This is a genomic window from Cumulibacter manganitolerans (genome assembly GCF_009602465.1).
In the GTDB taxonomy this organism is placed as follows: Bacteria; Actinomycetota; Actinomycetes; order Mycobacteriales; family Antricoccaceae; genus Cumulibacter; species Cumulibacter manganitolerans.
In genome coordinates this window covers 1-40,926 of the sequence record NZ_WBKP01000035.1, presented here as the reverse complement: position 1 = coordinate 40,926, position 40,926 = coordinate 1, and the positions used below count along the sequence as shown (strand labels likewise).

At 69.0% G+C, this 40,926-nt stretch carries 39 protein-coding genes, 4 tRNA genes and 1 pseudogene; 10 read left to right on the top strand and 34 right to left on the bottom strand.

The genetic code is table 11. The features are described from left to right. The first annotated feature begins 232 nt into the window (after positions 1-232). The gene (locus tag F8A92_RS12795; RefSeq protein ID WP_153505551.1) at positions 233-1,813 is read left to right on the top strand and encodes a long-chain-fatty-acid--CoA ligase; all 1,581 of its coding nucleotides are present in this window, start codon (positions 233-235) and stop codon (positions 1,811-1,813) included. 34 nt (positions 1,814-1,847) lie between these two features. Here F8A92_RS12795 and F8A92_RS12790 read toward each other — a convergent pair whose 3' ends face one another. The 15 genes from F8A92_RS12790 to F8A92_RS12720 all read right to left on the bottom strand — a co-directional run bounded on the left by F8A92_RS12790 (position 1,848) and on the right by F8A92_RS12720 (position 11,352). Then, the gene (locus F8A92_RS12790; RefSeq protein WP_153505550.1) at positions 1,848-3,038 is read right to left on the bottom strand and encodes a branched-chain amino acid ABC transporter permease; all 1,191 of its coding nucleotides are present in this window, start codon (positions 3,036-3,038) and stop codon (positions 1,848-1,850) included. After that, positions 3,035-3,922 carry a branched-chain amino acid ABC transporter permease gene (locus F8A92_RS12785; RefSeq protein WP_153505549.1) on the bottom strand — a complete coding sequence of 296 codons (888 nt, stop codon included), beginning with the start codon at positions 3,920-3,922 and terminating at the stop codon, positions 3,035-3,037. The genes F8A92_RS12790 and F8A92_RS12785 overlap by 4 nt, the downstream gene beginning before the upstream one ends. A gap of 15 nt (positions 3,923-3,937) precedes the next feature. Continuing rightward, a complete protein-coding gene (locus tag F8A92_RS12780) occupies positions 3,938-4,648 on the bottom strand; it encodes an ABC transporter ATP-binding protein (RefSeq protein ID WP_153505548.1) in 711 nt (236 codons plus the stop codon). Then, positions 4,645-5,457 (bottom strand): ABC transporter ATP-binding protein, encoded by an 813-nt coding sequence (locus tag F8A92_RS12775; RefSeq protein WP_228389425.1) that lies wholly within the window; start codon positions 5,455-5,457, stop codon positions 4,645-4,647. The genes F8A92_RS12780 and F8A92_RS12775 overlap by 4 nt, the downstream gene beginning before the upstream one ends. Further along, a complete protein-coding gene (locus F8A92_RS12770; protein ID WP_153505547.1) occupies positions 5,454-6,698 on the bottom strand; it encodes an ABC transporter substrate-binding protein in 1,245 nt (414 codons plus the stop codon). The genes F8A92_RS12775 and F8A92_RS12770 overlap by 4 nt, the downstream gene beginning before the upstream one ends. Positions 6,699-6,878: 180 nt before the next feature. After that, complete coding sequence (rplA, locus tag F8A92_RS12765; RefSeq protein ID WP_153505546.1) at positions 6,879-7,592, bottom strand: 50S ribosomal protein L1; 714 nt, start codon at positions 7,590-7,592, stop codon at positions 6,879-6,881. A 104-nt stretch (positions 7,593-7,696) separates the two neighbouring features. Next, the gene (gene rplK / locus F8A92_RS12760; protein ID WP_153505545.1) at positions 7,697-8,128 is read right to left on the bottom strand and encodes a 50S ribosomal protein L11; all 432 of its coding nucleotides are present in this window, start codon (positions 8,126-8,128) and stop codon (positions 7,697-7,699) included. 188 nt (positions 8,129-8,316) lie between these two features. Next, the gene (gene nusG / locus F8A92_RS19380; protein WP_228389424.1) at positions 8,317-9,237 is read right to left on the bottom strand and encodes a transcription termination/antitermination protein NusG; all 921 of its coding nucleotides are present in this window, start codon (positions 9,235-9,237) and stop codon (positions 8,317-8,319) included. 51 nt (positions 9,238-9,288) lie between these two features. Continuing rightward, positions 9,289-9,777, bottom strand: coding sequence for a preprotein translocase subunit SecE (gene secE, locus F8A92_RS12750; RefSeq protein WP_153505544.1), 489 nt, complete (start codon positions 9,775-9,777; stop codon positions 9,289-9,291). A gap of 44 nt (positions 9,778-9,821) precedes the next feature. After that, positions 9,822-9,894, bottom strand: a tRNA-Trp gene (locus tag F8A92_RS12745). 111 nt (positions 9,895-10,005) lie between these two features. Continuing rightward, on the bottom strand, positions 10,006-10,425 hold the full coding sequence (locus F8A92_RS12740; protein ID WP_153505543.1) for a MaoC family dehydratase: 420 nt from the start codon (positions 10,423-10,425) through the stop codon (positions 10,006-10,008). A gap of 2 nt (positions 10,426-10,427) precedes the next feature. Continuing rightward, positions 10,428-10,883 (bottom strand): MaoC family dehydratase N-terminal domain-containing protein, encoded by a 456-nt coding sequence (locus F8A92_RS12735; protein WP_153505542.1) that lies wholly within the window; start codon positions 10,881-10,883, stop codon positions 10,428-10,430. A 77-nt stretch (positions 10,884-10,960) separates the two neighbouring features. Then, positions 10,961-11,125, bottom strand: a complete 165-nt coding sequence (rpmG, locus tag F8A92_RS12730) for a 50S ribosomal protein L33 (RefSeq protein ID WP_153505541.1) — start codon at positions 11,123-11,125, stop codon at positions 10,961-10,963. A gap of 39 nt (positions 11,126-11,164) precedes the next feature. Continuing rightward, positions 11,165-11,237: transfer RNA gene (locus tag F8A92_RS12725), tRNA-Met, on the bottom strand. Between the two features lie 42 nt (positions 11,238-11,279). Continuing rightward, positions 11,280-11,352: transfer RNA gene (locus F8A92_RS12720), tRNA-Thr, on the bottom strand. Between the two features lie 272 nt (positions 11,353-11,624). On the opposite strand from F8A92_RS12720, the gene F8A92_RS12715 reads away from it, so the two are divergent. Further along, positions 11,625-12,656, top strand: coding sequence for a hypothetical protein (locus F8A92_RS12715; RefSeq protein ID WP_153505540.1), 1,032 nt, complete (start codon positions 11,625-11,627; stop codon positions 12,654-12,656). Between the two features lie 66 nt (positions 12,657-12,722). On the opposite strand, the gene F8A92_RS12710 is transcribed toward F8A92_RS12715, so the two are convergent. Further along, positions 12,723-12,803: transfer RNA gene (locus F8A92_RS12710), tRNA-Tyr, on the bottom strand. An 80-nt stretch (positions 12,804-12,883) separates the two neighbouring features. Here F8A92_RS12710 and F8A92_RS12705 point away from each other — a divergent pair. After that, positions 12,884-13,375 carry a YajQ family cyclic di-GMP-binding protein gene (locus F8A92_RS12705; RefSeq protein ID WP_153505539.1) on the top strand — a complete coding sequence of 164 codons (492 nt, stop codon included), beginning with the start codon at positions 12,884-12,886 and terminating at the stop codon, positions 13,373-13,375. 32 nt (positions 13,376-13,407) lie between these two features. Then, positions 13,408-14,292, top strand: a complete 885-nt coding sequence (gene rfbA, locus F8A92_RS12700) for a glucose-1-phosphate thymidylyltransferase RfbA (RefSeq protein ID WP_153505538.1) — start codon at positions 13,408-13,410, stop codon at positions 14,290-14,292. Positions 14,293-14,410: 118 nt separating this feature from the next. Here rfbA and F8A92_RS12695 read toward each other — a convergent pair whose 3' ends face one another. Next, positions 14,411-15,244 (bottom strand): TIGR03620 family F420-dependent LLM class oxidoreductase, encoded by an 834-nt coding sequence (locus F8A92_RS12695; RefSeq protein WP_153505537.1) that lies wholly within the window; start codon positions 15,242-15,244, stop codon positions 14,411-14,413. Between the two features lie 124 nt (positions 15,245-15,368). On the opposite strand from F8A92_RS12695, the gene F8A92_RS12690 reads away from it, so the two are divergent. From F8A92_RS12690 to F8A92_RS12680, 3 genes are read left to right on the top strand one after another with little or no spacing between them, the layout of a single operon-like run. Further along, positions 15,369-16,073 carry a succinate dehydrogenase cytochrome b subunit gene (locus tag F8A92_RS12690; RefSeq protein WP_153505536.1) on the top strand — a complete coding sequence of 235 codons (705 nt, stop codon included), beginning with the start codon at positions 15,369-15,371 and terminating at the stop codon, positions 16,071-16,073. 20 nt (positions 16,074-16,093) lie between these two features. Beyond that, positions 16,094-18,211, top strand: a complete 2,118-nt coding sequence (locus tag F8A92_RS12685) for a fumarate reductase/succinate dehydrogenase flavoprotein subunit (RefSeq protein ID WP_153505535.1) — start codon at positions 16,094-16,096, stop codon at positions 18,209-18,211. After that, positions 18,208-18,951: a succinate dehydrogenase/fumarate reductase iron-sulfur subunit gene (locus tag F8A92_RS12680; protein WP_153505534.1), complete on the top strand. Its 744-nt coding sequence runs from the start codon at positions 18,208-18,210 to the stop codon at positions 18,949-18,951. The genes F8A92_RS12685 and F8A92_RS12680 overlap by 4 nt, the downstream gene beginning before the upstream one ends. A gap of 58 nt (positions 18,952-19,009) precedes the next feature. Here F8A92_RS12680 and F8A92_RS12675 read toward each other — a convergent pair whose 3' ends face one another. The 4 genes from F8A92_RS12675 to F8A92_RS12660 form a co-directional block, all read right to left on the bottom strand. Next, the gene (locus F8A92_RS12675) at positions 19,010-19,618 is read right to left on the bottom strand and encodes a hypothetical protein (protein ID WP_153505533.1); all 609 of its coding nucleotides are present in this window, start codon (positions 19,616-19,618) and stop codon (positions 19,010-19,012) included. Between the two features lie 77 nt (positions 19,619-19,695). Then, positions 19,696-21,969, bottom strand: a complete 2,274-nt coding sequence (locus F8A92_RS12670; RefSeq protein ID WP_267130045.1) for a [protein-PII] uridylyltransferase — start codon at positions 21,967-21,969, stop codon at positions 19,696-19,698. Positions 21,970-22,012: 43 nt separating this feature from the next. Beyond that, positions 22,013-22,351 (bottom strand): P-II family nitrogen regulator, encoded by a 339-nt coding sequence (locus F8A92_RS12665; protein WP_153505531.1) that lies wholly within the window; start codon positions 22,349-22,351, stop codon positions 22,013-22,015. Continuing rightward, positions 22,348-23,715 (bottom strand): ammonium transporter, encoded by a 1,368-nt coding sequence (locus tag F8A92_RS12660; protein ID WP_153505530.1) that lies wholly within the window; start codon positions 23,713-23,715, stop codon positions 22,348-22,350. Before F8A92_RS12660 ends, F8A92_RS12665 begins: the two co-directional genes overlap by 4 nt. A gap of 318 nt (positions 23,716-24,033) precedes the next feature. On the opposite strand from F8A92_RS12660, the gene F8A92_RS12655 reads away from it, so the two are divergent. The 3 genes from F8A92_RS12655 to F8A92_RS19100 all read left to right on the top strand — a co-directional run bounded on the left by F8A92_RS12655 (position 24,034) and on the right by F8A92_RS19100 (position 27,541). Next, entirely contained in the window at positions 24,034-25,893 is a 1,860-nt protein-coding gene (locus F8A92_RS12655; RefSeq protein WP_153505529.1) for a 2-oxoacid:acceptor oxidoreductase subunit alpha, read from the top strand. Then, positions 25,890-26,951 (top strand): 2-oxoacid:ferredoxin oxidoreductase subunit beta, encoded by a 1,062-nt coding sequence (locus F8A92_RS12650; protein WP_228389423.1) that lies wholly within the window; start codon positions 25,890-25,892, stop codon positions 26,949-26,951. The genes F8A92_RS12655 and F8A92_RS12650 overlap by 4 nt, the downstream gene beginning before the upstream one ends. 158 nt (positions 26,952-27,109) lie before the next feature. Continuing rightward, on the top strand, positions 27,110-27,541 hold the full coding sequence (locus F8A92_RS19100) for a hypothetical protein (RefSeq protein WP_228389422.1): 432 nt from the start codon (positions 27,110-27,112) through the stop codon (positions 27,539-27,541). 202 nt (positions 27,542-27,743) lie between these two features. On the opposite strand, the pseudogene F8A92_RS19375 reads toward F8A92_RS19100, so the two are convergent. The 13 genes and pseudogenes from F8A92_RS19375 to F8A92_RS12585 form a co-directional block, all read right to left on the bottom strand. Then, positions 27,744-27,926, bottom strand: a pseudogene (locus F8A92_RS19375) (PH domain-containing protein); the annotation flags it as partial. Between the two features lie 119 nt (positions 27,927-28,045). Then, a complete protein-coding gene (locus F8A92_RS12640; protein ID WP_153505528.1) occupies positions 28,046-29,425 on the bottom strand; it encodes a cytochrome P450 in 1,380 nt (459 codons plus the stop codon). 22 nt (positions 29,426-29,447) lie between these two features. Next, positions 29,448-29,645: a ferredoxin gene (locus F8A92_RS12635; RefSeq protein ID WP_153505527.1), complete on the bottom strand. Its 198-nt coding sequence runs from the start codon at positions 29,643-29,645 to the stop codon at positions 29,448-29,450. A 66-nt stretch (positions 29,646-29,711) separates the two neighbouring features. Beyond that, the gene (locus tag F8A92_RS12630; RefSeq protein ID WP_228389421.1) at positions 29,712-30,665 is read right to left on the bottom strand and encodes an amidohydrolase family protein; all 954 of its coding nucleotides are present in this window, start codon (positions 30,663-30,665) and stop codon (positions 29,712-29,714) included. A gap of 57 nt (positions 30,666-30,722) precedes the next feature. Further along, positions 30,723-31,739, bottom strand: coding sequence for a polyprenyl synthetase family protein (locus tag F8A92_RS12625; RefSeq protein WP_153505525.1), 1,017 nt, complete (start codon positions 31,737-31,739; stop codon positions 30,723-30,725). 4 nt (positions 31,740-31,743) lie between these two features. Continuing rightward, positions 31,744-33,306 (bottom strand): NADH-quinone oxidoreductase subunit NuoN, encoded by a 1,563-nt coding sequence (nuoN, locus tag F8A92_RS12620; protein WP_153505524.1) that lies wholly within the window; start codon positions 33,304-33,306, stop codon positions 31,744-31,746. Beyond that, positions 33,303-35,072 (bottom strand): NADH-quinone oxidoreductase subunit M, encoded by a 1,770-nt coding sequence (locus tag F8A92_RS12615; RefSeq protein WP_153505523.1) that lies wholly within the window; start codon positions 35,070-35,072, stop codon positions 33,303-33,305. Before F8A92_RS12615 ends, nuoN begins: the two co-directional genes overlap by 4 nt. Beyond that, complete coding sequence (gene nuoL, locus F8A92_RS12610; protein WP_228389420.1) at positions 35,069-37,015, bottom strand: NADH-quinone oxidoreductase subunit L; 1,947 nt, start codon at positions 37,013-37,015, stop codon at positions 35,069-35,071. The genes F8A92_RS12615 and nuoL overlap by 4 nt, the downstream gene beginning before the upstream one ends. Before the next feature lie 9 nt (positions 37,016-37,024). Beyond that, positions 37,025-37,324 carry an NADH-quinone oxidoreductase subunit NuoK gene (nuoK, locus tag F8A92_RS12605; protein WP_153505522.1) on the bottom strand — a complete coding sequence of 100 codons (300 nt, stop codon included), beginning with the start codon at positions 37,322-37,324 and terminating at the stop codon, positions 37,025-37,027. Then, positions 37,321-38,136: an NADH-quinone oxidoreductase subunit J gene (locus F8A92_RS12600; protein WP_153505521.1), complete on the bottom strand. Its 816-nt coding sequence runs from the start codon at positions 38,134-38,136 to the stop codon at positions 37,321-37,323. The genes nuoK and F8A92_RS12600 overlap by 4 nt, the downstream gene beginning before the upstream one ends. Next, entirely contained in the window at positions 38,133-38,696 is a 564-nt protein-coding gene (nuoI, locus tag F8A92_RS12595; RefSeq protein ID WP_153505520.1) for an NADH-quinone oxidoreductase subunit NuoI, read from the bottom strand. The genes F8A92_RS12600 and nuoI overlap by 4 nt, the downstream gene beginning before the upstream one ends. After that, the gene (nuoH, locus tag F8A92_RS12590) at positions 38,689-40,020 is read right to left on the bottom strand and encodes an NADH-quinone oxidoreductase subunit NuoH (protein ID WP_153505519.1); all 1,332 of its coding nucleotides are present in this window, start codon (positions 40,018-40,020) and stop codon (positions 38,689-38,691) included. The genes nuoI and nuoH overlap by 8 nt, the downstream gene beginning before the upstream one ends. Then, positions 40,020-40,926: molybdopterin dinucleotide binding domain-containing protein (locus F8A92_RS12585; RefSeq protein WP_153505518.1), on the bottom strand; the 907-nt coding region annotated here is incomplete at its 5' end. The genes nuoH and F8A92_RS12585, both read right to left, overlap by 1 nt.

The following is a 40,926-nucleotide window of genomic DNA, read 5'->3' as shown; positions in this document are numbered from 1 at the left end:
ACCAGCCGAAGTCCTCAACGAGGTACTCTCAACGCCGCCAAAAACAACAGGCGTTGCGACGACCGCGTGAATCCGCCGGCGATTACCGTGTCGCACTCCCCCGCAGATCCCGATCGGGGGCCACCTGCTCTCGGTCGGCCGGCACAAATGTGGCCGGAAGCCTACGCACCGCGCGGACGACGTAGTAGACATGACGTACAAGTCATGTTTCGTCGTACTGGAGGAACCACCCATGCCGAACCCCGCCGGGACTCTCACCGGACCGCCGAGCACCGGGCTCGACTGGGTGCACCAGCTCGATCGGCACGCGTTCATGACGCCGGACGGCGTGGCGCTGCGCTTCGAGGGCGCCACCATCACGTGGTCGCAGCTCGCCGACCGCGCGCGGCGGCTCGCGGCGGCGCTCGCGGACCTCGGGGTGGGTGCCGGTGACCGCGTCATCATCATGATCACGAACCGGCCGGAGTTCCTCGAGGCGCTGATCGCCACCAACGTGCTCGGTGCCGTCGCCGTGCCGATCAACTTCCGGCTGGTCGCGCGCGAGGTCCAGTTCCTCGCCGAGGACTCCGGCGCCACCGCGATCGTCGTCGAGCAGTCGCTCGCGGGGCTGATCGCCGACGTCCGCGAGAACGCCGAGCGCCCGATCGCCGCGCTCGTGGTCGGCGACGATCCCGCCGCCGCCGGCTCGGACGCGCTGTCCTACGAGGCGGAGATCGCGGCGCACGAGCCGAGCACCGCCCCGGGTCCGGAGGACGAGAACGACCTCGCGCTCATCATGTACACCTCGGGCACAACCGGGCGCCCGAAGGGCTCGATGCTGACGTACAAGAACATCGTCGCGCAGACGATGACCGGGCTGGTGGCCGCCGACGAGATGCTCGAGTCGGACATCCGGTTGGTCACCCCGCCGCTGTTCCACATCGCCGGCGTCGGCAACTCGCTGCCGGCCATCATCGTGGGCGCGCCGGCGGTCATCATGCCGACCGGCATGTTCGACCCCGTGCGGCTGCTCGACGTCCTCGAGGAGGAGCGCATCACCAGCGTCTTCCTGGTGCCCACGCAGTGGCAGGCGGTGTGCTCCGTGCCGGGCATCGCCGAGCGCGACCTGCGGCTGACGACGATCGCCTGGGGCGCCTCGCCCGCGACGCCGGCGATCCTGCGGGCGATGGCCGAGACGTTCCCGAACGCCAAGAACGTCTGCACGTTCGGCCAGACCGAGATGTCGCCGGTGACCACGATGCTTCCCGGGCGGGACGCCGTCCGCAAGCTCGGCTCGGTCGGCAAGCCGGTGCCGCTGGTGGCGATGCGGATCGTCGACCCGGCGATGAACGACGTCCCGCTCGGCGAGGTGGGCGAGATCGTGTACCGCGGACCCGGCGCGATGATCGGCTACTGGAACAACCCCGAGGCCACCGAGGAGGCGTTCCGCGGCGGCTGGTTCCACTCCGGCGACCTGGTGCGGATGGACGAGGAGGGCTTCCTGTACGTGGTCGACCGCGTGAAGGACATGATCATCTCCGGCGGCGAGAACATCTACTCCTCGGAGATCGAGAACGCCATCGCCGACCACCCCAAGGTCCTCGAGGTCGCGGTCGTGGGCGCGCCGCACGAGAAGTGGGTCGAGACGCCGGTCGCCTTCGTCGTCCCGCGCGACGAGAACGACCCGCCGACCGTCGACGAGATCATCGACTTCACCAAGGACCGGATCGCGTCCTACAAAAAGCCGTCGAAGGTGCTGCTGACCGGCGCGCTGCCCCGCAACGCCTCCGGCAAGGTGCTCAAGGCGCCGCTGCGCGAAGAGGCCCGGAAGTAGCCTCGGGCAGGCCCCGCGCCGGCGGGCGGCCTCGCTAGCCCGAGGAGTCCGCGCCGCCGGCGCGGGGCGCGCTCATCGCACCCGGCTCCGCCGCCCCCTCGGCCGGCTCCGCCGGCTCGTCACCAGGCGCGTCGGCGACCTGGGCCATGTCGCCGGAGCCCACGGGCGCGGCCGCCAGCGGACGCCGGCCCGGCAGCCGTCGCACCATCGGGCCGAGCGCGAGGTTGATCAGCCCGGCGATGCCGGAGGGCATCAGGAACATGAAGGCGACCAGCGCGAGCCCGTAGAAGAAGCCGGCCGCCGAGTCGCCCGCGCCGGAGGTCACCTTCGGCAGGTACTGGATGAAGGCCGCCCCGAGAATCGCCCCCGAGATCGTCCCGAGGCCGCCCACGACGATGATCGAGATGAACGTGATGGCCATGACCAGCCCGAACGAGTCCGGGCCGACGAACTGCACGACGTAGGTGTAGAGCACGCCGGCGAACCCGGCGTACGCCGCGCTCAGCGCGAACACGCCCGTCTTGACCCGCGACGCCCGGACCCCGAGGGTCTGCGCCACCAGCTCGTTGTTGCGGATGCCGACCAGCGACCGGCCGACCCGGCCGGTGGACAGCCGGCGCGTCAGTATCCACGCGATCGCGAGCGCGATCAGGCAGATGAAGTACACCCACTGGTCGGCGGCCAGCCCGGTCCAGGCGGGCGGCTCGGGCAGGAAGACGTTGATGCCCTCCTGGCCTTTGGTGATGTTGTCCAGCCGCTTGATCAGCGCCGGGGTCACGATGGCCAGCGACAGGGTCACCAGCGCCAGCTGCAGACCGCGCAGCCGCAGCGCCGGCATCCCGAACAGGTAGCCCAGCACCCACGTGACGACGACCGCGATCGGGATGGTGAGCAGGTAGTTGTAGTCGTTCTTGATCATCACCGCCGCGATGTACGCACCGGTGGCGAAGAACGCGCTGTGCCCGAGGGAGATCTGCCCGTTGAAGCCGGTCAGCAGGTTCAGTCCCATGCCGACGATGGCGTACACCATCACCATGCTGAGGTCGAAGTTCACGTAGGTGGGCGAGTTCAGCGGGATGAGCACGCCGATCGCCAGCACCACCGCGAACGTCCCGAGCCGCAGCCAGATCGGCGCGTCGAGCGGACGTACCGGGGCGGCCAGCCGCTTGAGCAGGCCCTTGCGCGATCGGCCACCGCCCTGCGCGCGCGCCGTCTTCGTCGTCATACTCGCGTCACCGTCCTCGATCCGAACAGCCCCTGCGGTCTGACGAGCAGGACGACCATGATGATGAACAACGCCACCGCCTGCTTGAACTCGTTGCCGATGAAGCCGATGTAGGTGCCGGCGAGGTTCTCGGACACCCCGACGATCAAGCCGCCCACCAGGGCGCCGACCGGGCTGTCGAACCCGCCCAGCGTCGCGGCCGCGAAAGCGTACATCAGCAGCGTGGCCATCATGTTCGGCTGCAGGAACAGCGTCGGCGCGGCGAGGGCACCGACCAGGGCGCCGATGGCCCCGGCGAGGGCCCAGCCGATCATCAGCATGCGGCCGACCGGGATCCCGGAGAGCCGGGCCGATTCCGGGTTGCTCGCCGCGGCACGCATCGCCAGGCCGGACTTGGTGCGCTGCAGCAGCACGAACAGCACCGCGGCGCCGACCGCCACCACGAGGATGATGCCCAGGTTCTGCCGCGACATCGAGCCGCCCGCGATGGAGATGGCGCCGCCACCGAACACCGGGGGAACCTCCTTCACCAGGTGGCCCCAGATCCACGCAGCACCACTGTTGAGCATGAGCATCAGTCCGAGCGTGACGATGACGAGGGCGGCGTGACCCGACGGCTCGGTGCCGAACGGCCGGATGAGCACCCGCTCGAAGACCGCCCCCGCGAAGAACGCGACCACCATCGCGATCAGGATCGCCACCAGAATCGGCAGACCCCACGCGTAGCTCTGCCACGCGATGAACGCGGCGAACATCGCCATCTCGCCCTGGGCGAAGTTCACGATGCCCGACGCCCGATAGACGAGCACGATGCTCAGCGCCATCGCTCCGTACAGCGCGCCCGATGCGATGCCGTCGAGCAGCTGCTGGAAGAACTGATGCACGTCGTCTCCCTTTCCTCAGTAGCCGAGATAGGCCTTGCGCACGGCATCGTCCCGCTCGAGCTCGTCGGCGGTCCCCCGCGCGACGACCTTCCCGGACTCGATGACCATCGCTTTGGACCCGAGAGCCAGAGCGAGATGCGCGTTCTGCTCGACCACGAGCATGGTCGTGGCGGTCCGCTCGTTGACCTCGCGCAGCGAGTCGAACAGGTCGCGGGTCGTGTTCGGCGCGAGCCCGAGCGACGGTTCGTCCAGCAGCAGCAGCTTCGGCCCCGGCATGAGCGCGCGGGCGATCGCCAGCATCTGCTGCTCGCCGCCGGACAGGCTGCCGGCGAGCTGGGCCCGGCGCTCCTCGAGCCGTGGGAAGATCTCGAACCACTGGTTCATCGAGGCCCGCACCGCCTGCTTGTCCTTCACGAGGTAGGCGCCGACGCGCAGGTTGTCCTCGACGCTCAGGTCCGAGAAGGTGCCGCGTCCTTGCGGGACGTGGCTCACGCCGCGGCCCGCGATGCGTTCGCTGGCCAGGCCGATCAGCGACCGGTCCTCGAGCGAGACCGTGCCGCGGCCCGGGATGATGCCGCTGAGCGCGCGCAGCAGGGTGGTCTTGCCGGCGCCGTTGGCGCCGAGCACGACGAACACCTCGCCCTTGTCGACGGAGAAGTCGATGCCGTGCAGCACCTCGACGGGACCGTAGCCGGCGTGCAGCGACTCGACGTTCAGCAGGCTCACTGTTCTCCCCCGAGGTATGCCTCGATCACGGCCGGGTTGGCGCGGACGTCGGCCGGCAGCCCCTCGGCGATGACCCGACCGAAGTTCAGCACCACCACGAAGTCGGACACCGACATGACCATGGCCATGTGGTGCTCGACCAGCAGCACGGCGAACGAGCGCTCGCGCGAGAGCCGCTTGATGAGGGCCGCGAGCTCCATCACCTCTTCATGGATCAGGCCGTTGGCCGGCTCGTCGAGCATGAGCAGCTGCGGCTCGGACATCAGCGCGCGGGCCAGCTCCACGCGTTTCAGCGTGCCGTACGGCAGACCGGCCGGGTAGGAGCTGCTGACCGACGCCAGCCCGAGCTCGTCGAGGATCTCGCGGGCCTTCTCGAGCTCGCGCACCTCCTGCGAGCGGACCTTCGGCAGCCCGAGCCCGCTGGCCCAGAAGCCGGCCCGCGTGCGGTGGTACGCCCCGGTCATGACGTTCTCCAGAACGGTCATCGACGGGAACAGGCCGACGTTCTGGAAGGTCCGCGCGATGCCGTGCCGGGAGATCTGGTCGGTGCGCACGTGCAGCAGGTCGACGTCACCCAGCGTGATCGAGCCGGAGTCCGGCTGGTACAGGCGGCTGATGCAGTTGAACAGTGTCGTCTTGCCCGCTCCGTTGGGGCCGATCAGCCCGCAGACCTCGCCCTTGCGGATCTGCAGGCTCGGCCCGTCCAGAGCCTTGACGCCACCGAAGCTGAGGCGGATGTCGGAGACCCGCAGCAGCGCCTCGTGGGATGCCGGCGACTGGCTCGCCGGCATCGCCTCCGTCGCCGTCACTTCATGTCCTCGCGCTTGAGGATGCCCCCCTCCGCCGTCCAGTGGCTGCCGTCGAACTTCTGCATCTGGACGCGGGTCAAGATGTACGGGTAGTCGGGCTTCATGTTGACCGTGACGCCCTCGAGCAGCCCGGGGACCTTGACGTTCTTGAGGTTGTAGACGGCGTCCAGCAGATCCTTGCGCTTGCAGCCGTCGGTCTCCTTGAGGGTCTCGACCATCAGGTTGGCCGTCATCCAGCCGCTGTTGGCGATGCCGTTCTGCGGCTTGAGGCCGTGCGTGCTGGCGAACTCGTTCCACTGCTTGACGTCCGGGTCGCCGGCGAACGCGGGGTCGGTGGGATCCTTGGCCCACTTGAACGTCAGGGCGCCGGTCGTGCCGGCCGGGCCCGCGGGGGCGACCAGCGTCGAGGCGTCGCTCGAGCCGGAGGTGAGCAGGGTGAGCGGGGACCAGCCCAGCTCGCCCTTCTTCTTCAGCGACTGCGTCATGAACGTGCCGGTTGCGTAGTCCAGGAACACGTCCGCGCCCGAGCTCTGCATGTTGACGATCTGCGAGTCGATCGAGCCGCCGGACTGCTCGTAGCCCTGCTCGCTGACGATGGTGACGCCGGTGCCCTCGAAGTCCTTCTTGAAGTTGGCGACCATGCCCTTGCCGAAGCCGTCGTTCTGGTAGAGGATCGCGACCTTGCCGTTGGGCTTGTGGTCGAGGACGTACTTGGCCATCACCTTCGCCTCGAAGCCGTACTGCGGCAGGTAGCCGACGATCCAGTTGTTGTCCTTGTGCATCTTCAGGAACTCATCGGTCCCGGTCTGCGAGAAGAGCACCGGCAGGCCCTTGCCCTTCGCGTAGTCGGCGATCGCGAGGTTCGGCGACGTCCCGAGCACGCTGTACATGGCGAAGACCTTGTCCTGCTCGACCAGCTTCTTGGTGTTGCTGACCGTCTTGGCGGGGTCGTAGGCGTCGTCCTCGGCGATGAGGGTGATCTTGCGCTTCTTGCCGTCGGCCATCTTCACGCCGCCGTCCGCGTTCACCTGCTCGAACACGGCCTTCGACGAGTCCTGCAGGACGCCGTAGGCGGCGCCCGCGCCGGACATCGGGACGCTCATGCCGAGCTTCACCTCGGAGTCGGTGATGCCCTGGTCGCAGGAGCCGGAGGCCTTCGACGAATCGTCGCGTCCCCCGCAGGCACCCAACGTGAGGATGAGCGTGGTTGCGGCGGCAACTGACAAGATCCTGTTTCGCACCGGTTATCTCCCTATCGACTGGACGACTCGACTGACCCACCGCTGACGCGATTGTCGGGACTGTATTCCCGACCTGATTCGGGTGTCAACTAGTCGTTCAGGTCACACTCAGACGACGAAGGCGCCCATCCCCTCGGGGATGGGCGCCTTGACGTGCGGCTTCGGAGGGCTCCGGTGCTGCTAGCCGACCGCGTCCTCAGTGAGGTTGCGGGTGCGGTTGGGGTCGACCAGGATGCCCGGGCCCATGGTCGTCGAGAAGGCGATCTTCTTGATGTACTTGCCCTTCGCGGCCGACGGCTTCGAGCGCAGCACCTCGTCGAGGACGGCGCCGTAGTTCTCCACCAGCTTCTTCTCGTCGAACGACGACTTGCCGATGATCAGGTGCAGGTTGGCCTGCTTGTCGATGCGGAAGTTGACCTTGCCGCCCTTGATGTCCGCGACGGCCTTGGCGACGTCGGGGGTGACGGTGCCGGTCTTTGGGTTCGGCATCAGGCCGCGGGGGCCGAGGATGCGCGCGACGCGGCCGACCTTGGCCATCTGGTCGGGCGTGGCGATGGCGGCGTCGAAGTCGAGGAAGCCACCGGTGATCTTCTCGATCAGGTCGTCCGAGCCGACGACGTCCGCGCCGGCGGCCTCGGCCTCGGCGGCCTTCTCACCGACGGCGAACACGATGACGCGGGCGGTCTTGCCGGTGCCGTGCGGCAGGTTGACCGTCCCGCGGACCATCTGGTCCGCCTTGCGCGGGTCGACGCCGAGGACCATGGCGACTTCGACCGTTGCGTCGTACTTCGTCGTCGAGGTCTCCTTGGCCAGACCCGCCGCCTCCAGCGGGCTGTAGAGCTTCGAGCGATCGACCTTCTCCGCGGCGTCGCGGTATGCCTTGCTGCGCTTCATGGTTTCTCCAAGTGTGATGAGTGGGCGCCCGGCCTAACCGGGCTCCCCTTGTAGCTGTGGTCTACGAGCCAGCGCGTGGCTCTCCCACGGAGCGACCGGCTGGACTAGCCGGCCACCTCGATGCCCATCGAGCGGGCGGTGCCGGCGATGATCTTCTCGGCCTGATCGACGTCGTTGGCGTTGAGGTCTTCCATCTTCTGCTCGGCGATCTCGCGCACCTGCGCGCGGGTGACCTTCGCGACCTTCTTGGTGTGCGGCTCGCCCGAGCCCTTCTGCACACCGGCGGCCTTCAGCAGCAGGCGGGCAGCCGGCGGCGTCTTGGTGACGAACGTGAAGGAGCGGTCCTCGTAGACGGTGATCTCGACGGGGATGACGTTGCCGCGCTGCGACTCGGTCGCCGCGTTGTACGCCTTGCAGAACTCCATGATGTTGACGCCGTGCTGGCCGAGCGCGGGGCCCACCGGCGGCGCCGGGTTTGCCTGGCCGGCCTGGATCTGAAGCTTGATCAGACCAGCGACCTTCTTCTTGGGAGGCATGTTTCTTCCAGTCCTCTGCGATGTTGGGAACTTGCGTCCGGCACGGCCGACCAGTGTTGGCACGCCGACTGCACCGGGCCACCGGCGCCCTTTCGGGCAGACGGCAACCTGTTAAGGATACGCATCAACGCCGGGCTGCGCGAGCCCGCGGCGGCAACATCACACCGCGGCCGGCGCAGACCGACGAGTCAGATCTTGGAGACCTGGTTGAAGCCGAGCTCGACCGGGGTCTCGCGGCCGAAGATCGAGACGAGCACCTTGAGCTTCTGCTGCTCGGGCATGACCTCGCTGATGGACGCCGGCAGCGTCGCGAACGGGCCGTCCATGACGGTGACCGACTCGCCGACCTCGAAGTCGACCTCGATCTTCGGTGCGGCCTGTCCGGTGAGCGCGGCCTCGCCGGCCGAGCTGGCGACGTTCTGCTCCGCAGGCTGCGGCTGCGAGCGGATGATCATCTTCACGACGTCGTTCACCGGAACCGGCGACGGGCGCGACATGCCCCCGACGAACCCGGTGACGTTGGGCGTGTTGCGGACGACGTTCCACGACTCGTCCGTCAGGTCCATCCGCACGAGCACGTACCCGGGGTACGGCTTGCGGTTGACCTTGACGCGCTTGCCGTTCTTGATCTCGGTGACCTCTTCGGTGGGGACGGCCACCTCGTAGATGTAGTCCTCCATGTCGAAGGTCTCGCGCCGCGACTCGATGTTGGTCTTCACGCGGTTCTCGTACCCGGCGTACGAGTGGACGACGTACCAGTCACCGATCTTCGAGCGCTCACGCAGCTCGGTCTCCTCGTCGACCGGGGCATCGATGTCGACGGGCTGCTCGGCGACCGGAGCCTCGGCAACCGGCTCGTCCTGGGTCTCGACGTCGTCCGTAGCGTCCTGCGAGTCGACCCTCTCGGCTTCGGCGTCCTCGGCGTCCTCGTCCTGCGCGGTCGCGGACTCGTCACTGATCTCGACCATCTCGACCCTGCCCGGCTGATGAATGCTCTCCAGCTCGGCGTCGATGTCGTTGTCCGTCGGCAGCGCGTCGTACGCTGCGGACTCGTGCGAGACCTCGAGAGGCTCGCGCTCGATGTCTTCCTGCGCCACGGGGTAGCTCACTTCCTTGTTGATGCCGCGAAGGCGGCGGGGGTCGCCTGCAGAGCCGCGGCCCTAGGCGAAGATCCAGTCCATCAGCTTGCCGACGCCCAGGTCGAAGCCCCAGACGGCGGCGACGAGCGCCACGACGAAGACCAGCACCACGCTCGTGTAGGTGATCATCTGCTTGCGGGTCGGCCAGACGACCTTGGACAGCTCGTTGCCGACCTGCTGCAGGAACGAGCCGGGGGCCGCGCCGGGAACGGCGCTCTTGGTCTTCGGCTTCGCCTCGCGCTTCGCGGTCGGCGCGTCCTTCTTCCTGGCGGACGCGGCCGCGGCGGCGCGCCCACGCTTCGTCGACCCGCCGGCGGCTACCTCGTCGTCGAGGTCGTCCTCGTCGAGATCGACGTCGTCCTCGTCGAGGTCGTCCTCGTCCTCGTGCAGATCTTCTTCGAGGAGCGCGGCGTCCTCGTCGTCGGCGCCACGATCGTCGGTGCCGTCGGCGACGTTGTCCAGCTCGCGCTCGTCGTCCGACGACGAATCGCGCTGAGAGTCCTTGGCCACTCGCTAGCCTTCCGTTTACCGACGATGTGCATGCTGCGAACTTGCAGGGGTGACAGGACTCGAACCTGCAACCTGCGGTTTTGGAGACCGCTGCTCTACCAATTGAGCCACACCCCTTCGCCCCCGAGGCGCCCATCGGGCACGCCAGGTCAGGAGTCCAACCGCGACTCCCGGCGTGCCAGTGTACCCATCAGCGGTGCGGGCCGCGCAACGCCCCCGGGGCGGCGCTCAGTCCAGGCGGACGACGGCGCGCGCGAGCGAGAGCACCTTCTCGCCGTCGCTGCGCGCCTCGATGTCGACGCGGACCCGGTTGTCCTCGAGCTTCTTGGCGATCTTCGCGGTGACCGTCACCGTGGCGCCCTCGTCGTCGTCCGGCACGACCACGGGCTTGGCGAAGCGCACGCCGTACTCCTCGACGCGGCCCGGGTCGCCCGCCCACTCGACGAGGAGGTTGGCGGCCTTGGCCATGGTGAGCATCCCGTGCGCGATCACGTTGGGCAGGCCGACCTCGCGGGCGACGCGCTCGTTCCAGTGGATGACGTTGAAGTCCCCGGAGGCGCCGGCGTACCGGACCAGGTCGGCGCGCCTGATCGGCAGGTCGCGCGCCGCGATCTCGGTACCGGCTTCGACGTCCGCGTAGCGTGGCATGCTCACTTCTCCTCCGCCGTTCCTCGCGCGACCAGCATTCCGGTCGAGGTGAAGACATGCTCGCCCGCCTCGGTGCCGACCTCGGCACGCACGGACAGGATGTCGTTGCCGGCCGCGCTGCGGATGTTGTCGATGTGCAGGACGCCGACCAGCCGGTCACCGGCGGTGATGGGTCGCGAGTAGCTGAACTTCTGCTCGCCGTGCACCACCTTGGTGTAGTCCAGGCCGAGCTCGGGGTCGAAGGCCGCCTGGTTGACGACCGGCATCGCGACCACGATCGCGAAGGTCGGCGGCGCGATCACGTCCGGGTGCCCCAGGCCGCGGGCGGCCTCGGCGTCGCGGTAGGCGGGGTGCTCGTCACCGATCGCGTCGGCGAACTCACGGATCTTCTCGCGTCCGACCTCGTACGGCGCCGTCGGCGGGTACTCGCGGCCGATGAAGCTGGAATCAAGCGGCATCGTCCCAGCCTAGGCCACCCAAAGCGAAGGGCCACGCACCTGTCGGTGCGTGGCCCTCGCGAAGCGATGCGGCGAGACTAGCGGGTCTCGCGGTGAACGCGCTGCGCGCGGCAGGTCGGGCAGAACTTCTTCAGCTCGAGCCGATCCGGGTCGTTGCGGCGGTTCTTGTTGGTGATGTAGTTGCGGTTCTTGCACTCCTGGCACGCCAGGGTGATCTTCGGTCGTACGTCGGTGGAAGCCACGTCGGTGCCTCTTTCATCAAAAGTCGTTCGAGGTTGCGGTAGCCGTGACCGGACTTGAACCGGTGACCACACGATTATGAGTCGTGCGCTCTACCAACTGAGCTACACGGCCGCGACACCATGGCTAACGCCACGGCACGTCGGGTTATGCCCGAGCCCCTTTACGGAATCGAACCGTAGACCTTCTCCTTACCATGGAGACGCTCTGCCGACTGAGCTAAAGGGGCCTTTGCACTCTCGCGAGGCAGACCATAAGAGGTTACACGGAACGCGTCGCCGGGCAACACCGGGGTGGGCTGTGATCCGCGTTATGCCGCGCCCTCGACTTCCCTGTGGGCATCGGTCAGGATTAGCGATCATCGAGGATTCCCCTCGCGATGGATCCACACCAGCGGGTCCCACGTCGTACCGGCCGTCGGCGTCCGGCGCCGGCATTGAACCGGCCCCGGCCGGATATGCAGATCTCTCCCCTCCCCGGTTTCTCTCAAAGGACAGCACCATGGACACCTTCGAGCACGACAACACCAGCTTCGACAGCACCGATCCCGCCTACGACGGTGGCCAGCCGTCCGGCTACGACTCCTCGAGCGGGGACGCGCAGTACGTCGCCGCCGACGGATTCGACGTCGGGATCAGCGACGGGGACTCGGTCGACATCGACGGCGACGGCGTCGCGGACGGCGTGGCGGACGTGACATACGGCGACCTCGACGGCGACGGCGTCGCCGATCACGCGTCGGTGGTGGTGAACGCCGACACCGACGGCGACGGCGCGGCCGACACGGTGATCGTGATGGACCAGTACGACACCAACGGTGACGGCTTCGCGGACCAGGTCGAGATGAGCTACGGCGTGGACACCGACGGCGACGGGCAGATCGACAGCTCGGACTACGCGTCCGGCGAGGTCGTGAACACGCCCACCGACACCGACGGCGACGGCCAGGCCGACACGATGGTGCAGTCCGTCTCGTGGGACGACAGCGCGCCGGCGTCGTCGGCGGGTGCCTCCGACGAGTCGTTCGACACGACGGACTCCGGCACCGCCTACGGCGACTACCACGAGCACGCGAGCAGCACGGACGCCTCCGACTCCAGCGCGAGCTCCGACGAGTACTACAAGCAGACGACCACCACGACCACGACCACCACCACGACCGAGTACGGATCGTCGGACTCCGCCAGCGCCTCGGACTACAGCGCCTCGGACGCCGGCAGCGCCGGGTCGTACGCCGACAGCCACGGCTCGGACTACGCGGTCGGGGGGAGCCCGGCGAGCGACGACGTGATCACCGCGGAGGTGGACGGCAAGTCGTACGAGTTCAACGCGACCTACGACCTCGACGGTGACGGCCACAACGACACGGCGGTCGTCGAGACCTCCGACGGCAACTACGTGGTGGTCGCCGACGTCGACGAGGACGGCACGGCCGACCAGGCGGTGCTGACCGACGGCGCGGGCACGGTCATCGACTCGGCGTACGTCGACCCGGCCACCGGCCAGTGGGTCGAGGGCACGCCCTCGAGCTGACGCCGCCGTCCCGGCACGCCGCACACAGAGAGGGCCCCGATCCGTGCGGATCGGGGCCCTTCCCTGTGGCAGGTGAGAGATTTGAACTCCCGAAGCTTGCGCGGCTGATTTACAGTCAGCTCCCTTTGGCCACTCGGGCAACCTGCCGTGAACGAACGCGAGCCTTCCACCTCGGTAGACTTGGCTCCCGCAGTCCGGAGAAACATACTACAGGAGGCGATTTCAAGATGGCAGACCCGTCGTTCGACGTCGTGAGCAAGGTCGATCACCAGGAGGTCGACAACGCTCTGCAGCAGGCCTCGAAGGAGCTCGCGCAGCGCTTCGACTTCCGGGGCACCGACACCACCATCGAGTGGTCGGGCACCGAGGCGGTCGCCTTCGCCTCCTCCACCGAGGACCGCATCAAGGCGGCGGTGGACGTGTTCAAGGAGAAGCTGGTCAAGCGCGGCATCAGCCTCAAGGCGTTCGAGGCCGGCGAGCCGCAGTCCTCCGGCAAGGGGTACAAGCTGACTGGCAAGATCATCGAGGGCATCGACGCGGAGAAGGCCAAGAAGATCTCCAAGGCGATCCGCGATGCGGGCCTGAAGGGCGTCCAGGCCCAGATCCAGGGCGATCAGCTGCGGGTCACGGGCAAGAAGAAGGACGCGCTGCAGGAGGTCATCGCGCTGCTGAAGAGCGAGGACTTCGGCGTCGCGCTGCAGTTCACGAACTACCGCTAGGTCTTGCTCACACCAACCGAAGGGTCGCGCACATGAAGGGCATCATCCTCGCCGGAGGCAGCGGAACCCGGCTCCACCCGATCACCAAGGCGTCGAGCAAGCAGCTGCTGCCGGTCTACGACAAGCCGATGGTCTACTACCCGCTGTCCACGCTGATGCTGGCCGACATCCGCGACATCCTCGTCATCTCCACCCCGCACGATCTCCCGAGCTTCCAGCGGCTGCTCGGCGACGGGTCGCAGTGGGGCATCAACCTGACCTACGCCGAGCAGGCCCAGCCCAACGGTCTCGCGGAGGCCTTCATCCTGGGCCGCGACCACGTCGGCGACGACTCGGTCGCCCTGGTGCTCGGGGACAACATCTTCTACGGGCAGGGCTTCTCGAGCATGCTGCAGCGCGAGGCGGCGGACGTCGCCGGCTGCACGCTGTTCGGCTACGAGGTCAAGGACCCCGAGCGCTACGGCGTCGGGGAGGCGGACGGCTCGGGCAAGTTGATCTCCATCGAGGAGAAGCCGGCGAAGCCCCGCTCCAACCGCGCGATCACCGGCCTGTACTTCTACGACAACCGGGTGCTGGACATCGCCGCCAACCTCGAGCCCTCGCCGCGCGGTGAGCTCGAGATCACCGACGTCAACAAGCAGTACCTGAAGTGGGACGACGCGCGGCTGGTCGACCTCGGCCGCGGCTTCGCGTGGCTGGACACCGGCACCCACGACTCGCTCCTGGAGGCCGGCCAGTTCGTGCAGGTGCTCGAGCACCGCACCGGCGTCCGCATCGCGTGCCCCGAGGAGGTCGCGCTGCGGATGAAGTACATCGATGCCCAGACCTGCTACGACCTCGGCTCGGAACTGGCGAAGTCCGACTACGGCAAGTACCTGATGCGCGTCGCCGAGGCCTTCGGCGCCTCGGAGGGCTAGACCCGCCCACCTCTCGCGGTGGGTTCCACCCCGCTCGGCCCGCTGGCGGTGGCTTCTGCCCCGCTATCGGGCCGATAGCGGGGCGGAAGCCACCGCATCAGGGCAGGGGTGAAGGGTCCTAGCCGCGGGTGGCCACCGGCAGGACGTCGGCGAGCGCCGTCAGCTCGGCCTCGAGGTCGCCCAGCGGCTGGATGCACACATGATCGGCGCCGGCGTCCAGGTGCGCCCGGACGACGGCGGCCACCCGGTGCACGTCGCCGTGCGCGACGGCGGCGTCCACCGCGCGATCGCTGCCCTCGCCCGCGAGGTCGGCGTCGGTGAAGCCCAACCGCTTGAGCATGGCGGCGTAGTTGCGCAGACCGAAGTACCGCTTGGCCGTCGGCCGCGCGATCCGGCGCGCCTCGTCGGGATCGCTGTTCAGCAGCACCTTCTGCTCGGGCGCCAGCAGCGGGCCGGCCCCGAGGATCTCCCGAGCCTGCGCGGTGTGCGCGGGCGTCGTGAAGTAGGGGTGCGCGCCGGCGGTGCGCTCACCGGCCAGCCGCATCACTCGCGGGCCCAGCGCGGCGAGGACGACGTGCGAGCGCGGTACGCCGGCGGCGAGCAGGTCGTCGACGTACTTCTCGAGGGTGGCGAACGGCGAGCGGTACTCGGCGGTCGCCTCGCGGTGGCCGATGCCCACGCCGAGGATGGTCCGCTCGCGGTACGCATCGGGCAGCGCGAGGAACGCCTGCGCGGTCTGCTCGGCCGGGGAGGCCCAGACGTTGATGATGCCGGTGGCGATGGGGATGGACGTCGCCGCGAGCAGCTCGCGCACGTGCTCGAGGTCGCCGCTGGGCGAGCCGCCGATCCACACCGCTCCGTAGCCGAGGCGCTCGGCGGTCCGAGCCGCCGACGCCGTTGCCGCATCGGCGCGCAGCCACACGCCGATCTTGCCGATGTCTGGGAGAGCCATTGCCCCGAAACGCGCTCCGCGGCCGAATTGTTCCCGCGCGGGCAGGTAACGGTTCCGAATCTCACACGGCTTTGGCGAACCCTGCGCTAGGTCGTTAGGGAAGCTAGCGATAGCGTAAGAATTCGTGGCCACTACAACCGTTCCCCAGCGACCGAACACGGCCAGTCGCACCACGGTGTTCCTCAAGCTCTTGATGGCACTGTCCGGCGCGCTGTTCGTCTTCTATGTCCTTCTGCACATGTACGGCAACCTCAAGCTCCTGTGGGGCGAGAAGCCGTTCAACGACTACGCGCACCACCTGCGCACGATGTTCACGCCGATCCTGCCGTACGGCGGACTGCTGTGGCTGCTGCGTGCTCTGCTGGTCGTCGCCGTCATCGCCCACCTCTATGCCGCCTTCGCGCTGTGGGCCCGCGCCAACCACGCTCGCCCGAACCGCTACGTCGCGGCCAAGGCAGCGCGAACCGGGCTGCGCACGGCGACGATGCGCTGGGGTGGTGTCGCGATCCTGCTGTTCCTGATCTGGCACCTGCTGCAGTTCACCATGGTGAAGTTCAACGTCAACAGTGACGTCAAGGTCGCCGACGACAACCCCTACCAGCTCGTGCACGCCAGCTTCCAGGTCTGGTGGGTCGTGCTGATCTACGTGCTCGGCATGATCGCGCTCGGCCTGCACCTGTTCCACGGCGTGTGGAGCATGGCGCAGACGCTGGGCTGGACCAACACCGCGAGCGCTCGCCGCACGTGGAAGACGGTCGCGGTCGTCATCGCCCTCGTGGTCGCCGTCGGCTTCGTCATTCCGCCGATCGCCATCGCAGCCGGTGCCTAGGTAACGGACGAAAGAACAATATGACTGACAAGAACGCCCAGCTCGACGATCTCTCCGACGGCGGGTCCCAGCCGGACCTGGTCGACGGCTCGGAGGAGATCAACCCTCCCGTTGCCGACGCCCATGCGCCGGCGCCCGCCGGCGCCGGACGTGACGGCACCGACCTGTTCACCCCCGGCGAGCCGATCGCCGACACCAAGGCGCCCGCCGGCCCGATCGCCGACAAGTGGGCGACGCGCCAGTTCGACGCGGCCCTGGTGAACCCGGCCAACCGCCGCAAGCTCAGCGTCATCATCGTCGGCACCGGCCTGGCCGGTGCCTCCGCGGGCGCCACGCTCGGCGAGGCCGGCTACCACGTGAAGTCCTTCTGCTACCAGGACTCGCCGCGTCGCGCGCACTCCATCGCGGCGCAGGGCGGCATCAACGCCGCCAAGAACTACAAGGAGGACGGCGACTCGATCTACCGCCTCTTCTACGACACGGTCAAGGGCGGGGACTACCGCTCGCGCGAGACCAACGTCTACCGCCTCGCCGAGGTGTCGGCGAACATCATCGACCAGTGCGTCGCGCAGGGCGTGCCGTTCGCGCGTGAGTACGGCGGCCTGCTCGACAACCGCTCGTTCGGCGGCGTCCAGGTCTCGCGTACCTTCTACGCGCGCGGCCAGACCGGCCAGCAGCTGCTCATCGGTGCCTACCAGGCGCTGGAGCGGCAGGTCGCCGCCGGCACCGTCGAGACGTTCACCCGGCACGAGATGCTGGAGCTGATCGTCGTCGACGGCCGCGCCCGCGGCATCATCGCCCGCAACATGGTCACCGGCGAGATCGAGACGCACCTCGCGGACGCCGTCGTGCTGGCCTCGGGCGGCTACGGCAACGTGTTCTTCCTGTCCACGAACGCGATGGGCTCGAACGTCACCGCGTCGTGGCGCGCGCATCGCAAGGGCGCGTACTTCGCGAACCCCTGCTACACGCAGATCCACCCGACCTGCATCCCGGTCTCGGGTGCACACCAGTCGAAGCTGACGCTGATGTCGGAGTCGCTGCGCAACGACGGCCGCATCTGGGTGCCGAAGGACCCGGCGGACGCCGACAAGGACCCCCGCCAGATCCCGGAGGAGGCGCGCGACTACTACCTCGAGCGCATCTACCCGAGCTTCGGCAACCTGGTGCCGCGCGACATCGCCTCGCGTGCCGCGAAATACCAGTGCGACGACGGCAAGGGCGTCGGTCCCGCGGTCGAGGAGATCGACGCCGAGGGCAACAGCCGCATGGTGCGCCGTGGTGTCTACCTCGACTTCGCCGAGGCCATCTCGCGGCTCGGCAAGCCGGCCGTCGAGGCCAAGTACGGCAACCTGTTCGACATGTACCAGCGGATCACGGGCGAGAACCCGTACGAGGTGCCGATGCGCATCTACCCCGCGGTGCACTACACGATGGGCGGCCTGTGGGTCGACTACGACCTGCAGTCCAGCATCCCGGGTCTGTTCGTGGCCGGAGAGGCGAACTTCTCCGACCACGGCGCCAACCGGCTCGGCGCCTCGGCGCTGATGCAGGGTCTGGCCGACGGGTACTTCGTGCTGCCGAACACGATCCGCGACTACCTCGCCAAGGGCCCGTTCGAGAAGGTCGCCAGCGACTCCCCCGACGTCGTCGCTGCGCGGGCGCAGGTCACCGACCGGATCAACAAGTTCCTCTCCATCCAGGGCACCCGCAGCGTCGACAGCTACCACAAGGAGCTCGGCGCGATCATGTGGGAGTACTGCGGCATGGAGCGCACCGAGGTGGGCCTGCGCAAGGCCATCGGCCTCATCCGCGAGCTGCGCGCCGACTTCTGGACCAACGTGCGGGTGCTGGGCGCCAACGAGCAGCTCAACCAGAGCCTCGAGAAGGCCGGCCGCGTCGCCGACTTCCTCGAGCTCGGCGAGCTGATGTGCATCGACGCGCTGCACCGCCGCGAGTCCTGCGGCGGTCACTTCCGCGCCGAGTCGCAGACCGAGGACGGCGAGGCGCTGCGCCACGACGACCTGTTCGCGTACGTCGCCGCCTGGGAGTGGGGTGGCGAGAACGGTGCGCCTACCCTGCACAAGGAAGACCTCGAGTACGAGGCGATCGAGATGAAGCAACGGAGCTACAAGTGAACCTCACCCTCAACATCTGGCGCCAGGACGGCCCGCAGGCCAAGGGGCGGATGGTCACGTACAAGGTCACCGACATCTCGCCGGACATGTCGTTCCTGGAGATGCTCGACGTCCTCAACGAGCAGCTGAACGACGGCGGCGAGGAGCCGATCGCGTTCGATTCGGACTGCCGCGAGGGCATCTGCGGCATGTGCGGCCTGATGATCTCCGGCGACGCGCACGGCCCGGAGAAGACGACCACCTGCCAGCTGCACATGCGCAGCTTCAGCGACGGCGAGACCATCACGATCGAGCCGTGGCGCGCGGAGGCGTTCCCGGTGATCCGTGACCTCGTCGTCGACCGCAGCGCGTTCGACCGGATCATCCAGGCCGGCGGCTTCATCTCGGTGAACACCGGCGCGGCGCCGGAGGCGCACGCGGTCCCGGTGCCGAAGGTCAAGGCGGACCGCGCGTTCGAGGCGGCCGAGTGCATCGGCTGCGGCGCGTGCGTCGCGGCCTGCCCCAACGCCTCGGCGATGCTGTTCATGGGCGCCAAGGTGACCCACCTCGGCGAGCTCCCCCAGGGCCAGCCGGAGCGGTTCTCCCGCGTCGTCGACATGGTCAGCCAGCACGACGGCGAAGGCTTCGGCGGATGCACCAACGTCGGCGCGTGCTCGACGGCGTGCCCGAAGGGCATTCCGCTGGACGTCATCTCGACGCTGAACATGGATCTGCGCCACGCGCTGTCGCGCAAGGCGTAGCCCCGTACCGCCTGCCAGAAGGCCCGGTCCCCCGCGAGGGACCGGGCCTTCTCGCGTCTCAGGGACGCTCGCGCAGCACCCGCGGGACGTCGTAGGTCTCGTACCGGATCGGGCCGGTCGCCGCGTCGGCCCCGCTCAGCGCCGCCACCCGCGCGCCGCGCAGCTCGGCATCCAGGTCCGGGATCTCGCCCCAGACGCCGATCACGCCGGCCCGGTCGGCGGTCTCGTCGCGGACCCAGAACAGCCGCTGCAGGCCCGAGCCGGCGGCGTACGCCTCGATCTCGGCGTCCGGGGGCAGCCGTCGCTCGGCTGCGTCGCTCGCCGGGGCCGCGGCGAAGCGGATCGAGCCGATCTGCCGCCGGCCCGGGCGCACCGGGCCCGGGAGCTCGGCCTGCGCCCAGACCTCGAGCACCTCGGTCGACGGCGGCTCCGGCGCGCGGTACCGCGGCTGGATCCCCGGCACGATCGGCCCGTCGAGGTAGGCCTGCAGATGCTCGCGCGTGTCGAACAGGTACACGCCTCCGGCGGCCGGGCCGTCGCCCTTGCCGAGGTAGTACTTCTCGTCGAGGCCGCCGAGGGCACGAAACTTCTCGATGCTGCCCTCGCGGATCGCCACCCGCTCCTCGCCCTCGATACCGGCTTGGAAGCGCATTACCAGGATGTACACGACGTCCCCCTCGAGTCGGCACCGCCGGCGCTGCGGTGGTCCTCTCACCTTCGCACGCCGGGCGCCGCCGTGCCGTGCTACCGCGGACCGGTCTGCTCGCCGAGGCGCTCCAGCTCGATCTCCACCGCGCGCTTGTCCTCGCGCCCGAGCGGCTCGCCGCGCGTGGACTGCAGGTAGAACGAGTCGACCACCGACGGGCCGTACGACTCGATCACCGCCGAGCGCACCTGCACCCCCGCCGCATCGAACGCGCCCATGAGGTGGAACAGCAAGGCGGTCCGGTCGGCGGCCTGCACCTCCAGCACCGACGCGCTGGTGGCCGCGTTGTCCACCCACCGCAGGTAGAGGTCGGGGTTGACCGGCTTGTCGTACGCCGCCGCCTTGCGGGCGAGCCGTTCGCGGACGTCGAGCGACCCGTCGTACACGCGGCGCACGGACTCGCTGATCTCCTCCGCCCGGGGCATCGACCCGAACCGCGGCTCGACGATGAAGTCCAGCAGCCGGCTCCCGTCGATGTCGCTGAACCGGGCGCGCCGGATGTTCAGCGAGGACGCCGACAGCACGCCGGCGACCTGTGCCGCGCTGACCGAGCCGTCGCGCAGCACGACGGCGGTCCGCTGGTAGGCGCCCGGCGCCCGCCCGATGGTCACCGCGAACGGCTCCAGCGGGTCCGCGGTGAGCAGGTCGGTGGCCAGCTCGTCGACGAGGTCCAGCTCGTCGATCGGCTCCCCCGCCTGGGCGGCCTTCACGCGCGTCACCAGCTCGCCGATCAGGTCGGTCTTCCACTGCGAGTGGGCGGCCGGCCCGGTCGCGCGCGCGTCGGCGAGCGACAGCGCCTGCAGCAGCTCCACGACCAGCGGTGCGGACCCGACCTTCTCGATCACCGACTGCACCGTGCGCGGGTCGGTGAGGTCCCGGCGCTGGGCGCGGTCCGGCAGCAGCAGGTGGTAGCGCACCAGGCGGTCGATGAGCTCGCAGTCGGACTCCGGGAAGCCCATCCGCTGCGCGATCTCGCGCGCGATGGTGGCGCCCACCTCGGAGTGGTCCCCGGGCCGGCCCTTCCCGATGTCGTGCAGCAGCGCCCCGACGCGCAGCAGGTCGGGCCGGCTCACCGCGCTCGCCGCACCGACCTCGATCGCGGTCTGCAGCAGGTGGCGGTCCACGGTGAAGGTGTGCACGGCGTTGTGCTGCGCGAGGGAGCGCACGTGCTCCCACTCCGGCAGCAACCGAACGAGCAGCCCGTGCTGGTCCAGCGACTCCCACACCCGCAGCAGCGGCGGGCCGGCCGCCAGCAGCGCCACGAAGTCGGTCCGCATCTCGTCGGTCCACAGCGGAAGGTCCGCCGGCGACTCGATCCGCAGCCGATCGAGGGTGAACGACGAGATCGGCAGGTCGGCGTACGCCGCGGCCCGGGCGACCCGCAGCAGCAGCCCGCTGTCGAGGGCGGGCTTGGCGTCCCGGGCGAGCACCACCTCGCCGGCGTGCGTCACGACGTCCTTCGCCAGGCCCTCCCGCACCGGTCCGACCCGCGACGGCCGGCGCAGCCGGGCCCGCAGGCCCCCCGAGCTCGCCTCCGCGCGGCGGCTGGCGGCCCGCCGGAACGCGGTGTCGATGGCGTGCGTGATGGTGCGGCCGGCGTAGTTGACCTCGCGCAGCAGCGTCGTGCCGTCGGACATGCCCAGCGACGCGGCGATCGCCGCGCGGTCCTGCGCCAGCAGGACGTCGTTGGCCTTGCGCGCGTGCCGCTGGACCTCTCCGCGGACGTCGAGCAGGGTGCCCAGAGCGTCGCGGACGGCGGGGCGGATGTCGATCAGCTGCGCGCGGGCGAGCGCTCGCAGGATCATCGCGTCGCGCAGGCCGCCGTAGGCCTGCTTGAGGTTCGGCTGCAGCAGGTAGGCGACGTGGCCGAATCCCTCGGCCCGCTCCAGGGCCATCTGCTGCAGCTGCTCGGCGCGGGTGGCCGCGTTGACCCGCCAGGCCGACGCGATCCGCTGGCGAGCCTCCCCCGCGAGCCCCGCGTCGCCGGCGATGAACCGGACGTCGAGCAGCCCGAGGGAGACCTTGACGTCGGAGCCGGCGAGCTTCGCCGTCTCGTCGACGGTGCGCACCGAGTGGTCCAGGCCCAGACCGGCGTCCCAGATCGGGTACCAGATGGAGTCGGCGACCTCCCGGACCCGCCGCGCGGGCAGGTCGTGCAGCAGCACGAGGTCGAGATCGCTGTACGGCGCGGGCTCCTGGCGCCCGAGGCCGCCGACGGCGACCAGCGCGATGGGCTGGTCGGCCGGCAGCAGGCTCGCCAGCCACCGGTCGTACAGCGACGTGAGCCTGGCGCGCAGCTCGGGACCGACCACCGACCCATCACGAATGAGCCGGTCCCGAGCTGCGCGGACTGTCTCAGACTGCGTCGGCGTCGCGCTCACCGGTCCGCACCCTGACTACCTGGTCCACGGTGGTCACCCAGACCTTGCCGTCACCGATCTTGCCGGTGTTGGCGGCGCGGACGATCTCGTTGACGATCCCGTCGAGGTCCATCTCGTCGCAGATGACCTCGAGCTTGATCTTCGGCACCAGGTCGACCTCGTACTCCGAGCCGCGGTAGATCTCGGTATGACCCTTCTGCCGGCCGTAGCCGGAGACCTCGCCGATGGTCATCCCGGAGACTCCGAGGGATTCCAGCGCCTCCTTGACGTCGCCCAGCATGAACGGCTTGATGACTGCGGTTACGAGTTTCATACCTGTGCTTCCTTCTTCATCGCGGTGGACGCGGCAGCCAGGTCGAGCGCGCTGCCCCGGGTCTGCGCTCCGTGACCGGAGTCGGTGAACTCGTAGGCCGTCTCGCTGTGCATCGCCTGGTCGAGTCCGGTGATCTCGGTCTCGACGTCGACGCGGTGGCCGCGGGCAACCAGCCCGACGAGCTTTCCGATGACGAATGTACCGACGAAGGAGTACACGAGGACGACCGCAACGGCCAGGATCTGCTTGCCGAGCAACGCCGGGCCACCGCCGACGAGCAGGCCCGGGTCGCTCACGAGCGAGTTGACCGAGCTGGTGGCGAACAGGCCGACGGCGATCGAGCCCCACACGCCGCCGATGAGGTGCACCGCGACGACGTCGAGCGCGTCGTCCACCTTGACCTTCTCCTTCAGGCCGAGGCTGAAGGCGCACAGGATGCCGGCGACGAGACCGATCGGGATCGAGGCCAGCGGGGTGACGAATCCCGCGCACGGGGTGATCGCGACGAGCCCGGCGACGGCGCCGGACGCCGCGCCGAGCGTCGTCGACGCGCCGTGGCGCAGCTTTTCGTAGATCGCCCACCCGGCGAGTGCGGCGGCCGGCGCGATGATCGTGTTGATGAACGAGATGGCGGCGAGCTGGGTATTGCCGTCGTTGACCGCGAGCGCCGAGCCGGCGTTGAAGCCGAACCAGCCGAACCACAGCAGACCGGCGCCGAGCAGCACGAACGGGATGTTGTGCCCGCGCATCGGGTCCTTGCCGTAGCCCCGGCGGCGTCCGAGCATGATCGCCATCGCCAGGCCGGCGGTGCCGGCGTTGATGTGCACGACCGTGCCGCCGGCGAAGTCCAGCGCGCCGAGGCCGGCGATCCAGCCGGACGGCGACCACACCCAGTGCGCGATGGGCGCGTAGACGACGAGCAGCCAGAGCGCGCCGAAGCCGACGAACGCGCCGAACTTCCAGCGATCGGCGGTCGCGCCGGTGATCAGCGCGAGGGTGATCACCGCGAAGGTCATCTGGAAGACGACGAACACCATCGGCGGGACGGCGAGCGACTCGAAGCCGGGAATCGCCTCCGACGGGTTCGTCAGCCCGGCGAACGTGAAGTCGCCGATGATCGCGCTGCCTTTGCCGAAGGCCAGCGAGAAGCCGATCAGCAGCCAGACGATCGAGCCGACTGCGATGGCGGTGAAGTTCTGCATGAGCATGCCGAGCACGTGCTTCGCGCGGACCATGCCGCCGTAGAAGAACGCCAGCGCCGGAGTCATGAGGAAAACGAGTGCCGCGCTGATGAGCACCCAGGCGATGGATCCGGTGTCGAATCCAGCAGGGTCCGCAGCTGCGGCGAGTACAGAGGTCTGCATGAGGCCTCTCCTTCGCGTGATGGGTTGATCGAACGGTCGAACAGCCCCGGCGTCCCGGACGCGACGCGGGGGCCGCGCCCGGGACTCACCAGGCATCGCTCCTGAAGAACGATGGATTCATCCTGAGGGGGCTCTGTTTCGGAGCCCCGCCGTCGATGTTTCGAGGACGTAACCACCTGGGGCGCCACGTGTGCGGCAGGTAAACGCCGGACCCGGGCGCCGGCTCCAGCGCTCCACGGCATCCGGTGACACAATGGAGGTACGCCGAACCCTCGCTGGCAGACGGCGTCGTCGTACAAGGAAGAAGGTCGCTCGCCGATGGCGAAGGAAACCAAGCAGCTGCAGCGCGTCGTCATCCGCATCGCCGGAGACTCAGGCGACGGAATGCAGCTCACCGGCGACCGGTTCACCACCGAGACGGCGGCGTTCGGCAACGACCTGTCCACGCTGCCCAACTTCCCCGCCGAGATCCGCGCCCCCGCCGGCACCCTCGCCGGCGTCTCGAGCTTCCAGCTGCACTTCGCCGACTACGACATCGTGACGCCCGGGGACGCCCCCGACGTGCTCGTCGCGATGAACCCGGCCGCGCTGAAGGCCAACATCAAGGACGTCCCGGACGGCAAGGACGTCATCGTCAACACCGACGAGTTCACCAAGCGCAACCTGCAGAAGGTCGGCTACGGCTCGAACCCCCTGGAGGACGACTCGCTGCACCGCGTGCGCGTGCACCCGGTGCAGCTGACGTCGCTGACCGTCGAGGCCCTCAAGGACTTCGAGATCGGCAAGAAGGAGGCGCAGCGCAGCAAGAACATGTTCGCGCTGGGTCTGCTGTGCTGGATGTACAACCGGCCCACCGAGGGCACCGCCGAGTTCCTGCGCAAGAAGTTCGCGAAGGACCCCGTGATCGCCGAGGCCAACATCGCCGCCTTCAAGGCCGGTTGGGCGTACGGCGAGACCACCGAGTCGTTCTCGGTGAGCTACGAGGTGTCGCCGGCGGCCCTGCCCAAGGGCACCTACCGCACGATCACCGGCAACAAGGCGCTGGCCTACGGCTTGGTGACCGCCGGGCGGCTGGCGGGCCTGCCGGTGTTCCTGGGCAGCTACCCGATCACCCCCGCCTCGGACATCCTGCACGAGCTCTCGGCGCTGAAGTCGTTCAACGTGCTCACCTTCCAGGCCGAGGACGAGATCGCCGGTATCGCCTCGGCGCTCGGCGCGTCCTTCGGCGGCCACCTGGGCGTGACGACGACGTCCGGCCCGGGTGTGGCGCTCAAGGCCGAGACGATCGGCCTGGCCGTCTCCCTCGAGCTGCCGCTGCTGATCATCGACGTGCAGCGCGGCGGCCCGTCGACGGGCCTGCCGACGAAGACCGAGCAGGCCGACCTGCTGCAGGCGGTGTACGGCCGCAACGGCGAGTCGCCGGTGCCGGTGATCGCGGCGAAGTCGCCGTCCGACGCGTTCGACGCGGCGATCGAGGCGGCCCGTATCGCGCTGACCTACCGCACCCCGGTGATCCTGCTGTCCGACGGCTACATCGGCAACGGCAGCGAGCCGTGGCAGGTGCCGTCGGTCAGCGACCTCGAGCCGATCGAGCTGAACCGCGCCACCGAGCCCAACGGTGCGGACGGCCAGTTCCTGCCTTACAAGCGCGACCCCGAGACGCTCGCCCGCGCGTGGGCGATCCCGGGAACGGCGGGGCTCGAGCACCGGATCGGCGGCATCGAGAAGGCGAACGAGACCGGCGAGATCTCCTACGACCCCGACAACCACGACCTGATGGTGCGGCTGCGGCAGGGCAAGGTCGACGGCATCGCGTCGACGTACGCACCCACCGCCATCGACGACCCGTCCGGGTCCGCGAAGGTGCTGGCGCTCGGCTGGGGCTCGACGTACGGCCCGATCACCGCCGGCGTTCGTCGGGTGCGGGCCTCCGGCGGCAAGATCGCGCAGGCGCACCTGCGACACGTGAACCCGCTGCCGAACGACCTCGGCGAGGTGCTCGCCCGCTACGAGCGCGTGATCATCCCGGAGATGAACCTCGGGCAGCTGCGGATGCTGGTGCGCGCGAAGTACCTGGTGGACGCCGAGGGCTACAACAAGGTCCGCGGGCTGCCGTTCGGCGCCGTGGAGCTGGAAGACGTATTGGGCCAGATCGTGAAGGAAGTGGACGGCTCGTGACCTCACAGGTGATGCTCGGAATGCCCAAGGTCGGTGGCATGGACGGCGTACCGCTTGCCGAGGAACCGCAGACCCGCAAGGACTTCACGTCCTCCTCGGAGGTGCGCTGGTGCCCCGGCTGCGGTGACTACGCGATCCTCGCGGCGTTCCAGGGGTTCCTGCCCGATCTCGGCGTCAAGCGCGAGAACGTCGTGATGGTCTCCGGAATCGGCTGCTCGTCGCGGTTCCCCTACTACGTCGATACGTACGGCATGCACTCGATCCACGGCCGCGCGCCGGCGATCGCCACCGGGCTGGCGACGGCGCGTCCGGACCTCTCGGTGTGGGTCATCACCGGCGACGGCGACTCGCTGTCGATCGGCGGCAACCACCTGATCCATGCGCTGCGACGCAACGTGAACGTGAAGATCCTGCTGTTCAACAACCGCATCTACGGGCTGACCAAGGGGCAGTACTCCCCCACGTCGGAGGTCGGGAAGATCACCAAGTCGACCCCGGTCGGCTCGCTCGACCACCCGTTCAACCCGGTGTCGCTGGCGCTCGGCGCGGAGGCGTCGTTCGTCGCCCGCACGCTCGACTCGGACCGCAAGCACCTGACGTCCGTGCTGACGGCCGCGGCGCAGCACAACGGGACCGCGTTGGTGGAGATCTACCAGAACTGCAACATCTTCAACGACGGGGCGTTCGACATCCTGAAGAACCCGGACACCCGCGACGAGGCGATCCTGCCGATCGAGCACGGGCAGCCGCTGGTCTTCGGCAAGGAGCACCGGCGGGCCGTCGTCCGCGACGGGTTCTCCCTGAAGGTCGTCGATGAGGCGTCGGTGGATCCGTCGCAGATCGTGACGCACGATGCGCACGCCGACGATCCGGCCTACGCCTTCGCCCTGTCGCGGCTCTCGGGCACCGATCTGACGCACACCCCGATGGGCATCTTCCGCCAGGCGCACAGGCCGACGTACGACTCGCAGGCCCAGGAGCAGCTGCAGCACCAGATGCAGACCGGCGCGCACGACCTCGATGCCCTGTTGCGCGGCAAGGACACCTGGAGCGTCTGAGCACCCGCCTGGCCCTCGGCCACGGTTCTGCATCGTTTCTCGGGTTTACCTGACGTTTCCCTGGAGTTCACCCGAACGCGCCGCATAATAGGGTTCACATCGCCATCTGCGGGACAAAAAGCCCCCAATCCAGGGCGTGGGTCACCACAGGGGGAACCATGAACCCGATCGCATATCGCGTCGTGCGCGCGCCGCTGCGCTCACTCGCCTTCCTGGTGCTGGGCCTTGCCGCGCTGATGAACTCCTCGGACGCGGTGGGGGCGGTGCTCGGCAAGCGGGTCGCCGGCGTCTTCGCCTTCGTCATGCTGCTGGCGTTCGGCGCCTGCGCGGCGTACGGCGCATGGTTCGCGCGCGAGCACTCGCTGGCGGAGGCGCCGCTGCTGCATCGGCTGGGTGCGGCGCATCTCAGCTTCGTGGTGATCCTGGTGGTGTGCGTGCTCGCGCCCTTCGGTGGATCGGGCGGCCTGGCCAGCGCGATCGGGCTGGCGCTCGCGTCGCTCTCGCTCTGGCGCATCCGGGAGGAGTCGATCGACGGTCCGCGCGACCGCACGCCGCTGCTGCGCGACTCGGACGTCGCCCGCGCGCACTGACGAACCGCCGGCCGCCCGATGCTATCGCTGGCTTGTCAGTTCCGCGAGGATGCCGCGGGCGACGCCATGGTCGCCGACGACGTCTGCGGACTCGACGTACCACTCGTAACGGACATCGTTGAACCGTCCCGAAAGCGCTATGACTGATACTGAAGACGCGCCGTTGCGGTGCACCCCGGGGGGTCGACGTCCACGGGGTCTGCACGTGTCGCACCGAGGCGATGTCGTCCCAGTCGATGCGAACCGTCCGAAACGGGTTCACCACGACCAACGCCTGGGACGTCGCCACCACGGCAAGGCGGCCAGCGCGAGCGACGCTCCACGCCAGGACGATCGCTCCACATACGAGAACCGCGGCGCCGGCGCCCGGGTAGACGTCCGACATCATCGCCGGCGCGAGGACCGCAGCGCACCCCACCATGATGGGACCGCTCAGCCGACCGAGCAGCGACCCGCCGAGCACTGCCGCCTCGTCGTCTGGCCGGATACTCGCCCCTTGCCGGGTCACCGTCTTCCTTTCTTCACGCGCATGTCGCTGACCTGGGCGTGGCGGTGGTCCTTCCCGGACGGTCTGGGGATGTGCACCGGGAGGTGCTTCACGCCGCGGATGAACTCGCTCAACAGCGGTACGGGCTCGCCGGTGATCTGCATGCCGGGCAGCTTGGTGAGGATCTGCTGGAACATCGCACGCAGCTGGGCCTTGGCGACGCCGTTGCCGAGGCAGAAGTGCACTCCCCCGCCACCGAACCCGACGTGGTTGGACGCCGGGCGCTGCAGGTCGAAGCGGGCCGGATCGGTGAACACCTCATCGTCGCGGTTGCCCGAGCAGTAGAAGATGACCACCTTGTCGCCCTGGGGGATCAGCTGACCGCCCAGCTCGACGTCGCGCGTCGCGGTCCGCGCGAACTCGATCACCGGCGAGGCGTGCCGGACGAACTCGTCGATCGAGGGCATGATCCGCCCGTCGAAGTCCTCCATCAGCCACGCGCGCTGCTCGGGGTGCTCCCAGAGCGACATGACCGTGCGGGTCGTGGTCTGCTTCGTGGTGTCGTTGCCGGCGACCGCCAGCAGCAGCATGACCGCGCCCACCTCGGCCTGGTTCAGCGGCCGGCCGAAGACGTGGTCGGCGTTCGCCAGCGCGGTCGCGATGTCGTCCGAGGGATGGTCCTTGCGATAGGCCATCGCCTCCAGGCCGATCTGCATGACGATGCCGACCTGCTGCAGAGCGAACTCCGTCGGGTCCATGCCGCCGTTGACGTCCGGGTCGTGTGCACCGACGAAGCCGTCTGCGGCCTGCGCGAAGGCGTGCACCTGGCTCTCGGGCACGCCGACCATGTCGGCGACGGTGAGCATGGGGAGCTTTGCCGAGACCTCCTCGACGAAGTCGATGTCACCGGCGCCCACCACGCGGTCGATGATCTGCGCGGCGCGCTCGTTGATCTTGTCGGTGATCCGCCGGACCCCCTTCGGGGTGAACGCCGTGCTCATCACCTTGCGGTAGTCGGTGTGCAGCGGCGGGTCCATCTCGAGGCAGGAGGGCCGGCTGATGGCCGCGGGGAACCGCGGCCGCAGCATGATGTTGTTGATCTGCTGGTCGGAGCTGAACAGCTCGTGGTTGCGGCTGACGTAGGTGATGTCCTTCGCCTTGACGATCGCCCAGAAGCCGCGCTCGTGGTGCACCTCGACGGGATACTCCACCTCCAGCGGGCGGTGCCAGCTGACGGGGGCGTGCTCGCGCAGCCACGCGAACGTCTTCTCACGCTCGTCGAACGACTGCGCCCAGAACCGCTGGCTGGAGATGTCCTTGTCGGTCGTCGCCGGCCGATCGGTCGGGCTCGGGATCGTGACGGTGGCGTCGATCCCCTCGATGTGTACAGCCGTCATGGCACTCGTCCTTCGTCGGTGGCTAGGTCTCGTCGTCGAGGGTGAGCGCCTGGGTGGGGCAGCCGGCCACCGCGCGCTCGACCTCCGGAACGTCGTCGGTCGCGACGTCCTCGCGGAGGATCAGCAGATCGCCGTTGTCCTGGATCTCGAAGTAGTCCGGCGCGGCCTCCTCGCACAGGCCGTTCCCGGTGCAGACGCCGTAGTTGCAGGAAATCCTCATCCGGCCCTCGCGAAGATGACTGACGTATCAACTCGCCGCGACGTTACGTGGCGCCGATCACATGTGTCAAGTGACCAGCCGGCCACGCACGAGCACCTGCCGGACGCGGCCCAGGGCGGCCGGGTCCTGCAGCGGGTCGCCGTCGACCGCCAGCAGGTCGGCGTCGTAGCCGGCCGCGATGCGCCCCGGCATTCGCCGAAGCACCGCCGCAGGCGGCTGCGCCCCGGGGAAGGGCACCATCCCAACGGTCGCGCCGACCACGATCCCGGAGCGCTTCAACGCGTCCAGCTGCTCGTTGGACGGCGCCGCGACGCCGTCCTCGGTCCAGAAGCTGCAGTGCTCCACGCCGTCGGCCCCTGCGGCGACTGCATCCAGCACCGCGGTGACGGCGTGCGCGTGCGCCGTCAGCGGCAGCCCGCGGCGGTGCGCCTCGTCGACCGCCACCCGCAGCAGCGGGCCGTCGAACTGCGGCAGGTGCTGGTAGGTGCCGGGCGTCAGGGTTCCCCCGCTGGCCATCACCTTGACGACGTCGACGCCTCGGTCGGCATGCTCGGCCACCGCCCGCCGCATCGCCGGCTCGGTCGGCTCGATGCCGCCACCGAGGTAGTGGCAGTGCCCCTGCCGGGTGGTGATCGGTGGCCCGGAGGCGACGATCGTGGGCAGGTCCGCACGGCCGCGCAGCCCCAGGGACAGGTAGTCCCGATCGCCGAGGTCGCGGACGGTCGTCACGCCACCGCGCAGCGCGGACCGGCCCGCATCGATCATCGCCGCGACCACCGCGTCGTCCGACCGCGCGGCCAGCGCGCCGACCGGGTCGGGTCCGGCGTCGAACGCCAGATGCACGTGGGTGTCGATCAGCCCGGGAAGAAGCGTGCAGCCCGGCAGGTCGATGACCGTGGTCCCCACCGGCGGAGGGCTTCCCCCGCCGGACGAGCCAGCGCTGAACACGCCGATGATCCGGTCGTCGTCGACCAGCACCGCGGGCTCGGCGATCAGTGCCGCGCCGGTGCCGTCGAACAACCACGATCCGCGGATGAGTGTTCTGCCGCGGGTCGGCCCCCTGGCCACCTCTCCAGACTAGCTCGAACGGACCTGCATGAAGTCCACCAGCGCGTCCAGGGCCTCGCGGGCGGCGCCCTCGGGCAGCCGCGCGAGCTGCGCGCGGGCGCGCTCGACGTACTCGCCGAGCACCTCGCGCGCCCGATCCATACCGGAGGATGCGCGAAGAAGCTCGAGGGCTTCGCGGTGCGTGGCGTCGTCGGTCAGCGGGCCGGCCTGCAGCAGCTCACGCAGCCGCGGCGAGGTCTGCGGATCGCTCAGCGCATAGAGCATCGGCAAGGTCGCCACGCCCTCGCGCAGGTCCGTGCCGGTCGCCTTGCCGAGATCCTCGGCGTCCGAGGTGATGTCGATCAGGTCGTCGGAGAGCTGGAAGGCCATCCCGATCGCCTCACCGAACTGCGTCATCGCCTCGACGACGTCCTCGGAGGCACCGCCGAACATCGCGCCGAACCGGCCGGACGTCGCGATCAGCGATCCGGTCTTGCCCGCCAGCACCTCGAGATACCGCTGCACGGGATCGCTGCCGGCCGGCGGAGGCACGGTCTCCTGGATCTGTCCGGTCACCAGGCGCTGGAACGTCTCGGCCTGGATGCGCACCGCCTCCGGGCCCAGCTGCGAGACGAGGATGGAGGCCGCCGCGAACAGGTAGTCCCCGGCCAGGATCGCGATGCTGTTGGTCCACCGCGAGTTGGCGCTCTCCGCGCCGCGGCGAATCTCCGCCTCGTCCATCACGTCGTCGTGGTACAGCGTGGCCAGGTGCGTCAGCTCGACGACGACGGCGGCCTTGTCGACCTCCACCGAGCCCGGCGCGCCCAGCTGCGAGGCGAGCAGCACCAGCAGCGGACGAAACCGCTTGCCCCCGGCCTGCGCCAGGTGCTTCGCCGCCTCGTCGAGCGTCAGGTCGTCGCTGCGGCAGGCATCCAGCAGACGCTTCTCGATCCGCTCGAGCCCGTCACGCAGCGACGCCGCGATCTGCGAGTCCGGGAAGTCGATCCCCGCCACGCGCAGCGACTGGTCTCCAGCAGTGGGCGGCACCGAATCAGCCGATGAACAGCGTGGCCTTGGCCACCAGGTCGAGCAGCGGGCCCGGGAGCACACCGAACAGGACGGTGAGGGCGGTGCAGATCCAGATCACGACGTCCGTCGCGGTGCCCGGCTCGACGACCAGCGCGGCGTCCTCGGCCGGCTCGTGGAAGTACATCAGCACGACCAGGCGGAGGTAGAATGCGGCGGTGACCGCGCTCATCAGCAGCGCGACCACGACCAGCCAGCCGTATCCGGCGTCGATCGCCGCGCTGAACGCCTGGAACTTGCCGATGAATCCCGCGGTCAGCGGGATACCGGTCATCGACAGCATCAGCACGGTCATGATCCCCGCGAGCACGGGCTTGCGGCGTCCCATGCCGCGCCAGTCCTCGAGGCGCGACATCTCGCCGTCCGGACGCCGCACGAGGCTGACGCAGGCGAACGCCGCGATCGAGCTCAGGCCGTACGTGGTGATGTAGAACATCGTGGCCGAGACGCCGTGCTGCGTGTTGGCGAGCACCGCGACCAGGATGAAGCCCGCGTGCGCCACCGAGGAGTACGCCAGCATGCGCTTGAGGTCGGTCTGCGCCAGGCCGAACACCGCGCCGACCGCCATCGAGATCACCGCGAAGATCGCCAGGGCGGGCTGCCAGAAGCTCGCGCCGACGAAGGTGAGCCCGACGTACAGCACGCGCAGCAGGCCGACGAACGCGGCCAGCTTCGTCGCGGCGGACATGAACCCGGCGACCGGGGTCGGCGAGCCCTGGTAGACGTCGGGCGTCCACTGGTGGAACGGCGCGACGCCGGCCTTGAAGAACAGGCCGACGAGCATCAGGCCGATGCCGATGGCCAGCAGCCCGTCGTGCCCGAGGTCGGACGTCGTCGCCTCGGATATCGCCCGCAGGTCGAGGCTGCCGGCGAAGCCGTAGATCAGCGCGATGCCGTAGATGAAGAACCCGGAGCCGAAGGACCCCAGCAGGAAGTACTTCACGGCGGCCTCCTGCGAGAGCAGCCGGCGGCGGCGGTTCAGGCCCGCGATGAGGTACAGCGGCAGCGAGAAGACCTCGAGCGCCACGAACATCACCAGCAGGTTGTTGCTCGCGACGAAGATCATCATGCCCGACAGCGAGAACATCGCCAGCGGGAAGACCTCGGTCTGGACCCGCTCGCTGGTCAGCAGCGCGCGGTCCGCACGGGACCCGGCCGGCACGGCGCCCTCGGCGACGAAGTGCGAGACCTTGGTGTTGCCGACGTAGTCGAGGCTGCGGTCGGCGAACAGCATGACCGACAGCAACCCGAACACCAGCAGCACCGCCATCGAGATCAGCGCGGGACCGTCGATGGCGATGGCCCGACCGATCACCACGGCCGCCGTCTTGCGCTCGGCGAACACCGCGATCAGCGCGCCGAAGATGGACACGACGGCCAGGCCGACCTGCGACGGGAAGCGTGCCGCGCGCGGCACGAACGCCTCGATGAGGACGCCGATGAGGGCCGCCAGCAGGATCACCAGGATCGGTGAGAGTGCCGCGTAGGCGATGGACGGGGTGGGGATCCCCGCGGCTAGGACGTTCACTTGCCGTCTCCGTTCGCGGACGCGTCTACCGGTGCGCCCGGGTGATCGATGCCGACGTCAGTCTGCAAGGTCTGCTCCACAGCGGGGTTGATGATGTTCAGGACCGGCTGGGGGTAGAAGCCGAGGATGAACACGAGCGCGACCAGCGGCGCCAGGACGCCGATCTCGCGCGGGCTCAGATCCCCGAAGACGCGTGCCCGCACGGCGGCCACCTTCTGCCGCTCCTGCACGGCCACCTTCGCGCGGCGCGCCGCCGGACGCGGCGCACCGAGGTCGGCGGCCGCCCGGTCCTCCTCGGACCCGTCGAGCTCCGGCTCGTCGTCCGGGTGGACGTCGTGGCCGTGGCCGGCCGGGTCGACGGCCGGCGCCGGAACGACGCCGCGGGCCGGTCCCATCAGCATCCGCTGGATCAGCCACAGCACGTACAGCGCCGCGAACACGATGCCGATGGTCGCGATAATCGTGAACACCGGCTCGCGGCCGTACGACCCGATCAGCACCAGGAACTCCGACACGAACGAGTTGGTGCCCGGCAGCGCGAGGCCGGCCATGCCCGCCAGGAACATGATCCCGGCCAGCCACGGCGCGACGCGGTACACGCCGCTGTACTGCCGGATGCTGCGGCTGCGGCCGCGGGCGACCACCATGCCGACGGTCAGCAGCAGCAGCCCCGTCGAGATGCCGTGGTTGAACATGTACAGCACGGCGCCCGCGCCGGCCTGCGTGGTGAACGCGAAGACCCCCAGCGCGATGTAGCCGAAGTGCGCGATCGACGTGTAGGTGACGAGCTTCTTCACGTCGTCCTGGCCGACCGCCTGGAGGGCCGCGTAGATGATGCCGATCACCGCGAGCACCAGCACCAGCGGCGCGAGCGAGCGCGACGCGTCCGGGAACAGCGGCAGGCAGTAGCGCAGGAACCCGAAGGTGCCGACCTTGTCGAGGATGCCGACCAGGAGCACGGTGGTGCCGATCGGGCCCTCACCACCGGAGGCCGGCAGCCACGTGTGCACCGGCACCAGCGGGGCCTTGATCGCGAACGCGACGAAGAACCCGAGGAACAGCCAGGTCTGGGTCGAGTGCGAGATGTCGAGCTGGCGCAGCGCGTCCCACGAGAAGGTGGCGGTACCGAGCTGGTCCTTGCTGACGACGTACAGGCCGATGACGCTGGCGAGCATCACCAGACCGCCGACGAGGCTGTAGAGGATGAACTTCATGGCCGCCGGACGACGCCGCGAGGAGCCGTAGCCGCCGATCAGGAAGTACGTCGGGATCAGCATCGCCTCGAAGAAGACGTAGAACAGGAACACGTCGGTCGCGGCGAAGACGCCGATCATGAAGACCTCGAGGGCCAGGATCCACGCGAAGTAGCGGGCCCGCGAGCCGGTCGCCGGCAGCTCGGGATCCAGCGAGCCCGGCTCGTTGACGTCGTCACCGAGCGACTCGCGCCGCCACGACGCGATCATGACGATCGGCACCAGCAGCGCGGTGAGCACGATGAGCAACAGCGCGATGCCGTCGGTGCCGAGCGAGAAGCTCACCCCGATCGACTTGATCCAGCCGACGCTGGTGGTGAACTGCAGCCGCTCGCCCTTCGGGTCGAACGCGATCAGCATGACGATCGCTATCAGCAGCTCGAGCAGCGCGAAGCCGACCGCCGCCTTCTTCGCGATGTCCTCGCCGGCCTCGTCGCGACCGACGTACGCCACGACGATCGCGCCGAGCAGCGGCAGAACGATCAGCAGGAACAGGAAAGGAAAGTTGCTCACGCGAACCTCACCGCCAGCAGCGCCACGATCACCAGGATCACGCCGAAGAGCATGGACAGGGCATAGCTTCGGACGGCGCCGTTCTGGGCGCGCCGGACGCGCAGCGAACCGGCCGCCAGGCCACCGGACAGGCCGTTGACCGCGCCGTCGATCCCGCGGTCCTCGAACCACATCGAGGCGCGGGTCAGCGCCAGGCCGGGACGCTCGAAGACCGACTCGTTGAAGGCGTCACCGTAGAGGTTCGCGCGTGCCGCGCGCACCGGGAAGGCGACGCGGGCCGGCGCGACGCGCGGCACGTCCTTCGAGCCCACGAAGAACCAGGCGGCCACGATGCCGAGCACGATGAACAGCAGCGTGAGCACGAGCAGCACGGTCGACGGGATCGGGCTCTTCTCCATCGCGTGGTGCAGGTCGATCTCCGCGCCCAGCGACGGCTCGAGCCACCCGGGCAGGTTCGCGGCGAGGAAGAAGCCCGCGCCGATCGAGCCCAGCGACAGGATGATCATCGGAACGGTCATCGTCGACGGCGACTCGTGCGGGTGCACTCCCTCGTCCCACCGCTCCTTGCCGAAGAAGGTCATGAACATCAGCCGGCTCATGTAGAAGGCGGTCAGCCCGGCGCCGAGCAGCGCGGCACCGCCGAGCAGCCAGCCCTCCGTGCCGCCGCGGGCGAACGCGGCCTCGATGATCGGGTCCTTCGAGAAGTAGCCGGACAGCGGCGGGATGCCGATCAGCGCGAGGTAGCCGAGCCCGAAGGTCACGAAGGTGATCTTCATGTGCTTCCACAGGCCGCCGAACTTGCGCATGTCGACCTCGTCGTTCATGCCGTGCATCACCGAGCCGGCGCCGAGGAACAGCCCGGCCTTGAAGAAGCCGTGCGCGACGAGGTGCACGATCGCGAGGGCGTAGACGCCCGGGCCGAGGCCCGCGGCGAGGAACATGTAGCCGATCTGCGAGACCGTCGAGTACGCGAGCACCTTCTTGATGTCGTCGTAGGCGCAGCCGGCGATGCTGCCGTAGAGCAGCGTGACGGCGCCGACGATGGTGACGACCAGGCGCGCGGTGTCGCTCGCGTCGAAGATCGGGTTGGAGCGGCAGATCAGGTAGACGCCCGCGGTGACCATCGTCGCCGCGTGGATGAGCGCCGACACCGGGGTCGGGCCCTCCATCGCGTCCGGCAGCCACGCCTGCAGCGGCACCTGGCCGGACTTGCCGCACGCGCCGAGCAGCAGCAGCAGGCCGACCGCGGTCACGACGCCGCCGGTGAGCGTGCCGACGCCGGCGAACACGTCGGCGTACGACGTGCTGCCGATCTTGGTGAACATCACGAAGATCGCGATCGCCAGGCCGACGTCGCCGACGCGGTTCATGATGAACGCCTTCTTAGCGGCGGTCGCCGCGGACGGCTTGTAGTTCCAGAACGAGATCAGCAGGTACGACGCGACGCCGACGCCCTCCCAGCCGAAGTAGAGCGCGACGTAGGAGTTGCCCAGCACCAGCAGCAGCATCGCCGCGACGAAGAGGTTGAGGTAGGCGAAGAACTTGCGCCGCTCGGGGTCGTGGCCCATGTAGCCGATGGAGTAGATGTGGATCAGCGAGCCGACACCCGTGATCAGCAGGACGAACGTGATCGACAGCGGGTCGAGCAGCAGGCCGGCGTCGATCTTCAGGTCACCGGAGGCCGACCAGGTGAACATGTGCAGGTTCTGCGCCTTGTCCGGCGATCCCTTGAGCGCGAAGAAGAGGTACAGCCCGAGTGCGAAGGCGATGATCACCGTCGCGCAGCCGAGCAGGTGCCCCCACCTGTCGGCGCGGCGACCGGCCAGCAGCAGGACGGCCGAGCCGAGCAGCGGCAGCGCGATCAGCAGCCACATCAGGTTGAAGGGTGCCCCGGCGGCCACCGCTTCGACCTGCTCGGCGGCAAGTGTCATAGAGGTCGTCACATCTGTCCCTTAGTACTTCAGCAGGTTCGCGTCGTCGACCGAGGCCGAGCGGCGGGTACGGAAGATCGCCATGATGATCGCCAGACCGACCACGACCTCGGCCGCGGCGACCACCATCACGAAGAAGGCGATCAGCTGGCCGTCGATCTGCCCGTGCATGCGGGCGAACGTCGACAGCGTCAGGTTGGCCGAGTTCAGCATCAGCTCGATCGACATGAACACCACGATCGCGTTGCGGCGCACGAGCACGCCGACGACGCCGATCGTGAACAGGATGGCCGCGAGGACCAGGTAGACGGCCGGGCTCATGCGTCCTCTCCTTCGGAGATCGAGGGCGTGGAGCGCGTCGCCGCGGTGCGTTCCTTGCCGATCAGGTGCCCCTTGGCCAGCGGCAGCATCTCGACGCCGGTCGACTGGCTCTCCTCCGCGATCGAGCCGTCCGGCAGCAGCGCCGGGGTGGCGACCGAGTGCGAGGTCGCGAACACGCCGGGCCCGGGCAGCGGGTGCGGGCGGTCGGAGGCGAAGCGCGCCATCGCGCGCTCCTTCTGCGTCCTGACCGGGCCACGCTCGATGTGCGCGAGCACCATAGCGCCGACCGCGGCGGTGATCAGCAGCGCCGAGGTGAGCTCGAAGGCGAACAGGTAGTCGGTGAAGATCAGCGCGGCGAGGCCCTGGACGTTGCCGCCGTAGGTCTGGTTGGCCTTGCCCAGCCCGACCAGCGTGAAGTCGCTGGTCGCCCGGTGCACCGTCACGCCGACGATCGCGGCGAACCCGATGCCGAACCAGGCGGCGTACGCCCGCTGGCCACGCAGCGTCTCGACCATCGAGTCGGAGGCGTCGCGACCCACCAGCATCAGCACGAAGATGAACAGGATCATGATCGCGCCGGTGTAGACGATGATCTGGGTGGTGCCGAGGAACGGTCCGGCCTGCGCCATGTAGAACACGCCGATGCTGAGCATCGTCGCGACCAGCCACAACGCCGAGTGCACCGCGTTGCGGGAGAACAGCATGCCGAGCGCCCCGAGCACCGCGACCGGCGCCAGGACGAAGAAGATCGCCGTCTCGCCGGCGCCCATCGCCCCCGGTGCCGCAGCGAGCACGGTCGTCACTGAGGTCATTTCGCGGACTCCTCCTCGATGCGCGACGCGCCGCTCTCGAACTCGCGCAGCAGCTGCGGACCGTTGACGTAGTAGTCCTTCTCGCTGTCACCCAGCCGCATCGGGTGCGGCGGCTGCTCCATGCCGGGCAGCAGCGGCGCCAGCAGATCTTCCTTCGTCCAGATGAGGTCCTGGCGGTTGTCGTCGGCGATCTCGTAGTCGTTGCTCATGGTCAGCGACCGCGTCGGGCAGGCCTCGATGCACAGGCCGCAGCCGATGCACCGCAGGTAGTTGATCTGGTAGACCTTGCCGTAGCGCTCCCCCGGCGAGAACCGGCGCTCGTCGGTGTTGTCGCCGCCTTCGACGTAGATCGCGTCGGCCGGGCACGCCCAGGCGCACAGCTCGCACCCGACGCACTTCTCGAGCCCGTCCGGGTGCCGGTTGAGCACGTGCCGCCCGTGATAGCGCGGCTGGACGTCGACCTTGACCTCGGGGTACTTGAGGTTCGCGCGCTTCCTGAACATCGTCGCGAACGTGAGCCCGAAGCCCTGCAGGGGGCCGGGCAGGTAGCTCTTAGCCATCGGTGGACTCCTTCGAGGCGATCGCGCCGACTCGCCGCCCGGCACCCACGCGCCCGCGCTGCGGGGCAGCGGACCGGGCGCCGGACGGGACGGCGAGGTTCATCGGCGGGATCGGGAACGGCGGGTTGGCGTTGATGTTGTCCTGCTCCGGCTGCTTGCGCAGGAAGTACGAGGCCGCGGCGGCGACCACCAGGACGGTGAAGATGGCGATCGCGATCCAGCCCCACGCCGGCATCTTGTCGCCGTTGCGGAACATGCCGGTGCGGATCAGCGCGAGGAACAGCGTCCACACCAGCGCGACCGGGATCATGAACTTCCAGCCGAACGCCATGAACTGGTCGTAGCGCATGCGCGGCAGCGCGGCGCGCAGCCAGATGAAGAAGGACAGACCCAGGAACACCTTCAGCAGGAACCACAGCACCGGCCACCAGCCGTGGTTGGCGCCGGCCCAGATGTGGTCGATCCAGAACGGTGCCCGCCAGCCGCCGAAGAACATCGTCGCGGCGAGCGCGGACACGTTGGCCATGTTGATGTACTCGGCCAGGAAGAACATCGCGAACTTCATCGACGAGTACTCGGTGTGGAAGCCGCCGACCAGCTCCGACTCCGCCTCGGCGAGGTCGAACGGGGCACGGTTGGTCTCACCGACCATCGCGATGATGTACAGGATGCAGCTGACCGGCAGCATCCAGAAGAACCAGCCGCGGATGCCCTGCGAGGCGACGATCTCCGAGGTCGACATGGTGCCGGCCCACATGAAGACGCCGACGATGGCCAGGCCCATCGCGATCTCATACGAGATGATCTGCGCCGTCGAGCGCAGGCCGCCGATCAGCGGGTACGACGACCCGGACGACCAGCCCGCGAGGATCACGCCGTACGCGCCGACCGAGGCGCAGGCCAGGATCACCAGCACGCCGACAGGGGTGTCGGTGAGCTGCAGCGGCGTGTGGCGGCCGAACATGCTCACGACGGGCCCGACCGGGATGACCGAGAACGCCATGAACGCCGGGAAGGCGACGATCACCGGAGCGATCCAGTAGACCGGCTTGTCGGCCATCTTGGGGATGACCTCTTCCTTGAAGGCCAGCTTCACGCCGTCGAACAGCGACTGCAGCAGCGCCCACGGGCTGTTGCGGTTGGGGCCCGGACGGTTCTGCATGTAGCCGATGAGCTTGCGCTCCCACACGATCGTGAAGATCACGATGACGACCAGCAGCGCGAACGCGCCGACGGTCTTGATCAGCGTGATCCACAGCGGGTCGTGCCCGAAGTCGGCGAGGGTCGGCACGTCCGCCGGGAGCTTGGCAGCGAGCACGTTCATCAGTTGCTACCTCCGGCGGCGATACCGACGACCTGGCCCACGGTGGCGTGCAGGTCGCGGCGCAGCTTGCTGTTGGGTGCGTTCATCGGGATCCACACGACACGATCGGGCATCGCGGTGACCTCCAGCGGGAGGCTCACCGACCCGGCGGCGGTGCTGACGGTCACGATCTCGCCCTGCGCCGCGCCGATCTCCTGCGCGGTCGCCGCCGACAGCCGGGCCACGGCCGGCCGGGCGGTGCCCTTGAGGTAGCCCTCGCCCTCGAGCAACGTGCCCTCGTCGATCAGCTGATGCCAGGACGCGAGCAGCGCCCGACCTGCCGGCGGCAGCGGCGGCGGGACGGGCACCTGCCCGAGGCCGCTGCTCGGCCGCAGCGTCGTGCCGCCGAGGCGGTCGATCTCGGCGATCGCCCGCTCGGCGCTGACCAGGCCCAGGTCGATGTCGAGCTCGTCGGCGAGCTGGTGCAGCACCCGCGAGTCCGGCAGCGCGCCCGTGGCGTGCAGCGTCATGTCGAACGGGCGGCGACGCCCCTCCCAGCTGATGAACGTGCCGGTCTTCTCGACCACCGGCGCAACCGGCAGGACGACGTCCGCCCACTCGGTCGCCGCGGTCGGCAGGATCTCCAGGCTGACGACGAACTTCGAGGCCTTCATCGCCTCGATCATCAGCGCGGGGTCGGGCAGGTCGTACGGGTCGACGCCGCCGATCAGCAGGCCCGCGAGGTCGCCGTCGCGAGTCGCCTCGAGGATGCCGGTCAGGTCGCGGCCGACCTCGCCGGGCAGCGAGGTGCCCCAGATCGTCTCCAGCTCGGCGCAGCCGATGAAGTAGATGAAGAACGCCATGCCGCCGGCGGCTATCGCGAGCCGGTCGTCGATGCGGATCCTGTCACCGAACAGCGCGAACATG

Bases quoted from the DNA above. Each gene is read 5' to 3' on its own strand.
- F8A92_RS12795 (WP_153505551.1), top strand. From the start codon at position 233: ATGCCGAACCCCGCCGGGACTCTCACCGGACCGCCGAGCACCGGGCTC.
- F8A92_RS12790 (WP_153505550.1), bottom strand. From the start codon at position 3,038: ATGACGACGAAGACGGCGCGCGCGCAGGGCGGTGGCCGATCGCGCAAG.
- rplA (WP_153505546.1), bottom strand. From the start codon at position 7,592: ATGAAGCGCAGCAAGGCATACCGCGACGCCGCGGAGAAGGTCGATCGC.
- rplK (WP_153505545.1), bottom strand. From the start codon at position 8,128: ATGCCTCCCAAGAAGAAGGTCGCTGGTCTGATCAAGCTTCAGATCCAG.
- F8A92_RS12740 (WP_153505543.1), bottom strand. From the start codon at position 10,425: ATGCCACGCTACGCGGACGTCGAAGCCGGTACCGAGATCGCGGCGCGC.
- F8A92_RS12735 (WP_153505542.1), bottom strand. From the start codon at position 10,883: ATGCCGCTTGATTCCAGCTTCATCGGCCGCGAGTACCCGCCGACGGCG.
- F8A92_RS12715 (WP_153505540.1), top strand. From the start codon at position 11,625: ATGGACACCTTCGAGCACGACAACACCAGCTTCGACAGCACCGATCCC.
- F8A92_RS12705 (WP_153505539.1), top strand. From the start codon at position 12,884: ATGGCAGACCCGTCGTTCGACGTCGTGAGCAAGGTCGATCACCAGGAG.
- rfbA (WP_153505538.1), top strand. From the start codon at position 13,408: ATGAAGGGCATCATCCTCGCCGGAGGCAGCGGAACCCGGCTCCACCCG.
- F8A92_RS12695 (WP_153505537.1), bottom strand. From the start codon at position 15,244: ATGGCTCTCCCAGACATCGGCAAGATCGGCGTGTGGCTGCGCGCCGAT.
- F8A92_RS12685 (WP_153505535.1), top strand. From the start codon at position 16,094: ATGACTGACAAGAACGCCCAGCTCGACGATCTCTCCGACGGCGGGTCC.
- F8A92_RS12665 (WP_153505531.1), bottom strand. From the start codon at position 22,351: ATGAAACTCGTAACCGCAGTCATCAAGCCGTTCATGCTGGGCGACGTC.
- F8A92_RS12660 (WP_153505530.1), bottom strand. From the start codon at position 23,715: ATGCAGACCTCTGTACTCGCCGCAGCTGCGGACCCTGCTGGATTCGAC.
- F8A92_RS12655 (WP_153505529.1), top strand. From the start codon at position 24,034: ATGGCGAAGGAAACCAAGCAGCTGCAGCGCGTCGTCATCCGCATCGCC.
- F8A92_RS19100 (WP_228389422.1), top strand. From the start codon at position 27,110: ATGAACCCGATCGCATATCGCGTCGTGCGCGCGCCGCTGCGCTCACTC.
- F8A92_RS12640 (WP_153505528.1), bottom strand. From the start codon at position 29,425: ATGACGGCTGTACACATCGAGGGGATCGACGCCACCGTCACGATCCCG.
- F8A92_RS12635 (WP_153505527.1), bottom strand. From the start codon at position 29,645: ATGAGGATTTCCTGCAACTACGGCGTCTGCACCGGGAACGGCCTGTGC.
- nuoK (WP_153505522.1), bottom strand. From the start codon at position 37,324: ATGAGCCCGGCCGTCTACCTGGTCCTCGCGGCCATCCTGTTCACGATC.
- F8A92_RS12600 (WP_153505521.1), bottom strand. From the start codon at position 38,136: ATGACCTCAGTGACGACCGTGCTCGCTGCGGCACCGGGGGCGATGGGC.
- nuoI (WP_153505520.1), bottom strand. From the start codon at position 38,696: ATGGCTAAGAGCTACCTGCCCGGCCCCCTGCAGGGCTTCGGGCTCACG.
- nuoH (WP_153505519.1), bottom strand. From the start codon at position 40,020: ATGAACGTGCTCGCTGCCAAGCTCCCGGCGGACGTGCCGACCCTCGCC.